This window comes from Colwellia chukchiensis (genome assembly GCF_002104455.1).
Classification (GTDB): Bacteria; Pseudomonadota; Gammaproteobacteria; order Enterobacterales; family Alteromonadaceae; genus Cognaticolwellia; species Cognaticolwellia chukchiensis.
Genome location: NZ_NBOC01000004.1, coordinates 173,015 through 230,685 on the forward strand (window position 1 = coordinate 173,015; position 57,671 = coordinate 230,685).

The 57,671-nt window shown below is 41.3% G+C and carries 53 protein-coding genes (2 of these 53 running past the window's edge); 29 read left to right on the top strand and 24 right to left on the bottom strand.

The annotated features are described in order from the left end of the window. The 3 genes in view from B6K83_RS07220 to rlmM are tightly spaced (at most 5 nt apart) and all read left to right on the top strand, a layout consistent with a single transcriptional unit that may run on beyond the window. Positions 1-204 carry the 3' portion of an alpha/beta family hydrolase gene (locus B6K83_RS07220; protein WP_085284242.1) on the top strand. It extends 462 nt beyond the left edge of the window, so 204 of the gene's 666 nt are visible here — the last part of the coding sequence; its start codon lies beyond the left edge, outside the window; it ends in the stop codon at positions 202-204. Then, positions 182-583 carry a DUF423 domain-containing protein gene (locus B6K83_RS07225; protein WP_085284243.1) on the top strand — a complete coding sequence of 134 codons (402 nt, stop codon included), beginning with the start codon at positions 182-184 and terminating at the stop codon, positions 581-583. Before B6K83_RS07220 ends, B6K83_RS07225 begins: the two co-directional genes overlap by 23 nt. 5 nt (positions 584-588) lie before the next feature. Beyond that, complete coding sequence (gene rlmM, locus B6K83_RS07230; RefSeq protein ID WP_085284244.1) at positions 589-1,689, top strand: 23S rRNA (cytidine(2498)-2'-O)-methyltransferase RlmM; 1,101 nt, start codon at positions 589-591, stop codon at positions 1,687-1,689. A gap of 95 nt (positions 1,690-1,784) precedes the next feature. On the opposite strand, the gene B6K83_RS07235 is transcribed toward rlmM, so the two are convergent. The 7 genes from B6K83_RS07235 to queF all read right to left on the bottom strand — a co-directional run bounded on the left by B6K83_RS07235 (position 1,785) and on the right by queF (position 9,583). Beyond that, positions 1,785-2,585, bottom strand: a complete 801-nt coding sequence (locus B6K83_RS07235) for a hypothetical protein (RefSeq protein ID WP_085284245.1) — start codon at positions 2,583-2,585, stop codon at positions 1,785-1,787. Between the two features lie 252 nt (positions 2,586-2,837). Then, on the bottom strand, positions 2,838-3,845 hold the full coding sequence (locus B6K83_RS07240; protein ID WP_085284246.1) for an isocitrate dehydrogenase: 1,008 nt from the start codon (positions 3,843-3,845) through the stop codon (positions 2,838-2,840). A 274-nt stretch (positions 3,846-4,119) separates the two neighbouring features. Next, positions 4,120-4,497 (bottom strand): DUF3192 domain-containing protein, encoded by a 378-nt coding sequence (locus B6K83_RS07245; RefSeq protein WP_085284247.1) that lies wholly within the window; start codon positions 4,495-4,497, stop codon positions 4,120-4,122. A gap of 214 nt (positions 4,498-4,711) precedes the next feature. Further along, on the bottom strand, positions 4,712-5,533 hold the full coding sequence (gene xni, locus B6K83_RS07250; protein WP_085284248.1) for a flap endonuclease Xni: 822 nt from the start codon (positions 5,531-5,533) through the stop codon (positions 4,712-4,714). A gap of 4 nt (positions 5,534-5,537) precedes the next feature. Beyond that, the gene (gene ppnN / locus B6K83_RS07255; RefSeq protein ID WP_085284249.1) at positions 5,538-6,884 is read right to left on the bottom strand and encodes a nucleotide 5'-monophosphate nucleosidase PpnN; all 1,347 of its coding nucleotides are present in this window, start codon (positions 6,882-6,884) and stop codon (positions 5,538-5,540) included. A gap of 24 nt (positions 6,885-6,908) precedes the next feature. Next, positions 6,909-8,543 (bottom strand): GGDEF domain-containing protein, encoded by a 1,635-nt coding sequence (locus B6K83_RS07260; RefSeq protein WP_085284250.1) that lies wholly within the window; start codon positions 8,541-8,543, stop codon positions 6,909-6,911. Positions 8,544-8,731: 188 nt separating this feature from the next. Further along, a complete protein-coding gene (queF, locus tag B6K83_RS07265) occupies positions 8,732-9,583 on the bottom strand; it encodes an NADPH-dependent 7-cyano-7-deazaguanine reductase QueF (protein ID WP_085284251.1) in 852 nt (283 codons plus the stop codon). Between the two features lie 74 nt (positions 9,584-9,657). Here queF and syd point away from each other — a divergent pair, with 74 nt between their 5' ends. Then, on the top strand, positions 9,658-10,227 hold the full coding sequence (gene syd, locus B6K83_RS07270; RefSeq protein WP_085284252.1) for a SecY-interacting protein: 570 nt from the start codon (positions 9,658-9,660) through the stop codon (positions 10,225-10,227). 11 nt (positions 10,228-10,238) lie between these two features. Here syd and B6K83_RS07275 read toward each other — a convergent pair whose 3' ends face one another. Then, positions 10,239-10,544 (bottom strand): hypothetical protein, encoded by a 306-nt coding sequence (locus B6K83_RS07275; protein WP_085284253.1) that lies wholly within the window; start codon positions 10,542-10,544, stop codon positions 10,239-10,241. Positions 10,545-10,724: 180 nt separating this feature from the next. Between B6K83_RS07275 and B6K83_RS07280 the strand changes: the two genes are divergently transcribed. After that, complete coding sequence (locus B6K83_RS07280) at positions 10,725-11,072, top strand: DUF3192 domain-containing protein (protein ID WP_085284254.1); 348 nt, start codon at positions 10,725-10,727, stop codon at positions 11,070-11,072. 372 nt (positions 11,073-11,444) lie between these two features. On the opposite strand, the gene B6K83_RS07285 is transcribed toward B6K83_RS07280, so the two are convergent. The 4 genes from B6K83_RS07285 to B6K83_RS07300 form a co-directional block, all read right to left on the bottom strand. Beyond that, entirely contained in the window at positions 11,445-12,878 is a 1,434-nt protein-coding gene (locus tag B6K83_RS07285) for a DUF3300 domain-containing protein (protein WP_158088327.1), read from the bottom strand. 140 nt (positions 12,879-13,018) lie between these two features. Beyond that, complete coding sequence (locus tag B6K83_RS07290) at positions 13,019-14,335, bottom strand: ATP-binding protein (protein ID WP_085284256.1); 1,317 nt, start codon at positions 14,333-14,335, stop codon at positions 13,019-13,021. 82 nt (positions 14,336-14,417) lie between these two features. Continuing rightward, a complete protein-coding gene (locus tag B6K83_RS07295) occupies positions 14,418-15,104 on the bottom strand; it encodes a response regulator transcription factor (protein ID WP_085284257.1) in 687 nt (228 codons plus the stop codon). 3 nt (positions 15,105-15,107) lie between these two features. Further along, positions 15,108-15,419 carry a PepSY domain-containing protein gene (locus tag B6K83_RS07300; protein WP_139175503.1) on the bottom strand — a complete coding sequence of 104 codons (312 nt, stop codon included), beginning with the start codon at positions 15,417-15,419 and terminating at the stop codon, positions 15,108-15,110. 385 nt (positions 15,420-15,804) lie between these two features. Here B6K83_RS07300 and B6K83_RS07305 point away from each other — a divergent pair, with 385 nt between their 5' ends. Both B6K83_RS07305 and B6K83_RS07310 read left to right on the top strand, forming a co-directional pair. Next, on the top strand, positions 15,805-16,620 hold the full coding sequence (locus tag B6K83_RS07305; protein ID WP_085284258.1) for a choice-of-anchor H family protein: 816 nt from the start codon (positions 15,805-15,807) through the stop codon (positions 16,618-16,620). A gap of 159 nt (positions 16,621-16,779) precedes the next feature. Next, positions 16,780-17,430, top strand: coding sequence for a GNAT family N-acetyltransferase (locus B6K83_RS07310; RefSeq protein WP_085284259.1), 651 nt, complete (start codon positions 16,780-16,782; stop codon positions 17,428-17,430). Between the two features lie 276 nt (positions 17,431-17,706). Here the strand turns inward: B6K83_RS07310 and B6K83_RS07315 are convergent, their stop codons facing one another. From B6K83_RS07315 to B6K83_RS07330, 4 genes are all read right to left on the bottom strand, one after another. Further along, the gene (locus B6K83_RS07315) at positions 17,707-19,017 is read right to left on the bottom strand and encodes a diguanylate cyclase domain-containing protein (RefSeq protein WP_085284260.1); all 1,311 of its coding nucleotides are present in this window, start codon (positions 19,015-19,017) and stop codon (positions 17,707-17,709) included. A gap of 995 nt (positions 19,018-20,012) precedes the next feature. Continuing rightward, positions 20,013-21,113: a hypothetical protein gene (locus tag B6K83_RS07320; protein ID WP_085284261.1), complete on the bottom strand. Its 1,101-nt coding sequence runs from the start codon at positions 21,111-21,113 to the stop codon at positions 20,013-20,015. 278 nt (positions 21,114-21,391) lie between these two features. Beyond that, positions 21,392-21,694: a DUF3301 domain-containing protein gene (locus B6K83_RS07325; RefSeq protein ID WP_085284262.1), complete on the bottom strand. Its 303-nt coding sequence runs from the start codon at positions 21,692-21,694 to the stop codon at positions 21,392-21,394. Positions 21,695-21,702: 8 nt separating this feature from the next. Then, complete coding sequence (locus B6K83_RS07330) at positions 21,703-22,746, bottom strand: DUF3549 family protein (protein WP_085284263.1); 1,044 nt, start codon at positions 22,744-22,746, stop codon at positions 21,703-21,705. Positions 22,747-22,945: 199 nt separating this feature from the next. On the opposite strand from B6K83_RS07330, the gene truC reads away from it, so the two are divergent. Continuing rightward, positions 22,946-23,722, top strand: a complete 777-nt coding sequence (truC, locus tag B6K83_RS07335) for a tRNA pseudouridine(65) synthase TruC (protein ID WP_233143844.1) — start codon at positions 22,946-22,948, stop codon at positions 23,720-23,722. A 38-nt stretch (positions 23,723-23,760) separates the two neighbouring features. Here the strand turns inward: truC and B6K83_RS07340 are convergent, their stop codons facing one another. The 5 genes from B6K83_RS07340 to B6K83_RS07360 all read right to left on the bottom strand — a co-directional run bounded on the left by B6K83_RS07340 (position 23,761) and on the right by B6K83_RS07360 (position 29,664). After that, positions 23,761-24,090: a hypothetical protein gene (locus B6K83_RS07340; RefSeq protein WP_139175502.1), complete on the bottom strand. Its 330-nt coding sequence runs from the start codon at positions 24,088-24,090 to the stop codon at positions 23,761-23,763. Between the two features lie 342 nt (positions 24,091-24,432). Continuing rightward, a complete protein-coding gene (dapD, locus tag B6K83_RS07345; protein ID WP_085284265.1) occupies positions 24,433-25,263 on the bottom strand; it encodes a 2,3,4,5-tetrahydropyridine-2,6-dicarboxylate N-succinyltransferase in 831 nt (276 codons plus the stop codon). A 29-nt stretch (positions 25,264-25,292) separates the two neighbouring features. Beyond that, entirely contained in the window at positions 25,293-27,917 is a 2,625-nt protein-coding gene (gene glnD, locus B6K83_RS07350) for a [protein-PII] uridylyltransferase (protein WP_233143845.1), read from the bottom strand. 61 nt (positions 27,918-27,978) lie between these two features. Then, on the bottom strand, positions 27,979-28,767 hold the full coding sequence (gene map, locus B6K83_RS07355) for a type I methionyl aminopeptidase (RefSeq protein WP_085284267.1): 789 nt from the start codon (positions 28,765-28,767) through the stop codon (positions 27,979-27,981). Positions 28,768-29,028: 261 nt separating this feature from the next. Further along, the gene (locus B6K83_RS07360) at positions 29,029-29,664 is read right to left on the bottom strand and encodes a hypothetical protein (protein ID WP_085284268.1); all 636 of its coding nucleotides are present in this window, start codon (positions 29,662-29,664) and stop codon (positions 29,029-29,031) included. Positions 29,665-30,020: 356 nt separating this feature from the next. On the opposite strand from B6K83_RS07360, the gene rpsB reads away from it, so the two are divergent. From rpsB to B6K83_RS07460, 20 genes are all read left to right on the top strand, one after another. Continuing rightward, complete coding sequence (rpsB, locus tag B6K83_RS07365; RefSeq protein WP_085284269.1) at positions 30,021-30,749, top strand: 30S ribosomal protein S2; 729 nt, start codon at positions 30,021-30,023, stop codon at positions 30,747-30,749. A gap of 90 nt (positions 30,750-30,839) precedes the next feature. Beyond that, entirely contained in the window at positions 30,840-31,688 is an 849-nt protein-coding gene (tsf, locus tag B6K83_RS07370) for a translation elongation factor Ts (RefSeq protein ID WP_085284270.1), read from the top strand. A gap of 301 nt (positions 31,689-31,989) precedes the next feature. After that, positions 31,990-32,730 (top strand): UMP kinase, encoded by a 741-nt coding sequence (gene pyrH, locus B6K83_RS07375; RefSeq protein ID WP_085284271.1) that lies wholly within the window; start codon positions 31,990-31,992, stop codon positions 32,728-32,730. Positions 32,731-32,749: 19 nt separating this feature from the next. Continuing rightward, positions 32,750-33,307 carry a ribosome recycling factor gene (gene frr, locus B6K83_RS07380; protein ID WP_085284272.1) on the top strand — a complete coding sequence of 186 codons (558 nt, stop codon included), beginning with the start codon at positions 32,750-32,752 and terminating at the stop codon, positions 33,305-33,307. A 107-nt stretch (positions 33,308-33,414) separates the two neighbouring features. Next, positions 33,415-34,182 carry an isoprenyl transferase gene (locus tag B6K83_RS07385; protein ID WP_269844008.1) on the top strand — a complete coding sequence of 256 codons (768 nt, stop codon included), beginning with the start codon at positions 33,415-33,417 and terminating at the stop codon, positions 34,180-34,182. 84 nt (positions 34,183-34,266) lie between these two features. Next, positions 34,267-35,133 (top strand): phosphatidate cytidylyltransferase, encoded by an 867-nt coding sequence (locus B6K83_RS07390; RefSeq protein ID WP_085284273.1) that lies wholly within the window; start codon positions 34,267-34,269, stop codon positions 35,131-35,133. Positions 35,134-35,138: 5 nt separating this feature from the next. Next, a complete protein-coding gene (gene ispC, locus B6K83_RS07395; protein WP_085284274.1) occupies positions 35,139-36,338 on the top strand; it encodes a 1-deoxy-D-xylulose-5-phosphate reductoisomerase in 1,200 nt (399 codons plus the stop codon). A gap of 20 nt (positions 36,339-36,358) precedes the next feature. Continuing rightward, positions 36,359-37,714, top strand: a complete 1,356-nt coding sequence (gene rseP, locus B6K83_RS07400; RefSeq protein WP_085284275.1) for a sigma E protease regulator RseP — start codon at positions 36,359-36,361, stop codon at positions 37,712-37,714. 29 nt (positions 37,715-37,743) lie between these two features. After that, positions 37,744-40,230: an outer membrane protein assembly factor BamA gene (gene bamA / locus B6K83_RS07405; protein ID WP_085284276.1), complete on the top strand. Its 2,487-nt coding sequence runs from the start codon at positions 37,744-37,746 to the stop codon at positions 40,228-40,230. Positions 40,231-40,365: 135 nt separating this feature from the next. Beyond that, positions 40,366-40,884 carry an OmpH family outer membrane protein gene (locus B6K83_RS07410; protein WP_085284277.1) on the top strand — a complete coding sequence of 173 codons (519 nt, stop codon included), beginning with the start codon at positions 40,366-40,368 and terminating at the stop codon, positions 40,882-40,884. A gap of 165 nt (positions 40,885-41,049) precedes the next feature. Further along, a complete protein-coding gene (gene lpxD, locus B6K83_RS07415; RefSeq protein ID WP_085284278.1) occupies positions 41,050-42,075 on the top strand; it encodes a UDP-3-O-(3-hydroxymyristoyl)glucosamine N-acyltransferase in 1,026 nt (341 codons plus the stop codon). Positions 42,076-42,113: 38 nt separating this feature from the next. Beyond that, positions 42,114-42,566: a 3-hydroxyacyl-ACP dehydratase FabZ gene (gene fabZ, locus B6K83_RS07420; protein ID WP_085284279.1), complete on the top strand. Its 453-nt coding sequence runs from the start codon at positions 42,114-42,116 to the stop codon at positions 42,564-42,566. Between the two features lies 1 nt (position 42,567). After that, positions 42,568-43,356 (top strand): acyl-ACP--UDP-N-acetylglucosamine O-acyltransferase, encoded by a 789-nt coding sequence (lpxA, locus tag B6K83_RS07425; protein ID WP_085284280.1) that lies wholly within the window; start codon positions 42,568-42,570, stop codon positions 43,354-43,356. Between the two features lie 71 nt (positions 43,357-43,427). Then, complete coding sequence (lpxB, locus tag B6K83_RS07430) at positions 43,428-44,576, top strand: lipid-A-disaccharide synthase (protein WP_085284281.1); 1,149 nt, start codon at positions 43,428-43,430, stop codon at positions 44,574-44,576. Positions 44,577-44,593: 17 nt separating this feature from the next. Next, entirely contained in the window at positions 44,594-45,244 is a 651-nt protein-coding gene (gene rnhB, locus B6K83_RS07435) for a ribonuclease HII (protein WP_085284282.1), read from the top strand. An 8-nt stretch (positions 45,245-45,252) separates the two neighbouring features. Then, on the top strand, positions 45,253-48,807 hold the full coding sequence (gene dnaE, locus B6K83_RS07440) for a DNA polymerase III subunit alpha (RefSeq protein WP_085284283.1): 3,555 nt from the start codon (positions 45,253-45,255) through the stop codon (positions 48,805-48,807). A 50-nt stretch (positions 48,808-48,857) separates the two neighbouring features. After that, positions 48,858-49,814, top strand: a complete 957-nt coding sequence (gene accA, locus B6K83_RS07445; RefSeq protein ID WP_085284284.1) for an acetyl-CoA carboxylase carboxyl transferase subunit alpha — start codon at positions 48,858-48,860, stop codon at positions 49,812-49,814. 78 nt (positions 49,815-49,892) lie between these two features. Then, the gene (gene tilS / locus B6K83_RS07450; protein ID WP_085284285.1) at positions 49,893-51,269 is read left to right on the top strand and encodes a tRNA lysidine(34) synthetase TilS; all 1,377 of its coding nucleotides are present in this window, start codon (positions 49,893-49,895) and stop codon (positions 51,267-51,269) included. 105 nt (positions 51,270-51,374) lie between these two features. Continuing rightward, entirely contained in the window at positions 51,375-52,616 is a 1,242-nt protein-coding gene (gene sstT, locus B6K83_RS07455; RefSeq protein WP_085284286.1) for a serine/threonine transporter SstT, read from the top strand. A 218-nt stretch (positions 52,617-52,834) separates the two neighbouring features. Next, on the top strand, positions 52,835-53,404 hold the full coding sequence (locus B6K83_RS07460; protein WP_085284287.1) for a PhnA domain-containing protein: 570 nt from the start codon (positions 52,835-52,837) through the stop codon (positions 53,402-53,404). A gap of 102 nt (positions 53,405-53,506) precedes the next feature. Here the strand turns inward: B6K83_RS07460 and B6K83_RS07465 are convergent, their stop codons facing one another. Further along, positions 53,507-53,959 (bottom strand): methyltransferase family protein, encoded by a 453-nt coding sequence (locus tag B6K83_RS07465; protein ID WP_085284288.1) that lies wholly within the window; start codon positions 53,957-53,959, stop codon positions 53,507-53,509. Positions 53,960-54,215: 256 nt separating this feature from the next. Further along, positions 54,216-56,072, bottom strand: a complete 1,857-nt coding sequence (locus B6K83_RS07470; RefSeq protein ID WP_085284289.1) for a DUF885 domain-containing protein — start codon at positions 56,070-56,072, stop codon at positions 54,216-54,218. Between the two features lie 198 nt (positions 56,073-56,270). On the opposite strand from B6K83_RS07470, the gene B6K83_RS07475 reads away from it, so the two are divergent. Continuing rightward, positions 56,271-56,747, top strand: coding sequence for a GNAT family N-acetyltransferase (locus B6K83_RS07475; protein ID WP_158088328.1), 477 nt, complete (start codon positions 56,271-56,273; stop codon positions 56,745-56,747). A 27-nt stretch (positions 56,748-56,774) separates the two neighbouring features. Here B6K83_RS07475 and B6K83_RS07480 read toward each other — a convergent pair whose 3' ends face one another. Beyond that, positions 56,775-57,671, bottom strand: the 3' portion of a protein-coding gene (locus B6K83_RS07480; protein WP_085284291.1) for a M20/M25/M40 family metallo-hydrolase. The gene runs 510 nt beyond the window's last position; only the last 897 of its 1,407 coding nucleotides appear in the window; its start codon lies off the right edge, out of view — the gene reads right to left on this strand; it ends in the stop codon at positions 56,775-56,777.

A 57,671-nucleotide genomic window follows, 5' to 3' on the forward strand; every position in this document is an offset into this window, starting at 1 on the left:
TTACAAGGACAACGCGACGCGTTAGGGTGTGAAAATGAAATTAGCCAATATCAATTAAACCAACTGTGTCGTTTGCATTATTTTGCCGATGGCGATCATGACTTAAAGCCAAGAGTTAAGTCTGGCTTTACCTTAGCACAGCATCAAGCGGCGGCTGTTGCGACAATGAGGAGCTTTATCGATGAAATCAATTTACCTTGCTAAATTACTGATGATATTTGTTGGTATCAGTGGCTGTTTTTCGGTATTATTCGGCGCTTGGTTAGCCCATGGTGGGCAATCACTACCTTTGGCGTCACAAGAACGTCTCATGAGCGCCTTAACGTATCAATTTTTTCATACCTTGGCTTTGTTACTATGCATTACATTATTTACGCTGCGCAAGCAGATGTTAATTATAGCGGCAGGTATGTTATTTGCGGTTGGCATTGTCGCTTTTAGTGGTAGCTTGTATATCAAAACATTATTTGATGTTTTGAGTGTTGGAAAGTTGGCGCCGTTTGGCGGCCTGTCATTTGCACTTGCATGGCTTTTGCTTGGATTTGCAGGTACTAAAATGTTTGATCATAAGTTAGGTAATTAATCAAAATGACTAGCATAGTATTATATTGTCGCCCCGGTTTTGAAAAAGAATGCGGTGCAGAAATTCAAGAAAAAGCTTCATGGAATGAAGTTTATGGCTATTTGCAATTAACAAAAAATCAAGGCGTGGTGTACTTTCATCTTAACAATGCCGAGGAAGGTGAAGTGCTAATGGAAAAAATTCCATTACGTCGGCTGATTTTCGCTCGTCAATGGTTTGTCACCGTCACCGAAAAAATTGACTTACCAGACTACAACCGTGTTGAAACTATTTGTCAGGCCTTAGGCAATGAGTGGCAGTATGCTGATTTGCGTATGGAAACGCCAGACACAAACGATGGCAAAGAGTTGTCTAAGTTTTGCCGTAAACTGGCCGTACCGCTGCGACAAGGGTTAAGAAAAGAGAAAATATTAACTGAAAAAGGTGATAAAGACGGCGCTGTTTTGCATGCACTGTTTTTATCTGGCAAGGAAGTGATTATGGGCTACTCACTTGCGCGTAACACCTCGCCACATGTCATGGGGATTCCCCGTTTAAAATTCCCAAGTGCAGCACCAAGTCGCTCTACTTTGAAACTTGATGAAGCTTTTTTACACTTTATTCCACGAAATGAATGGGAAACACGCTTAACCTCAGGCATGAATGCTGTTGATTTAGGTGCCGCACCTGGCGGCTGGACCTATCAGTTGGTGCGTCGTGGCATGATGGTTACTTCTGTTGATAATGGGCCTATGGCAGAGTCTTTAATGGCGACAGGGCAAGTAAAGCACCGTACTATGGATGGCTTTAAATATGTACCACAAAAGCAAAACGTATACTGGCTTGTTTGCGACATGATTGAAAAACCTCAGCGTGTCGCCAAACTTATGAGCGAGTGGCTGCTAAAAGGGCAATGCCAAGAAGCTATTTTTAACTTGAAATTACCGATGAAAGGGCGTTACCAGCAAGTTGTTGACGACTTACAAACCATCAAAGATGCCTTTTCAGCGCACAAAGTAAAATATGAGCTGTATGCTAAACATTTATATTATGATCGTGAAGAAGTGACGGTACATGCAAGGTTACTTTCGCCGCCACCTGTAACCCTTGACGAACGCAAATCATAAGCGCCTGATTAGTAGCAAAGAGTGCAGATTAGAAGCGTAATATCTGCACTCTTAATAACTAATAAATATTAGCTTAACTATATTCTCCACTGTGCCTATTTTAAGGCGATATTTTTTGAGCGCATGACACAGAGCCAAATCACGGCAAGTAGCAATAAAAAATAGGTTTTGGGCTCATTGACCGCAACGCTTTTAGCTTGACCTTGAATGGCGATTTTTTGAAAAGCAACAGCTTCACTGCCACCATTGCTGCTAGCAATTAACTCAAGCGTCATTTGATTGCCGGTCGCTAGAATGTCAGTACTGAATGTTTGAAATACATTATTAAGTGCTTTTGAGTTTACTGTCATAGGGTCATTTAGTATCTGCCAACTGTTATCCTCTAATTGGTATTGCGCCACACCATCTTCATCACTTTGCCCCTGAAATAAAACGGTATAGCCACCATTATCAATGCGATAGCGCCACAAAAAATAGTCACTGCTTTCAAAGTCGCCCATGGCGGCTATATCCATGACAAGGGCGAGTGAGGAAAGCGTCGAAATATCGAGCTGCCAGTATGCGTTAACAGCGCCGCTAGGGTTGTCTTGGTTAATGGTATCGACAATACCGAAGAAATCGTGATTATTGGTACTTTTGATCACGCCTAGGCGATCAGCGCTCTTAGTCATGGTGTCATCTATTAATGCTTGCGGAATTGTGCTTGTCCGTTGTCGTTGATATATTTGAAAGCCATCTTCAGCACTTGAAAAAGCCTGCTTAAAGGGATTGGTATAATTCACTTGAGTATAGTTGTCTGGCGTCAGTAATTGATAACTGATCAGTGCCGCTTGGCTACAGGTAGTAAAAATTGAGCATAGTAAAGCGCAAGCAAATTTGGGGTAGCTGCAGTTCATAATAAGTCCTTTTATTCATTATTTAATAAGTAGAGTCAGCTTAGTGTTACATCAGCATGACAACTACTTTCGTCCTTGAGGTAGTCGGCTGCTACTGCACTTTAGCACAATGAAAAGGTGTAAAGCTTAGCTAGCAAAAATCATTAATGAGTATAGCGTGGCTTTACAAAAAGGCGAATAGAGAAAAGTTGCTGCTAATAAACGACAACAACCAAGCCGAGTGACTTGGTTGTTGTGGACAGGCGGATATGGTTATAAGCGTTCTAACACCGCTTGAGTAAAGTCTGTGGTGCCATGGCTACCGCCGAGATCACGCGTGGTTCTATCGCCTGATTCAATCACTTCAGTAATAGCGCGACGAATGTTATCGGCTTTGTCAGCCATACCTAAATATTCAAGCATTTGAATTGCTGCTAAAATTACCGAAGTGGGGTTGGCCAAATTTTTACCAGCAATATCGGGAGCACTGCCATGAACGGCTTCAAAGATGGCACAATCTTTACCAATATTAGCGCCTGGTGCCATACCTAAACCGCCCACTAAACCGGCACATAGGTCAGATAATATATCACCAAATAAGTTGGTGGTGACTATGACGTCAAATTGCTCAGGGTTCATGACTAACTGCATACAACAGTTGTCGACTATCATCTCTGTTGATTCAATTTGAGGGTAACGCTTAGCTACTTCACGAGCGACATTTAAAAACAACCCTGAGGTTGATTTAAGAATGTTGGCTTTATGAACCGCGGTGACTTTTTTTCGACCTTCTTTAATGGCCGTTTCATACGCAAAAGTTACAATACGCTCAGCACCTTCTCGGGTAATTAAGCTCATCGCCTCAGCTTGTTGACCATCTTCTGAGACAACTTGTCCTAAGCCAGAGTACATGCCTTCAGTGTTTTCTCTGATGGTAATGATATCAATGTTGTCATAGCGCGCTTTAGTACCTTTAAAAGATAAAACAGGGCGCACATTAGCATAAAGCTGAAATTGTTTACGTAGCGTGACATTGATTGAGGTAAAGCCTTCACCGACTGGTGTGGTTAATGGTCCTTTAAGGGTGATTTTATTTTTCTTTATCAAGGCTAAAGTTGATTCAGGCACAAGATCGCCATGATTCTCTAACGCGGTTAGCCCCGCATCTGCATATTCATAGTCAAAATCACAACCGGCTTTGTCTAATACTTTAATGGTTGCGTCTATGATATCTGGGCCTATGCCGTCGCCTGGGATCACTGTGATTGTTTGTTTAGCCATTATTCTCTTACCTTTTCAGTATTACTTGTTTAAATAGCACAATGTGACATTGTTGCTGGACTATATATCAATCGCCCAACAATATGTTTGATCTGAGACTGCTATTTATCAATTGATTAATTTAATGTCGGCAATTATAGCAACTAATCGGAGCAGTTAGTATGAATTAGCGATAAACTTTAGTCGTAAAGTATCGATAAGTTAACAGCCCCTGAAATACATTGGCATTACTGAACAGCCGTATGTTGGTGTATGGTGCTAATTTATTGGTATTTTATAATGACAAGAACTGTTGATAAGCGGTATTACCTATCGCAGTTAACACGCCATTGGTAAATAACAAGGCAGTGCATTCATCTTGGGTGGTAATGCCATCAGATTTAACATGCTGGGTACGATAAAAGCTGACTTGGTATCGATTATCGTCAACGATTTTTGCTTCGGTAATATCGGGGCTGCCCAATTCTTTAATGGCAGTATCAAAATTAAATTTTTTTAATTCTAGCTTAGCAATAAACTGTCGGTTATAAGCTTCACGATCTTCCCAGCGCATTTTAGCCGGGCTATCGTCGTAAAAGTTAACGACTAAGGCGACGAAGATACCGTAAGCTGCTAACGCGAGTAATATTCTAGCAATAACTTTTTTATTCACTTTTAATCCTTGGCTCTTTCTTAATAAATCTCGGGTCACTGTTAGTGGTGGGTTGGTGTTACTAAGGTGATAGCACCTGTTATAGGTACGGGTGCAGTGAAATGCACGTTACAAACACTGTCACTGCCTTGCATAGGGAAGTTTTACCTTAGGTGTTTTGGTTTTTGCTCGGTCATATTCATGACTGACATAATGACTTGATGTTACCAGATTGTTAACTGCTGGCAAGCGCATTTTCACTAGGTAATCTGATGTCTTTTAAATTAAAACCTAATGGAATATCGTTCTTTAAGGTCAGTAACTTTCGACTTAAAGTAATTTGCTCGTCGTGATCTGCTAACTTGTCACGGACACTTTGTTTTAAGTCGCTAGCCGCCAAGATACTTTTAATCGAGCCATATTGGTTTAATAATTGTGCTGCGGTTACTTGACCAATGCCGGCAACGCCAGGAATTTTATTGGTGTTATCACCGGTTAATGTCCACAGTTCCAGTAACTTATCTGGTTTGACGTTAAACTTATTGATAACGTAATCTTGATCTAAAAAGCGCCGATTAAAATAGTCATAGACCTGAATATGCGGGTTTAGTAAAGATAAAAAGCATTTATCTGTCGACACTATAGTGACATTTTGGTTGCGCAAGGCTACTTTAACCGCCAAGGTGGCGATCAAGTCATCCGCTTCATCGGCTTCAGAAACTAAAGAGTCAACGTGATGTGCCATAAAGCGATCTTGAATATCAACCAGTTTGTCCGCCAAATGCTCAGGCATTTTTTTGCGGCCTTTTTTATAATCGGGATAAACCTCGTAACGCCAACATGGGGCTTGAGCGTCAAATACCGCCAAGGCATGACTAGGCTGCAATTTTGTTAAAATTTTTGTTAAGGCTTGCTCACAGGCGTTAGCGGTATTAAATAACACTTGTTGTTTGGTGTTTTCTGCCAAGCTGTTATTGCGTAAAAACGGTCGCTCTTGTACCGCATAAATTCTTCTGATCAAATTTAATGCGTCAATTAGAACCACGTGTAGTGTCATCGTATTAACCTTCTATTACACGATAGCAAGGCACATACTCGCTGCCAGGCAATTTCATGCGCTGTTGCTTGACAAACGATTCTAGTAGCGTATCCATTAATGCCATCATTTTACCATCACCACTAATGACGAACGGGCCGTGTTCGCGAATTGCCTTAATGCCGCTTGCTTTAACATTACCTGCAACTATACCTGAGAATGCACGTCGTAAGTTAGCCGCTAATGAGGCAATTGTTTGATTATAATGTAAATTTAATGATGCCATATTATGGTGATCAGGTTCAAATGGTTGCTGAAACTCAGGTTCAATAACCAATGACCAATTAAAGTGATAGGAGTCTCCGGTAAACTTACGATGTCTAACAACTTCTTCAGTGGAGGCTTTAATTGCTTTTGCTACTTGCTCGGCATCATCAATAATTATGGTATAAAGTTGCTGTGCTTCCTCGCCGAGTGTTGCGCCGATAAAGTTGTCAATTTGTTGAAAGTATTCGGCACTTTCTGTTGGTCCCGTTAAAAATATCGGTAGTTTTTGCGCTTGGTTTTTCGGATGTAGCATAATACCTAAAATATACAGCAGCTCTTCTGCAGTGCCAGCACCACCAGGAAAGATAATAATGCCGTGTGACATACGCACAAAAGCTTCTAGTCGCTTTTCTATATCTGGCATAATTACCAGCTCATTGACTATCGGGTTGGGCGGCTCAGAGGCGATAATACTAGGCTCAGTTAAGCCGATATAACGACCATTAGCAATACGTTGTTTGGCATGACCAAATGTTGCACCTTTCATAGGGCCTTTCATGGCTCCAGGGCCGCAGCCTGTACAAATGTTGAAGCCTCTTAACCCCAAATGATAACCCACTTCTTTGGTGTATTGATACTCAATAGAATTGATAGAGTGCCCACCCCAGCAGGTAATTAAATTTGGAGAACTGTCGGGGATAATGGCATTGGCATTGCGTAAAATATCAAAGGTAATATTTGTTGCACTGTCAGGCACTTTGTCATTCAGGTGATAACGATCAGCAATAAAGAGAATATCGCGTAAAACCGCGGAAAGGTGCTCTTGAATACCTTTAATGATGACACCATCGACAAAAGCGTGCTCAGGTGGGTTGTCTAAGGCAAGTTTGACTCCTCGCTCGCGACGTAATACTTGAATTTGAAATTGTTGAAATTGTTGGTAAATATCTTCGGCATTATCCGTGTGGCTACCAGCGTTTAATACCGCTAATGAGCAATTTCGATAAAGATTATAAAGCTCACTGGTTGCTGATTGTTGCAGATGGTCAACCTCTGCCTGTGACAGTAAATTCATTTTGCCTACAGGATTAATTTGGGTATGCATAGCTAATTTACCTCATTGTTATTTTTATCCGTAAATGACTCTATTTTTGCCATCGTGTTTTGCACGGTAAAGTGCAGCGTCTGCTCGTTCAAAAGCAGAATGAATATTGTCTCCTGCTTGCACAAAGGTGACACCTAAAGAAAGGCTAATGCTGACTCGGTTGCCTTTAAATGTAAAAGGAAGACTTGCTACTTTTTTACGCAAAATGTTGAGTTTATTAATGACGGTAACTTTATCAAAACCTTGAAATATCAAGACAAACTCTTCACCGCCATAACGACAAATAAAGGCATCTTCAGCAATAACATCCATCAGGGTTTTAGCAATCGCTTTTAATGTTTTATCACCGGCACTGTGACCGTAGGTGTCATTTATGCGCTTAAAGTCGTCTAAATCTATTACGGTTATGGCCAAATCAAAACTTTGGTGATGATAATGTACCATTTGCATGGCAAAAAACTCATCAAAAGCGGCACGATTTGCTAATTTAGTTAAGCCATCTTGCATGCTTTTAATTTGCTGCTCTTTAATACGTTTTTCAAAACTTTCACTTTCTGACTCTAACCGGCTTATTTGTGCCGACATTTTATTTAATTTGTCGTTTAAGGCGAGGCGCTGCTCGGCTTCTAGTTGATTCTTTTTTGCTAGCGTTTTAACAATACTTTGCAAATGGTTATTAACGCCGGTTTTCATATCAAGCAGTGAGTTGGTGCCATTAATGTCATCACTGATGGTTTTAATGTGTGTTTTTAACTCAAGATTTAGCGCGTCATGTTCGGTATTCGAGGCATTGATACTGGTGATGGTAGACGTTACCGAACTATTAACTGAGTGTAAGGCTTCGCTTAATGTTGATAAAAATGCTTTTGCGCTCGCTCGCTCTTGTTGTAATTCGTCAAGTACTAGGTCAAAAACGTGTAAACATTTAGTCAGCAATTTATGGGTGGGTAATTGCTCAGTTAATGATGATTTTACTTTGCTGATGTCGGCTTTATGTTTGCTGGTGTTAACTAAGGTATTGAGAATGCTGTTAAAGCGTTCCTGCGTTTCTTTGGTGATAACATCAAGGTTATTCCCTGAGGCTTTGCCTAAATTATCAGCTACGTCAGCATTATTATTTTCCGGTGTGACTTTATTGTCATTGTCACTAGACGCCGATGTTGATGCTGCTTGAAGTGACAAAAGTGCATTTTGAAAAAATAAAATAAACTCATTGATTAAAGGCAGGTATTGATTTAATGAGCTAGCGCCTCGCTTGGTTTTGTCGATGAGCTGTTTTAATTGTCGCTGACTGCCTGCATTTGTGGTTTGAGACTTTTGCACGCTAAGTGCTGACAACAGTAAGTTTTCTTGTAGGGCTTTTAAGTCGACCTCTTGTTGCGCTATATGTTGGTGTAACAATGGTGATATGCTTGCAATTTCGCGTTCGAGATCAGAAAAATTCGTAGATTTTTTTAATGTTGCTCGAAGCTTTGCTAATTTGTTATCTAATGATAGATCTTTGCCTCTGCAGGCGAGTGATAATTTTGTGATAAATCCGATTAACAGGGCTGATTGTGCGCTTAGCGCTTGCTCTAATTCGCCGCGAGCACTGACCGCACGGTCAAGGCGCGCTTTTAAACGACTAATGGCTTTATCCGAAACAGCTTTATCGGTCATTAAATATTGTTCCTAAATACATGCTAACAGTTATCAACGAATTGCGAGCAACAACAGAAATTTTTGATAGAAAATCAAAGGCAATACATTACTTTAACTATACGTTAATAATAACGAGGTGCCGGTAAAAAGCTAGCATAAGCGCTCATCAATCACTTATTCGCCTAGAAAGTGAGCAATAACTTGCGTTATTGCCTTAATGTGCGCTTGCTCGGTGCTTGTGCAGTCTCAGTGCTGCGAAACGGGTTGATATCTAAACCTCCTCGTCGTGTGTAACGCGCTAACACGCTGAGTTGTTCGATTTCGCAATAACGCAGTAGATCACAAAAAATGCGTTCTACACATTGTTCATGAAATTCATTGTGTTGGCGAAATGAGATCAGGTATTTTAATAACGCGTGATGACAAATTTTATTGCCACTATAGGTGATGTAAATGCTTGCCCAGTCTGGTTGATTGGTAATTAAACAGTTTGATTTTAACAGATGACAAACTAGGCTTTCTTGTACTTGTTTTATTGGTGTGTGGCTGGCGTTGGCCAAAAGCGCTGGATTGAGCTGATAACAATCAATTTCGATGTCTAACTCGTCAATACAGACTGCCTGATCGTCGCTAATCTCAAGTGCCGGACATTGGTTGACAGGAAACAAGCTAACGATTGCGGCAGCACCTGCTGTCGCTGATAAGTCAGTTGTTAAGGCCTCTTCAACCTGTTGCCACGAGGCAAATTGGGTTTGGTTAAAGCTATTTAAATATAGCTTAAATGATTTGGACTCAACGATATTTGGGCTAGTACAAGGGAAGCGAAACTCCGCTACTGCGACAACGGGTTTCCCCTTGCTATTAAGCCAAGATAATTCATAGCCATACCAAACATCTTCGCCAATAAAGGGCAAAGTATTTGCGCTTAGGCCTAAACTGTCTCTATTTAAACTTCTAGGTACCGCTTGCAGTAGTTCTGGGTTATATTGGCTGCAATAACTGGTGGCTTTGCCAAGCGTTAAGTTTGCTAACGCTTTTGCATTTAAATAACTGCTCATTGTTGAGTCGCTTCTTCTTTAGTTTTATCAATACTGTTTGGTGTTGGCGTTATTTTATAGGATTTTCAAGTGAGATGAAAATATCAAAAAATTTCCTGAGTGATCGGGTCTGGCATTTTGCACAAGATTACCTGCAAGCATATCAGCTAAGGTTTCAACATTTACCGATCACAGAAAAAATAGCCGACTGGCCTTCACCTTGTGAGCAGGGTATACATCAAGAAATTTATTCTTTATGGCAACCCATTAAAGTAACCGAGCCGTTAACTTTTACGAATGTAGAAACTGCACTGGAGTTGACACTTCATGATGATATTAAAACTTATTTCACCACGCTTTACTGCGATAGCTTAGATGCCAGCTGTGAGCACGGAGATTTATCGCTACTTTTTGCTTGGAATTCAAAAGACTTTGCCCGTTTACAAGAGAATATTATTGGTCATATTTTAATGAAAACCAAATTAAAGCAAAAGCTAACGGTTTTTTTTGCCACCACAGATGATGATGACCATATTCTTTCAATCGCCAACGATGATGGCGCGGTATGGGTTGAGAAAGTGGGTTGCGAGCCACATAAAAAATTGGCGCAGTCGTTAGCTGAATTTTTACAGCAGATAACGCCACGGATACCGCCAAAAGCGTAACGCTTTAAACGCTATTGCTTGCTTAATTGCTGTACTAATTTCTTTAACTCAGCGACTTCTTGTTGCAGTGGCGCAATGGCCTGTGCAATAAGTTGCTGTAGTTGGGCATTATCTTTGTGCTCTTCCTCAACGGCGCTTTTGATGGGGTGGTGCAGCTGGGTATGGGCTGCATCATGTTGCCAAGTTTTTAAAACAGCGATTATTGTTGGTAAAGGTACAGGTTTACTCAGTTGGCTTTTAATCAGTGCCACGCTGGGGGTTTTGCCTGTATTGGCGATTCGATTGGCAATGACGGTAATTTCAGCAGATATAGTCATAATGCATAACTCAAATGTAAAAGTTGCAATATTTTAGCTAAAAACACTAACTTTGTCTTGTGGATAATTGAATTTTTATTTTAATTTCTTTATTAATCAGTTGGTTATAAAATTGGTTTGGCTTTTGCTGTAAGCATGATGTTTAGCAAACTTACAACTTTTTAATTGAGAGATATAAAAATGAAAAAATCGATTTTAGCTTGTCTGGTCATCGCACCATTAGCATTTAGCTTAACAGGGTGTGTTATAGCGGTTGGTGATAAAGACGGGCGTTTAAGCTCTAGCCATTATGAAGATAGAGAATTTGAAAATAGAAAAAAGATCGCTCGCTTACAATTAAACTCTAGCTTTGCTGACGTTCGTGGTGAAATGGGAGTTGCTGATTTTAATGAATCCTATATGGAAGCGGGTAAGCAAGTTAATATAATTTATTATCGCACTCACCGCTTGCATAAAGATGGCATCACCACAAAAGATGAATGCACTAAGTTAGTTTTTGTCAATAACGCATTAACGGCGATAGAGTAGGTAGATTGACACTGGCTGTTATTGGTAGTGATTTATTAAAACGTAATTAAAGCAATGCTTTAGGTTAAGGATTGCTTATTCAATTGTCCAGTATCATAACGCTTGCAGCAAACCTTGCATTGTTAACCTGGGTCAACTGAGTATTAAATTGAGCTTAGCGTTGAAAAAGTTGAAAACATTAAAGCCTGACAGGTAGTGCTGTTGACAAAAAAAGCCTGTGTCGGCAAACTCGCAGACACAGGCTTTGTTAATTGCAGCCGATAAATGAATGATAATTAAAAGCCTGTAAAATCAAACCTGTAATAAGCTCGCGCTGAAACTAAGTTGAATAGTTGCAGGGGAGTATCACCATAAATTTTGCCACCCATAACCTTAGTTATGCTGTCTGACGCCATGTGCTTTTGATCTGGCGTGACTTGGCTTATGTCGCTGTGTATGCTTGACGCTAGCACTTTTATTATCCACTTTATTGCGGGTAATATACGGCGCTTTATGAGCTTTTTGTTGGCTCAGCTGTCTTGGTTTTGACATATTTTGCGTACCGTGAGCTTGCGGTGATTTGCGATAATGCGCTTGTGGTTTAGTACGATACTTTATCGCTTGTTGCTGAACAGTTGACTGCGTTTTGCTCGCTTGTACGTTAACCGGGCGATTGTTTTTAACATGTGCTGCTTGTTTATGTTTTTCAACAGCTACGCGATTTGAAATAGGGCGCTGCTTGTGCTGCTGATGTTTGCGCACCTGATGAGGTTTGGCTTTTAGCGCTTGGCTCGTTTTTAAGTGCGCTACGCTATGTTGCACTTTATCCGTCCTTACGTTTTGATGGTGCGTTAAGTGTGCTTTTTTAATGTGCTTTTGTTTTGCACGCAATGCACGGTGTTGTTGTACTTTAGCACCGTGAGCAGCATATTTTTTTTGTATATGCGCGTTTCTATAGGCTACGCCTTTTCTATGGCGTGGGTTATGTTGCCAGCGTTTAGCTTGATAGCTTGTCGCACGTTTTTTCTTGCTGTGATGCTTGTAGTAACGAGATTTATGATGGTAAACAACTACATGGCGGTTACTCCAATGCATAGCACCAAAAAATATCCCGACACTTAATTGTACTGGGTTGTGCCAATAGTAAGGACCATAATGGGTTCTGTAGTGTATCGGTTGTTGCCAATAAACCGGTGGATAGTGAGCCCAGCGCCAAGGCCCATAGACAAGTCGCGTATCATAGTAAGGCACATAAATAATATGGCTTTGTCTTGGCTCAATAATAATGGTTTGCGCCTCACGAACCACGTTAACATTGTCCATTTTATCTAAGTTGCCTGCCCGCGCTGCCTGTTGGCGTAAAATCTGTACATGGGCCAGCACTTGTGATTCATTTTGTAAAAATGCATCACCTAAATTTCGCATCCATGGTAGGTTGTTACTGAGCTTGTTAACAATGTCAGCAAACGGTAATAGTGCTTTAACACTAGGATCCCAATCTCTATCTTCTGCTGCAATTGCTAGCTGTTCACTATTTAAATGCTGTTGAGTGTCTAACCATCGCTGCGCTTCAATAATTTCAAGTGGATAGGTGGCGGCAATCAAAATATGACTTAATAACACATCGGGATACAAGGCAATGGGCGCTAACATCTGCTCAAGCTCTGCCGCGCTGTAAATACTGGCTTCGACCGGCTCAGCGGTCTGTGTTAATAAATTTACTTTCTGATTTGCGCTAGTGTCATTAGCAAGACTTGTTGACGCAACAAGCAAAAAACTTGATAACATCACATAGTTTAGTGACCTAATAGGTGTAACATTCAGCATCTTGTACTCCTTAAATCCAAGGTAATAAAAGGTCGCCATTTGACTTGCTGCTATAACTGGCCGCTAGGTGACTTTTTAAGTATGTTGCTCATATTAGAATAAGTAAACTGAATCTTAGCTGAACAAATGTTAAGAAATTTTTACTGTGGAAGTGTAATGGTAAATTGTGCGCCGTTAAGTTGTTTGGCGCTGGAGATTGCAATGCTGCCTTGGTAGCTTTCAACTAAATCTCTCACAATGGCTAAGCCAATGCCATGACCTTGTTGATAGGTATCTGCTCGCGTACCGCGTTGCATAATCGCTGCGCTTTTGGCTGGGTCAATACCAATACCATCGTCTTGTACAGTAATCAGCAGCTGTTTGTCTTGTTGATAAATATCTAATTGCAGCTGTTTTTTGGCAGCTTTGCAGGCGTTATCTAAAATATTGCCCAATATTTCTAAAAAGTCGGCCTCGTCACCTTTAAAGTTCAAATTTGCTGCTATGTTAACCTTAAAATTTAACGCTTTATCTTGATATATTTTTTCTAAGCTATTGAGGAGTTTACTGACAAGTGGAGCGATCGCCACGCCCAGATACCAAGACGATTGTCCGGCACTTTGTGCTTTACGCAATTGATGCTCAATGATGGCATTAATGGTGGAGAGTTGTTGCTGGGTTAAGGGCGATAAGTTAGCTTGAGTTTGTAATACGGCTAATGGTGTTTTTAAACTGTGGGCAAGATCAGATAAGGCATTACGATAACGTTGTCGTTGTTTTTGCTCAGCACTTAACAGAAGGTTAAGCTGCTCTGTCAGCTGGTTTAGTTCTAAGGGGTAGCTCTGTTTTAAACGGTCAGCCTTGCCTTGCTCCACGTTGCTAAGTTCGTCACCTAGCGTTTTTAAGGGTTTAAGTGTCCAGAGTGACCAAAGGTATTGGATAAACAATAATACCAGCATTAAGCTTGCTAAGCCGAGTATCAGCTGCTGATGAAAGGCGCGCATTACCTCGGTTAAATCATCTTGCTGCTTGATAATATGCAAGGTCATGGTAAAAGGTTGGCTTTCACTACCATAGCTGACGCTTAAGCTGTAAATGAAATGTAATTGAGCGTCTTGCTCTGCTTGATAAAATGCACTTCTTCCTAACTTAGGATATTGCAAAGCTTGCTCAGACCAGGGTGTTAATACCGATTGAGAGCGCCATAAGGTGTTAATGTTTTTTAAGCTATTATTCAAATTGGCTTGGCTGTTACTGTCATGATGGCTAGTTAGCAACGCATATAAACCAGATTGACTGACATTAAACTGGGTTTCTAATAATTGCTCAGGCATTATTAGCGAATCATCTTCAACTTCAATAATAGCTAAAATAGCGTACGAATAAGCCGATAACTCATTTTTAATACTTGCTATCATATGTTTTTCAAAGGCATTAGAAATAATAATCCCCACAATAGGTAGCAGAATAAAAATCATCAATAAAGCACTAAATAGGACTCTATTTTTTAATGAATTTAGCGAGTTTTTCAGCGAGTGGAGCAATGGTAATGACCTTGTGTTAGAGCTGTTGCTTGGTGAAGTCTTTTAACAAGTAGCCCTGACCGCGCAAAGTTTCGATAAATTGGTATTGGTTATCGGGATCGAGCTTTTTTCTTAAACGTCGAATGAATACTTCAATCACATTGGAGTCTAAATCAAAGTCTTGATCATAAATATGCTCGGTTAACTCTGACTTCGACTTTACTTTCCCCACATGGTGCATTAAGTACTCAAATAATTTGTATTCATAGCTACTTAAGGAAACAACTTGTTGTGCCACAGTAACCTGCATGCTCGCGGTATTGATGGCAAATGGGCCATTTTCTATTAGTGGGCTAGCTTGACCGACACTACGGCGAATTAGGGCATTAAGGCGCGCAATTAACTCTTCAATATGAAAAGGCTTAGTCAGGTAGTCATCGGCACCAGCATCGAGTCCAGACACCTTGTCTTGCCAACTTCCTCTAGCAGTAAGTATTAAAATAGGGTAGCTGAAACCTTGCTCTCTTAAGGTTTTTACCACCTGTACTCCATCGATTTTAGGCAGGCCTAAATCAATAATGGCGGCATCGTATGGAAATTCTTGTCCTTGAAATAAGCCCACTTCACCATCGCTTGCAACATCAACGCTGTAGTTTGCTGTCATTAAGTGTGCTTTTACTTGCTGTTGTAAGTTTTCATCATCTTCAATCAGTAATATGCGCATGGGTTAGTATCCTGATACGCGGCCAGACTTCGCGTCAACGATGACGGAAATAACATGACCATTTTTCTTCAGTAGTTTGACTCGATAACTTGGGTTTTGCTTACTGCCGCTGTGATTAACTTTTAAAATTTTACCGCCAAATTTACGCTTGACAAGGCGCGCGGCTTGTTGGGCATTTAATGTTTGGCTGTTACTTGCTTGGCGGTTGGCAACCTCGACAATTATTTGCTGATTAGGCGTAACCTTGAGTGCGGCAACCGCAGGAGTTGCTATTAATGTCACGAGCACGCTTAAAAAAAATAATTGTTTCTTCATATATGGCACCTAGTCAAACCAGCAATGGCAAACAGTGTAAAAGAATGGCGAATGTAAGCCAAGTAAGCTTTGTCTGCTATTAAGTTTAATTTTGATATTTTTATCAATGCTTTTGCAATTTAATAACCCGTAGTGCGTTAACCATGGCACTGATGTTGTTTTTAACGTTAATGAGCTCGTTAACAGCCATCACGGGTAATGCTTTATAGCTTACGCTGCCTAAACTGAATCTAATCTGAACAACGTGGTGCAAGGTTATTGGCGATGCTGCTATTGCTACTATCCTACCTTTATTCGGCAGAAAAAATTATCATTGCGATGTTCAGTTTCGGTTCAGTATCTCGATCGTTAAATAATAGCCATAGAGGATTACGAGGCTATTGATATGTTTAAATATAAAAAAATGAAAACGGTTATCGTTAATTTGAGCGCTGCATTTTGCTTATTGAGCTCGGCTAGTTATGCAAATGCGACAACACAACACAGCCGCTCAATTGCGATGATAAAAAGTCAATCACCGAAGCAAGGCGTCGAACAGCTGTTATTGCAGACGCCGTCATCGAAGACGCGTGCACTGGCTTTTAAGGGCATGAAACGCCAACAGGTTATTGATGCACGCCTATTGCAACCTGAACTTGTAACCAAGTCATCACAGCCTAGCGCCGCAAGCTTAAATTATTATTCTGACTTTGCAATCTACTCAGCCTTTAGTGAGTTGCTTTTTGATCAGGACGACGATGGTTTTTATCAACGTTTTAGTGTGACTTTTGATGCCGATATATTATCGGCCTACCCAAACCAACAAGCCTTGGTCTTTGCCGATTTATATTTAAGTCAAAATGGTGGCCCTTGGTTGTTGTATTTCACCACCGACAGCTTTGCTATCACAGGGCAAGACAGCACTGATGCATTTGAAGTGGTCACTCAGCTTGATACAGGCTATAACACCGACCATTATGACGTTTTAATCGACTTGTATCAGGTCGGTGTTAGTGAGCCAGTAGCAACTTACAGTGCAAATGATACTAATGCGCTTTACGCTTTGCCATTGGAAAGCCGAGATTATGATCCAGAGTATGTGGTTATTGAATATGTTGAGCATTATCAAACGCACAGCGGTGGTATTGGTTTGCTCATGCTGGCCGCCTTGGTACTACTAGCGTTGCGCCGCGCCATTGTGTCACTAACAGTAGTTAATTAATTTTTATTTATAATCAATGTTTTATGTTGTCGCTGGTGACAATGAGAAATAGCAGCAACGCTTGCAATAAATGAATAAAATTTGACCTGATTTCAAGTATCCTGATATGGTGAATGAATAAAAATAATAAAAAATTGATTTATTCATGAGGATTTCTAAATGTCACCAGCTGTCATTGACAAAACCAAAGCCGATATTAAAGCCGCCTACCTAACGGCGGAAGATCTAAAGTTAGCGGCCTCGTTATTATATCAAGCTTATCATGATGACCCCGTTTTCTTGGAGATATTCGCTGCTGAGAAAGTTGATTATGAACAACGCTTGCGCGCGTCAATACGTGAAGAGTTAAATGTATTTTGGCAGGCAAAACAACCCATGATAGGGCTCTACCTTGGCGAAACTATGGTTGGTGTTGCCTGTTTAAATAACCCTGAAGAGGGCGTTTCATCAGAGCGCTTTTGGCATTGGCGTTTAAAAATGTTATTGGGGGCAGGTTATTTTAGTACCAAGCAAATGATAGAAAAAGAAAAAGTGGTGCTAGGGGCTGTGCCGTTACAAAAATTCCACATGTTATCGTTTATTGCCATACATCCACTGCACCAACACCATGGCTTTGGGCATTATTTGATGGCTGCGGTTAATACAATATTAACCGAGCATAAGGATAGTGAAGGCGTGGCTGTTTACGCAACCAGCAAAAAGTATAAAGCGTTTTTTAAAGACGTAAACTACCAGTTCATTCGAGAGGTTGAAGTAGGCAATGTTTCTGGCTCGTTAATGGTTTATTACCGCGACTCACCAGTAAATTAAGTACTTACCGGTGGTTTTGTCATGGATTTCAAGCTTAAATACTTGAGTGACATTAAGGTACATTTTGGCAAGCAGCCCCAATATTGCGTTAACATGTTGATAAAGTTTTAGTTTTAAGAGGCTTAGTGATATTTTAAATGTTTTAAAAGCAATGACTTTTCAGTGTTTAAAATTTAACGTTAAATGTCAGTGAGACAAATTAATGTCTAGAGCAACAGCTAAATTGGAGCTTGATAACTGGCACAATGCAAGTAACCTAGGATTGGCATAATTCACTTATTTTCTATCGCTAGAACGTTTCGCCATAGTTTTATCAAAGAACTTAAAATAGGTGTCTTTATCTTTTTTAGCCGCATACATTGCAATGTCTGCAAATTTTATAATTTCATGACTACTTTCTGAGTCGTCAGGGGAAATAGCCACTCCTATGCTCAGGGCAATTTTTATTTCTTGTCCCTGGATCCTAACAGGTAGTTTTGTCATCTTTAATATATTGGCGACTATTTTTTCTACTTCTGCCACTGTTTTACTGTTTTTTATCAGCACAACAAATTCATCTCCTCCGACACGAAATATGCTATCATCGGAGCGTACAGCGCCTTTAAGACGAGTGGCCACTTCTCTTAATATTGTATCCACTACATCATGTCCTAAAGTGTCATTTAGAATTTTAAAGTCATTCAAGTCTATAAATAAAACAGCTAATTTATTATTAGTTACTAAGGAGTCTTGGATGGCAATTTCAATTTCATTACTCATTTTTGTTCGATTTTTCAAGCCAGTTAACTGGTCGTGATGGGCCTTAAAGTCTAATATTTGGGTTCTTTTATGTATTTGTTCACTCATGTTAAAAAATCTAGACATCAAATAGCCCATTTCATCATTTGCTATAAGGTCTGAAATATCTAAGCGTTCTCCGGCTTCAGTTTTGTGAGTGCTGTCTAACAGTAATTTTAATGGGGTAAACAAATTTTTACTTAAAAATAGGAAAGTTAAAATAGCCAAGAATGTAAACACAATCACCTGAACTATTATCAAAGTATCGATCTTTGCTCGACTCGCTTTGAAGTCTCCATTTCTTTTTTCTAACAAAAGCATTTCATGATTGTTGAACTTAGTCAGGAGGTTTCTAAGTTTGTCCATATACTGCTTACCTTTGTTTTCTTTTACGATAGCGATAGCAGCATTGTTGTCTCCTTTATATTGCAGCAGTTCAATTGTTTGGTTTAATTCAGCAAACTTTACGTCTATCATTTCACTGATTGACGTTAATCGTTTTTGCTGCTCCGGATTGTCTATGGTGAGCTGTTTTAACTTTTGAATATGCGTTTCAGTGTCAGTGAGCCCAGCATAGTAAGGTTGTAAATAAGAAGCATCACTGGTCAATAAAAAACCTCTCTGGCCTGTTTCTGTATCTTTGAGGCTATTTAATAAACGCTCGCTATGATAAATAACCTCATGAGTGTGACTAACCCAGTCCAGTTTGTTTTTTTCATAAACTTTCAACTGAAAAGTAAACAGTGAGTTGCCAATGGCAGTTATAAACAAAAAAGAAATCAACAATAATAGCTTTAAACGTATACCCATTTGAATATTTCCGTTGTAATGGTTGGTTTACTATTTTCAACAAAGTGCTGGTACAAACCCCACTCACTCACTTGGCATAGCGTTTATAATTACGCATTAAGCACAGTTAAATACTAAGTTTTACTTTATCAGCAGGTGACGTGTTTCTCAATATTTATCAGTATCTACACACAACCCATATTCCCAAGTGACCGAATAAGCCAAGTCACTGTAAGACATGTCTCACAGTGCTGTAAGATAAGAAGCAAGTGATTACTGAAGATAGCCAGTACTTAATGTTTAACTTGTTGATTTTTATTGGTAATTTTGTTTTTGGTAGGTTTAGTTCACTTTTGAGGAATAATAAAGTCTTTAGTCACTGCTTTGAAAATGTTCCTGTTGAGCTATGATTACAACTGTCAGGAAGACAAAGGGATTGCGAATAGGGATTATTCATTATAGCGGTAAGGAATTACCGGCAAGGATGCTAAAGGACGCTTAGTTTAGCAAAGAGATAGGATATCTTATAAGGATAGCAAGGAAGCATTGTCAAGGAACGCTAGTCAGGAAGATGAGGACAGACAATTGATGTAGCCGGCGTGGCTATTGTGAAGGATAACGAGGACAGCAAATGATTTGCTAGGAAAGGCTAAGGACAGCTCTTTATGGATGAAGCGGGATCATTATTTTGTTATGCAGGATGCATATAAGCTAGTTAGAGAAATGCGATTCAACTGAATCGCATTTTTTTTATCTCAATAAAGCAAAATGCTAATCGACTAGCTAGCCAAGCATACCATTGAAATACGCTGCGTTATAACTAGCGGCAACAGTCTACTTCACCTTAAATCAGTGTTACTCAAGCTAGGCAAATCCAAAACTTTTCAATCTCTTAGCAGCCGAACAAGCAAGCTTTGAAGGCAAATCGCTTAAGTCAGTGCCATTAAAGGTCAGCGTTTAACACAGAGTCGTCAAGCTCTGCTTAGCACAATTTTATTTGCTTTCATGGCTGTTTATTAATAGTCGATTAAGTTGGCATAAAAATTTGATTTGCCCAGCGTTGCTTGGCTGCCTTTTAATGAAAAGTCAAAGCCACATAATGAAAATTTATTTTTAAAGGCAATATTTTTAACTAATGCTTTAGTATCTAAGGGCGAAAAATAAGCGTAATAGCCGCTTTCTTTCACGGATACACGCATGCTTCTAATTTTCTTCGCATTATTAAAGGCGATGTGCTCACAACTTCTATCACCTTGAGCACTTGCCAGCGACCAGAGTTCTGGCTTATCAGTTACATTGGCTTGCCAGTGGATCACGAGTGCGTTATTGCCATCAAACATTAAAGTAAAGTTATCGGGCAATGTTAAACGATGTTGATACGGGGTAATGTCAGGTTGAGGCGCAATGTCTTCTGTTGCTAGCGCATTGGGTAGTTCATTGGCGTCAGTGGTGGGCTTAAAATATAAAGCCAGTGCTAGTATTGTGATAAATACTAGGCTAAAGCTGACTAGCAATATACGGAAATTCTTGGGGGTTAATAGCGTCAACCTTATGGTCTCTGCTATATCTTTTTGCCTTGCTTGATTGGCTTGGCGCTCAGGCTGAACTGTCGTTTGTGCTTGTTCCGTAATAACTTGCGCTGCTTGCTGCGAAGTTGCGCCATGTAACGTTGGCTCAATACGTTGGCGGCTTCGAACCTTGTCTTTTTTTGCTACTTGAAACTCGCTTAAATCAACGGGGCCGGCGTAACCAAGTATAAAGTGGCTTTTACTGCGACTTGGGTAAGTCATAAGTAGCATCACCATAAGCAATGGCAGAATGAACAAACCATAACTAATGGCATGTTTGAGAAAAATCGCTATTATTGCGACCAAAACAAAGCCAGCCGTTGGCACTAAGGTCCACTTTTTCTCAAGTTTGGCATCATTAAGCCGGCGTCGAGTCGATGCTAAGGTGATAACTGACAAGAACAACAGAAAAATAATGGCGCTGCTAGTAAAGCTTTTTAAGCTTTCATTAAAAATAATAAACGCTAAAAAACAGCTAAGGGTAATCAAGACAAATCGTCGGCGATTATCTAAACCTTGCCAACAAAAAAGTGACTTAATAAATTGCACAAAACCTCCTGGAAATAAGTTTTTCCGGTGTAAAAACAAACTCGAAATTTATGGGTAAATTTGCTTAGAGCGCGCAAAGAGTAACTAATTTCACCGCTAAAGTCAGTGAATAGCTGTAAATATTTTACCGGCACAGTGGGCAGGTAAATAGCCGGTAAAAATCGTCCTCAAAGATCGACACGCCCTAAGCAAAGTAACGGGGGGTATATCCCGATAGTGATGAAAGTTGCTATAAGTATGACGGCGTATTAGCCGGCTTTAAATAGACAAATAACACACTAACTTACTCGGTAAGGCGGCATTTCAATGTTATCGAGCTTATAGCCACGTAATGTCATGATGCCATGGTAGCTTGATTCACCGTCACCACTAAATTCAATATCAAATTGGCTCAACCAATGTGGACCAAAGCGCTTAGAAAAACGTAAGCGACTCGAGCGACGTGCTATTGCTAAAAACTGTAGATTTTCTTGCTGGCAGTATTTATCGGCGTGAGATCTTGCATATTCTGCCACCTTGCGCAGATAAACAAAATACCAAAACACTAAGCCAATAATGAGTAAATAATAGATGTTTTCCATGTCTTTGCCTATGGTTGAAACAGTGTGCCAATGGCCTGACTTAAGTCAGAGCTGCGTTTTGGAGAGCGAATTGCTTGTAAGAGTAAAGGGCGGATTGTAGGTATGGCGACCAAGTCTTTAAACACAGCAGGAAATAACGCTTTATCTGACGTCACGGCTAATAACTCTATATAGCGCAATAACCTTGGCGGGTTTGTTAATATGGGCCATAATCGCCCTGCAATAATGATCAGGATATCCGCAGATAGTGTGGTTTTGTCGAGTAAATCATCAAGTAAGGTTTGAGTGGTTGTAAGTTGCGTGCTTGATGCTAGTGCGCGTAATAGTGCGGTCGCTTTAACGCTTTGCTTAGCTTGATATGCGGTTGTAAAGCAAGTAGCCAATTGCTGAGCAAGCGCATCTGGCAATGCGATATTTTCTAACGCTGTGCACAAAGGCACCAAAACCTGCTCTGGTAGTGACTCTAGCGCCGAGACTAGTATGTCGCTCTGGTTATCGTCATTTAAACGATAGGCAAAATCGGTTAAACCTTGCACGCCAATATTTTGCCATGCATGCCAGCCATTGGCACCTGTTAGGTATTCTTTCACGGGTTGGTAATATTTACTTGCAGGGCGCGCTAAACTCTGGGCAACAGCGCTGTTGATGGCGGCGAGTTTGTATTGTGCGGGCGTAAAGTGATAAGGATTTTTTTTCAGCAGCGCATCTTGCTGTTCACTTGGGTCTACTGAAAGATCTTCACCAAGGGCTTCTATAATAATCGCAATAAAATGGTTTCTTGCTCCTTGGTTCAGTAAGCCTTGTTCATCGAGCGGTAGTTTTACAAACCATAAAAAAGGCGCAGCTACAACGTTTTGCCAAAACACCACCGCAAACATAGCATGCCCTTGAATCGGGTATGGGTAGGGGAGCTGAGCCGCTTCAATTTCGGCAAATTGTTCATTACTGATGTGATCGACTCGACGTCCAATATCGTAGATGCGATATTGTGAACCAGACAAATTAAGTAATGCTGAAATTGAATCAATGGTGTTTGTAGGCGCTGTGCTCATATAATAATTCTACCGCTAATACTCAGTTGTTGTGATAAGTGCATATGGCGCGTTATTATAGGGTCAATGACGGGTGAACTCCATTCTTTATCGCATTAAGTAGCCAGTACACAGTGCCCGCTGTAAGTTTGTTTTTATTTAGCTATGGTTTTCTGCTTAATCGAGGCAATTGTTAACACACTAAGACGTAATCACAGATATGACCATGAATAATGCCGGTGCGGTAATTACCGACAAGCCATATTTAAATATTTTATACCAAGATGAGTACCTTGTAGCCGTTGATAAGCCGGCAGGGCTCTTTGTGCATCGTAGCTTTATGGATAAAGACGAGATTTATTTTGCCCTGCAATTGGTGCGTGATCAAATAGGGCAATATGTTTACCCTTTACACCGTTTAGACAGACCAACTTCTGGCGTTTTACTGTTTGCCTTAACGCAAGAGTGCGCGCGTTTAATGGGGCAAAAATTTACTGAACAAGAGATTGTTAAAACCTACTATGCGTTAACTCGTGGCCATTTGCTCACTGACGGCATTATTGACCACCCGCTAAAAGAAAAGCTTGATGAGTTAGGGGATAAAAATGTTAACCCTGATAAAGCACCGCAAAGTGCGCAAACTGTATATCACTCAATGGCAAGTGCCACTATACCTCAGCCTTTAGGTAGATATCCTAGCGTGCGCTACTCGTTAATTAAGTGTCAGCCTAAAACTGGGCGTAGACACCAAATTCGCCGCCATTTAGCGCATTTACGTCACCCAATCATCGGAGATATTAACTATGGTGACAATAAACAAAACCCATTTTTTGCCCAACACTTTGCTTTTAAACGTTTAATGTTAATGGCAAAGCAAGTTGACTTTATTCATCCTATCACCAAAAAAGCGGTCACTATTCACGCTGACTTTGATCAGCAATGGCAACAAGTGTTTACTGAATTTTCTTGGTCGAACGATGTGTTTAGCTCGCCATAGCCTTTGGCAAAACGGTTGAGCTTTTATTTTTACTGTGGTTATTTAGGGCCGCTGATTTGTACGGAGTTGAAGTCTTGTGCAATTAACGCGCTGTAATGGTGCGCTACAGACTTAGTTGCGGTTGCTTGCTGTTTCGGGCCCTTGATACTGATCGCATGCACAAAATAAGGTGATTGCAACTGCGCGCGCTGGCGTGCAAATGCCAGCATCATTTGTTGGTCTTGGCTAATGGGGCGGTTTAATAAACTTAACATTAAATGATGATCAGAAATTAGTGCTTTCTTTTTCACCATACCCTGTGGGCTTGTGCTACAGGCGCAGAGTACAGTCATTAAAATAAGAGTAAGCAAAAGAGGTAAAGTTTTCATAATACGGCTAACAATTAACGAGTCTTGTTACTTCTATCGCAAAGGCTATGCCAAGTATTATTTTGGCTAAGTTAACTGAGTGGTATTTGAGCTAAATTATCACGCTAAGCGTCTGATTTTAAAATGATATAAAGAATGATTTCGGACCTTGTAAGCCTTAAGAAAAGAACGTTAAACCGTGATTAAATGGTTGAAAGCAAAGGGGAGAGTTCTCTATCGTGCTAAGTGTCAAAAAACTAACACTACGTTAAGGTGCTTGATATTAGCGCAGAAAAAGCATCGCCTAATATCAGCGGACATAAGGCGATAGCGGCTATAGCTTTATCAGGTTAATGATTAATACTATTCTTCAGATACAGAACGCAACAGGGCATTAATGCCAACTTTAGCGCGAGTTTTAGCATCGACCTTTTTAACAATTATCGCGGCATATAGGCTGTAGGTGCCACACTTTGATGGTAAGTTACCCGGCACAACCACTGAGCCTGCTGGTACTCTGCCATAATGTGTTTCGCCAGTTTCACGGTCAAATATGCGGGTACTTTGACCGATATAAACGCCCATTGAAATGACAGCGCCTTCTTCAACAATAACCCCTTCGACGATCTCAGAGCGGGCACCGATAAAACAATTATCTTCAATAATGGTTGGGTTCGCTTGTAATGGCTCTAACACACCACCAATACCGACACCGCCTGATAAATGTACATTTTTGCCGATTTGCGCACAAGAGCCCACTGTCGCCCAACCATCAACCATACAACCTTGGTCAACATAAGCGCCAATATTGACAAAGCTAGGCATAACCACCACGTCTTTACCAATAAAGCTGCCTGTGCGCACTGATGCACCTGGTACCACTCTAACGCCATCGGCAATGAAATCTGCTTGGCTATAATTGCTATATTTCATCGGCACTTTGTCGAAAAACTTGCTTTCAGCACCATCAATAACCTCGTTGTCCCAGATGCGAAATGATAATAAAACGGCCTTTTTTAGCCATTGATGCACCACCCATTCACCGGCAACTTTTTCTGCAACCCGCGCAGTGCCGTTATTAAGTGCTGCTAGCGCGTCTAACACCGCTTGCTTGACTTCAGTAGACACGCTGGCTGGGCTAATGTTCATTCGATCTTCGAATGCTTGTTCAATAATACGTTGTAAATCTGACATCGGGAGCTTCCTAAAATTAAGGCTAATATTTATCTGTGACTGTCAGCGCATAGCATAGCAGCTAGTGCCTGCTCTTGCTCTTTTGTTAGCGCTTGGTTGTCACTGTTTGAAATGGTAAATACATCTTCTGCTTTTTCGCCAAAGGTGGTGATTTTAGCTGAGTGTATTTGAATTTTACATTTTTGAAATATGGCAGCAATATTGGCTAAAAGGCCAGGATGATCTAAAGCGACAATCTCTAACATAGTACTGTTCTTTGTAGTGCTTTCGATAAAGCTGACGTGAGTTGGTACTTTAAATTGGCGAAAACGTTTAGCAATAGGCTTTGCTTTAATACGAATTTGTTTAGCGGCAAGCCGGCTTGCTAAAGAGCGAGCAATACTTAATGCTCTGGCACTGTCGTTAATGGCTTTATTGCGATTGTCGAGCACAACAAAGGTATTGGCAGTATAACCTGATTTGTTGGTGGTTATTTTCGCGTCATGTATTGACAGTTTTTTTGCCCCCAACAAAGAAACAATATTGAAAAAAATGTTAGGTTTATCTTTGGTATAAACAAACACTTCGGTACCGCCACGATATGGCTTAGGGCTAATAATCACCAAAGGTTTTGTTTTATCATGCGCTAATATATGTCGAAAGTGCCAGGCAATTTGCTCAGGCGCATAACGTAAAAAATAATCGGCTTTAAACTCTTTCCATAACTGCGTTAAATGCGCTTGATCAACATGCTCTTGTTGGAGAATTTCACGCGCTTGTTGTTGGTTTTCTCTAATTTTTGCTCTTAAATCTACGGGCTTTTCTAAACCGCGCCTAAATGCTCGTTTAGTGCTGTAGTATAAGTCTTCTAATAAATTGGCTTTCCAACTGTTCCATAAGCTTTCATTGGTTGCGCGCATATCGGCAACAGTGAGACAATATAAATAATCAAGGTGAGCTTCGTCACGAACAACCTCTGCGAACGCTTTAATCACTTCTGGATCTGAGATATCGCGTCGCTGTGCCGTCACCGACATTAATAAATGTTTTTTTACTAACCAAGCAATCATGCGACCATCATGATCGCTTAGTTTATGTACCTTGGCAAAGTCTAAAGCATCGATGGCACCAAGCTTGGCATGATCGCCGCCACGGCCTTTGGCGATATCGTGAAAAATACCCGCAAAATATAATAACTCAGGTTTGCGAATTCGCTGGACAATCTTGCTACACAAAGGGTATTCATGATTGTAACGTGGCTGACTAAAGCGATATAAATTTTTCAATAGTCGGTAGCTGTGCTCATCAACAGAGTAAGCGTGAAATAAGTCAAATTGCATTTGTCCGACAATATTGCGCCAAAGGGGTAAGTATGCGCCAATAATGGAGTGGCGATGCATTAAGGTAAATGGCAGGCCTAAGCCTCGTGGGTGCTTAATTAAAGCAATAAATATTTCACGGCAGCGCTCATAGTCGACCATACCTGATACTAAGCGGCGGCGAGCGTTACGCATTAAGCGCAAGGTTTCAGGGTGTAAGTCGGTAATTTCTTTGTGCTGGGCGATCAGTAAAAACATTTCCATGATCATGGTCGAGCGCGTGAAGACACGCTTATTACAAACCTTTATTTGGCCATCAATAATGACAAAGTCGTCATTGAGCACAATTTCTTTACTGTGCTTCTTTTCATTTAAGATGGCATATTCAAAGTGCTGTAATAGCATACGATTAAGCTCTGAAACGCGGGAAATAATCCGGAAAAAACGCTTCATCATGCGTTCAATCGCTAGCTTGCCACCGTCACCAAAGCCCATGATTTCAGCAACATCGGCTTGATAGTCGAACAATAGGCGGTTTTCATTTCGCCCGGCAATAAAGTGCAAAGCACAGCGCATACGCCAGAGATAATCTTGACACTCTAGCAGCTCAAAAAACTCATTACTGGTTAAGTAGTGATGGTCAATAAGTTGCTCTAGGGTATCCGCCATGAAGTGACGTTTGGCGACCCAGGCAATGGTTTGGATATCACGCAGCCCGCCTGGATTGGATTTAAGGTTTGGCTCTAGCGTATAAGACGCACCATGATATTGCTGGTGTCGTTGATATTGTTCATCGCGCTTGGCGATAAAAAATTTCTCAGAGGTCCAAAAAATATCTTCAATTAACAGTGGCTGCAATTGCGCTACTAAGGCTTGATTTCCACAAATTTGCCGCATTTCTAGTAAGTTAGTGGCGATGGTGACATCGTCAATGGCTTGATTCAGACACTCTTTGATACTGCGCACGCTGTGGCCTATATCAAGCTTGACATCCCAGAGCTGGGTAATAAAGGCGGATATTTTTTCTGCTAATTCGTCGGCAATTTCATCTTGGGTGAGTAATAAAATATCAACATCAGAGTAGGGATGTAACTCACGTCGGCCATAGCCACCAACCGCCACTAAGCTAATTTGATATTCATCTAAGTGATGTTGACACCAAAGTTTTGTTAATGTCAGGTCGACATAATGAGCCCTTGCTGCGACCAGCGAAGTCACTTCACTGACCGGGAACTGCGCTTGTTGCCATTGTAAAAACTCTTGATTAAGGACGCATATTTGCGCACTGCTTAATGGCGGCGCACTAACAGCGAGAGCGTCGCTGTACCGCTGTGGAATTAACGATAATATATTCAACGATTGGCTCTCATTTGTGGCTATTTCACTCTTATTGACATCAACAATAATCTAGTTATATTTAGTTATGAAGCATGCGTGGGATAGTATCATCTTTTCGTAATGTTAATACTTCACAACCGGTTTTTGTGACCACCACAGTGTGTTCCCATTGCGCTGACTTTTTACCATCTATAGTATAAACCGTCCAATTATCTTCTTTATCAAGTACAGTATTGGCTCGACCTAAGTTAATCATAGGTTCAACAGTAAAACACATTCCTTCGAGCATCTTTTCTTTGTCATTATTTTTATAATGAACAATTTGCGGCTCTTCATGGAATTCTTTACCTATGCCATGACCACAGTATTCTTTGACAATAGAGTAACGACCTGATTTTTTAATAAACTTTTGAATTGCCGTGCCTATTTCTCCAAAGCTATTACCCGGTTTTACCTTTTTCAAACCGACATAAAGCGCCTCTTGGGTAATCCGGCATAAGCGATTATCTTCGGGTGACGTTTCACCAATTAAAAACATTTTACTGGTATCGCCATGAAAACCATCTTTGATCACGGTAATGTCAATATTGATGATATCGCCGTCAACTAATGGTTCATCGTTAGGAATTCCGTGACAAACAACATGGTTGACTGAGGTACAAATAGACTTTGGAAATCCGTGGTAATTTAATGGTGCCGAGATCGCCTCTTGTACTTGCTCTGTGTACTTAGCGCAAATATCATTAAGCTCATTTGTTGTCACACCTGCTTTGACATAAGGTGCTATCATTTCCAATACCTCGGCAGCAAGTTTACCTGCCACTCGCATTTTTTCTATTTCTTGCTGATTTTTAATCGTAATTGTCATAAAACCTCAAATGTAGCTGTGACTATTTTTTCAAAAGCAAAGCTTTGTCAGCACTTGATACCTGTCATGATAACGTCATCACAGTGTTAACTGACATAACTCTTTATTGCCGCTGATTTTACCTGCTTTTCAAGCTGTTGCCTAATGCTAAAAATCAACAGGTTTTATTGCAGTGTCGCTGATATTAACCAAAGAACAACATAGACCATGTTAATCTGGCTTATCTAGCATGCTTAACCATGTGATAGCGCCAATGGGTGCTCAAGATGTTGCACTGAGCTTTTCTAACTCTAACTTGACGGCATCGACGATGGCGTTAGGGTTACTAATATACAGGTTATGATTTAATAACACTAAATTGTCGTTATAAGCCAAAAGTAATGCGGGAATCGCTTGTGTACCGATTAACTCTTGCAGTGCATAGGTATCATGAATGGCAAACTCAGCGTCTTTGGTGAGTTTTTCTGCGCGCAGGCATTTTGCTGGCGGTGACAGCTTTAACTCGTTAATAATATTGTCGATATCTTCTTTGCTCGTCAGTGGGTTGCCTGATACGAAATGTGCATGTTGTAGTTTTTGCAATAACGACAGGCTCGACTTGGCCGACTTATTTTGAACCCAAGACATCAAATTAGCGACTAAAGTAGAGTCTTTATTCTCGTTTAGCGTTGCCATATAGTTAGCACCAAACGGCACTTGGCTTAACTCTTTGACCGCGGTAATCGTGGTGGGTGATACATTATTATCACCGTCATAATAAGCTAGGTGCATGCCTCTGAATGTTATTGAAGGAAAAGCAGTTAATACTTTTTCAACTAATGTTGTAGCAGCATAGCTCCAAGGGCAATGACTGTCATAAATATAAAAGAGTTCTGCATTGGCTGTATTAAAGGACATGATATTTCTAACATAATGAAAAAAGTGTGCGGCAATTTTAACGCGCTGAAAATAAACTTCCTAGCCTTAAACAAAATAAATTATTATTACTTGGCTCCTGGTGCAAAAAACTAGCTAATTACCGCTAATTGTGGTATAAAGTGCGCCGTTAAATTGTTCGCTCAAATCATTTGTGTGATTTTTCGGGTTTATTTAACACCCAGGGTATTGAAATAATTCAATACATTCAAACTAAACTCACATACATCTAACAAAGATATACCGGGGTGCTCAGCGATTTTAGCACAACTTAAGTCGCAATAAGGGTCGTGTATATTGGGTGTATGAACGCTTAACCCCATAATAAAGGAAAAAACATGCCAAACGTTTCTATGCGCGATATGCTTAAAGCCGGTGTTCACTTCGGTCACAAAACCCGTTACTGGAACCCAAAAATGAAATCATACATTTTTGGTGCTCGTGACAAAGTGCATATCATTAACCTTGAACAAACTGTTCCTATGTTTAACGAAGCACTTGCAGTATTAAGCAATGTATCTTCGAAAAAAGGTAAGGTTTTATTTGTTGGTACTAAACGCGCCGCAAGCGATGCTGTTAAAGAAGCAGCAATAAAATGTGATCAATTCTACGTTAACCACCGTTGGTTAGGTGGTATGTTGACAAACTGGAAAACCGTTCGTCAATCAATCAAACGTTTAAAAGATCTTGAAGTACAAAGCTCAGACGGTACGTTTGAAGCGCTTACTAAAAAAGAAGCGTTAATGCGTACTCGCGAAATGGAAAAGCTTGAAAAAAGCCTTGGTGGTATTAAAAACATGGGTGGTTTACCTGACGTTTTATTTATCATTGATGCTGATCACGAGCACATCTCTATTAAAGAAGCTAACAACTTAGGCATTCCAGTAATTTCTGTTGTTGATACTAACTCAAATCCAGATGGCGTTGACTACATCGTTCCAGGTAACGATGATGCGATTCGTGCTGTGACTTTATACTTAGATTCAGCGGCTAATGCTGTTATTTCAGGCCGTGAGCAAAACATTGCTGTACAAGCTGAAAAAGACGGTTTTGTTGAAACTGAATAATTCAGTTTAACGAACGTTTTATGTTGCAATTACCACAATGTTAAGGCGTTGTGGTAATTACTGAACCCTATTTATATCGAGGAAAAATTCATGGCAATTACTGCTGCACAAGTTAAAGAATTACGTGAACGCACAGCTGCGGGCATGATGGATTGTAAAAAAGCTTTACAAGAAGCCAATGGCGATATGGAACTTGCGATTGAAAATATGCGTAAGTCTGGCCAAGCAAAAGCTGCTAAAAAAGCGGGTAATATTGCGGCTGAAGGTACTATTTTAATTAAAACAGGCGCAGGTGTTGCTGCTTTAGTTGAAGTTAACTGTCAAACAGATTTCGTTGCTAAAGACGACAACTTCTTAGCATTTGCTAATGAAGTAGCCGATGCTGCTTTAGCGTCTAAAGTAATTATCGAAGAGTTACAAGCTCAATTCGAAGAAAAGCGTATTGCGTTAGTAACCAAAATCGGTGAAAACATTAATGTACGTCGTGTTGAATACATTGAAGGCGCAGCATTAGCTTCATACCGCCACGGCGCTACCATTGGTGTTGTAGTTGCTGGTGAAGGTGACGCTGAAGCACTTAAGCATATTGCAATGCACGTTGCTGCAAGTAAGCCAGAGTACATCAACCCTGAAGATGTACCTGCTGACGTTGTTGAAAAAGAGAAAGCGATTCAAATCGATATCGCCATGAATGAAGGCAAGCCACAAGAAATCGCAGAAAAAATGGTTTCGGGTCGTATGAAGAAATTTACCGGTGAAGTTTCTTTAACAGGTCAAGCATTCATTATGGAACCTAAGAAAACCGTTGGTGTTATCTTAAAAGAGAAAGGCATTTCAGTGTCTAACTTTATTCGTCTTGAAGTAGGCGAAGGTATCGAGAAGAAAGAAGAAGATTTTGCTGCTGAAGTTGAAGCACAAATTGCGGCTGCTAAATCTTAATTTATTGCTGAATTGATAAAGCACTAGCAAACATAATTAAAAAAGCGCTTAACGGCGCTTTTTTATTGTCAAATATTTACGCCGCAACTGTCTACACAAGCTTTGCTTAGTGGCCAAGCACTAGAATAATAATGTGCTAACATGGCTAGAAACACTTAAGAAAAAGCGCAAAGTAGCGACAACAGCAGACTTTTTTCATATTAGGCTTTCGAACCTTTGTTAAACGTATTAAAATAACCAAGGTCATTCAGACCTAGGTGATTTTATTTAAATTTAAAAATTCTTAAGGAATGTTTATTACATGAGCATCAACCCCAAACCAAGGTATCGTCGAATCCTTTTAAAACTTAGTGGTGAAGCCCTTATGGGTGAAGAAGGTTTTGGCATAGATCCAAAAGTATTGGATCGAATGGCACAAGAAATTAAAGAATTAATCGAAATGGGCATTCAAGTCGGCTTGGTTATTGGCGGGGGGAATCTGTTTCGTGGTAAAGGTTTAGCAGAAGCGGGCATGAATCGGGTTGTTGGTGACCAAATGGGGATGTTAGCTACGGTCATGAATGGCTTAGCGATGCGCGATGCCTTACACCGTGCATTTGTGAATACGCGCTTAATGTCTGCGATAGACTTAGCAGGTGTCTGCGATCGATACAACTGGGCAGAAGCCATTAGCTTACTGAAATCAGGTCGCGTGGTAATCTTTAGTGCCGGCACAGGTAATCCGTTTTTTACCACAGACTCAGCAGCCTGTTTGCGTGGCATCGAAATTGAAGCCGATGTGGTATTAAAAGCGACAAAAGTTGATGGCATCTATTCAGAAGATCCGGTTGCCAATCCTGATGCAACTCTTTATAACCATTTGAGTTATCAAGAAGTTTTAGAAAAAGAATTGAAAGTGATGGATTTAGCAGCCTTTACATTGGCACGCGATCATAGCATGACGTTAAAGGTATTTAACATGAATAAGCCTGGTGCGTTAAAGTCGGTTGTGATGGGCGGCGAAGAAGGTACTACAATCGATCATGCAGAAAATTTAACTTAATAAGTGCAGGAATAACATAGTGATAAATGAAATAAAACAAGATGCGCAAGAGCGTATGGCGAAAAGTATTGAGTCATTAAAAATTAGCTTAAATAAAATTCGCACGGGTCGAGCGCACCGCTCATTATTAGACAATATCGTCGTCGAATATTACGGTATGGACACCCCGCTGAATCAAGTAGGTAACATTACCGTACCCGATGCGCGAACGCTAGCGATCACCGTATTTGACAAAGGCATGATAGGCGCGGTTGAGAAAGCCATTTTAAAATCAGATTTGGGCTTAAACCCTTCTTCGCAAGGTACCTTGATCCGAATCCCTCTGCCAGCGTTAACGGAAGAGCGTCGTAAAGAATTAGTAAAAGTTGTTCGCGGTGAAGCGGAAGTTTCTAAAGTGGCAATTCGTAATATTCGTCGTGATGCTAACTCGGATGTGAAAGCGTTAAACAAAGAAAAAGAAATAAGTGATGATGAAATGCACCGCGCAGAAGACGAAGTGCAAAAGATCACTGATATATTTATTAAGCAAGTTGACGAAACTTTAGCCGTTAAAGAAAAGGAATTGATGGAAATATAAAGTTTTCATTGCTTAATCCATGACGCCGTAGATAATGACTACGGCGTTTTTGCATATGCCAATAAAAAAATAACAATACTCAGCGTTAAACTTGCAATGGAGAATGAGTGAGTAGATTAGAACAACAAACCAATCCTTTATTACCAGAGTCAGCAACTGTGCCTCAGCACATTGCTATAATCATGGATGGTAATGGCCGTTGGGCAAAGCAACGTGGGAAAAAACGTGTTGTTGGACACAAGTCTGGTGTTGAGTCGGTCAGAGCAACCGTAACAACAGCGGCAAAGTGTGGTGTTAAAGCCTTAACTTTATTTGCCTTTAGTAGTGAAAATTGGCAGAGGCCGGCAAGCGAAGTCAGTGTCTTGATGGATCTTTTTATGTATGTCTTAACCCGCGAAGTTAAACGCTTACATAAAAATGGTATTAAATTTAAGGTCATAGGTGACGTTAGTAAGTTTTCCAATAAATTACAAAAGATGATCCAAGAATCAGAAGCGTTAACCGCGGAAAATTCTGGAATGGTGTTATCTATTGCTGCCAACTATGGTGGTCGTTGGGATATTACGCAAGCAGCTAAACAATTAGCCAGCAAGGTTGAGACGCAAGCCATTAGCGCTGATGAAATAACTGAAACTATGTTTCATGAGCAAACAAGTTTAGCAAGTTTACCCGAACTCGATTTATTAATTAGAACCGGCGGTGATTACCGCATAAGTAACTTTTTACTTTGGCAAGCAGCGTATGCCGAGTTATATTTTACCGAGGTGTTATGGCCAGACTTTAATGAAACTGAATTTACCAAAGCAATCACGCAATTTAAGCAACGTGAGCGCCGTTTTGGTAAAACCAGTGAACAAGTGACCGATAAAAACTAAAAAAAACTTAAGGGTTGTTTTTCAATTAAAACAAAAAATAAAAGCAATGATCTACCAACCCGCGCACAAATTAAGGAACATCGTTTGTTAAAACAACGCATTATCACGGCATTAATACTTGCACCCGCTACAATTTTGGCGATTTTTTACTTATCACTTTCGAGCTTTGCTGCCATTATGCTTGCCGTTATGGCGATTGGCGCTTGGGAGTGGGGACCCCTAATGGGTTGTGCGAGTAAGCGCTATCGTGTCGCTTTTGTCAGCGGAACATTGATTTTAATAATGGCGCTTTGGCATTTACTCACCATAGATCAACTGTGGCTTGCCCCGAAAGTTTTATTGACGCAAGTAAACGTTTTACTTTGGCTAGCTGTGGTTTGGTGGCTATTGTCAGCAGGGTTGACACTGTTATACCCCAGATTTAGTGCTTTTTGGTCCCGCCATCGCTCAGTGCGTGGCGTGTTTGGTTGGTTGACTTTAGTTCCGACTTGGCTCGCGTTTATGGTGTTAAGAAGTAGCGAATATGGAACCGATACCTACCATGGCGCGCAATTATTGATGTTTTTGTTTTTAATGGTTTGGAGCGCCGATGTAGGTGCATATTTTGTTGGAAAATCAATTGGTAAACATAAGTTGCTGCCTAATGTTAGCCCAGGAAAAACCTTAGAGGGCTTTATCGGTGGTGTATTATGCGCCTGTATAACTGTTTTGATTGCAGGTTATTTTATCGATTGGACTTTTGAGCAATATAAAATTGTCATTCCAGTGACCATTTTAATCACCACCATCTCAGTATTAGGCGATTTAAATGAAAGTATGTTTAAACGCCAAGCAGGAGTTAAAGATAGTGGTTCTATTTTACCGGGTCATGGCGGTGTGCTTGATCGCATTGATAGTTTAACCGCAACTGCACCAATTTATGCCTTATGTTATTCATACTTAGGTTGGTAAATTAGATGCAAAAATTATGTATTCTGGGCTCTACTGGTTCGATAGGTAAAAGCACATTAGATGTTGTACGTCTGCATCCTGAAAAATTTAATGTGGTGAGCTTAGCTGCGCACTCTAGCGTTGAGCTTATGCTTGAGCAATGTCTTGAATTTCATCCCAACACCGTTGTTATGGTATCTACCGCTCATGCTGAGGCACTGAAAAAGCAACTGCGGGAGAAAAACCTCGTTAATATTCAAGTGTTGGCAGGGGCAAAAGCACTAGAAACCCTTGCTGAGCAAGACACCACAGATACGGTTATGGCCGCCATCGTTGGCGCGTCGGGCTTGCTTGCAACATTAGCTGCGGTGAAAGCAGGAAAAAAAGTATTACTTGCAAATAAAGAGGCATTAGTAACCTCAGGGGCAATTTTTATAGATGCGGTTAAGGCGTCGGGTGCACAATTATTGCCAATTGACAGTGAGCATAATGCTATATTTCAATGTTTACCTTTAGGTGAGCAGCAGCAACCGGGTACTTGCGACTTAGCTGCTGCTGGCGTGAGTAAAATACTATTGACGGGCTCAGGCGGGCCTTTTAGAACATGGCCGATAGCAAGCCTTAACCAAGTGACTCCAGCGCAAGCTTGCGCGCATCCTAATTGGGATATGGGCCGCAAAATATCGGTAGACTCTGCCACCATGATGAATAAAGGTTTAGAGTTCATTGAGGCAAAGTGGTTATTTAACCTTGAACCTGACGACATTCAAGTTGTCTTACATCCGCAAAGTACCATTCATTCTATGGTGCAGTATAAGGATGGCTCTGTGCTTGCGCAAATGGGCAACCCAGATATGCGCACGCCAATAGCTCATGCGCTGAGCTTTCCACAACGGATAGACTCAGGCGTTGCACCACTGGACTTTTTTACCGCTAAAGCCTTTGAATTTGAAGCGGTTGATTTTGTTAAATACCCTAACTTAAAGTTGGCCATTGATGCCTGTAAAAGTGGTCAAGGCGCATGTACAGCACTAAATGCCGCGAATGAAATTGCCGTTGATGCTTTTTTAAGCGAAACGATAAAGTTTACCGATATTGCAAAAATAAATGAAACTTCTGTCAATAAATTTGTCTCAGAAAAGGTTAGCTCAATAGAAGACGTAATTGCGCTAGATAGGCGTGTAAGAGTATTTGCACAATCCTTAATTTTGAACGCCAAGCACTAGCGCACTGAAAGAGTAGTAAAATGATAGAGTTTATTTGGAATCTTGGGTCTTTTGTTGTGGCATTAGGCATATTGATTACCGTTCATGAATATGGCCATTTTTGGGTCGCACGAAAAAATGGTGTACAAGTACAGCGCTTCTCGATTGGGTTTGGTAAAGCGATTTGGCGTAAGTATGATCAATACGGTACTGAGTTTGTCATCGCCATGATCCCGCTTGGCGGTTATGTGAAAATGCTCGACAGCCGAGTTGATGAGGTCGATGAAGCGACTAAGCATCGCACATTTGACGGCAAATCAGTCTATCAACGTATTGCCATTATTGCTGCTGGCCCGTTAGCGAACTTTATTTTTGCTCTATTTGCCTTTTATGTCATGTTTTTAATTGGCGTACCGAGTGTTAAGCCCATTATTGGTGAGATCACGCCAGAGTCCATTGCAGCGCAAGCTAACTTACCCCGAAATGGTGAAATTATTGCTATTTCTGGGCAAAGAACACAAGACTGGCAGGATGTTAATCTCGCACTTATCAGTGCCATAGGTGAAAGTGAACTAACACTGACGGTCAAAACGCCAGATCGCATCGGCAATAAAAGCTATCAATTAAATACCCAAAATTGGCAGTTTTCACCGGAAAATGAATCATCGATTGCTAGCCTAGGAATACAACCGTTTCGCGCTAAAGTTCACACTGAATTGGCTGTCGTCGCGGCAGGTAGTCCAGCAGCAAAGGCAGGATTACAAGTGGGCGATAAACTGATCAGTATTGCCGGTCAACGTGTTGATAACCAATGGCAAGTTTTTGCAGATAACATTAAAACGTATCCTGAACAAAATGTTGCTATTGAGATCTTACGCGAAGGCAAAATTTTGCAATTAGAGGTTAGGCCAGAGTCAAGAACTTGGCAAAACAAAGTAATTGGTTATTTGGGGGTTCAGCCGGTATCTGATCCTTACCCCAGTGAATATCAATTTGAACAAGCCTATGGCCCTATTGCTGCGTTAACGCAAAGTGCTAAAAAAACCTGGCAATTAATTGAGCTGAGTTTTCAGATGATCGCCAAACTTATTACCGGCGATGTATCGGTGAAAAACTTAAGTGGACCAATATCGATAGCCCAAGGTGCAGGCAGTAGTGCTGACTATGGTTTAGTATACTTTTTAGGCTTTTTAGCCCTGATTAGTATAAACCTTGGCATAATAAACCTTTTACCTTTACCCGTACTCGATGGTGGTCACTTGTTTTACTATTTCATCGAGCTAATCACAGGCAAGCCTGTGCCAGAAAAAATACAAGAAATAGGTTTTAAATTTGGTACTATAGCGCTATTAAGCTTAATGACTATCGCCATATTTAACGACTTGTCGCGATTATAACTAGAAGAAGTATATAAAGTTAATATTTTATGATTATTAAAAAACTTGCCCTGGCGGTATTATTAGGTAGTTTGGGAACAGCAGTGCAAGCCGCTGATAATTTTCAAGTAGAAGATATCCAAGTTAAAGGATTGCAGCGTGTAGCACTAGGCGCTGCACTAACGCATATACCATTTAATGTCGGTGATAATTTAAATGAATTTCGGGTTTCGCAATCGATCAAAGCCTTGTATAAATCCGGCCATTTTAGCGACATTGTGGTATCAAGAGATGAAAACACTATTATTTATCGGGTGCGCGAACGAGCCACCATTAGTGCCATTACCTTTGAAGGCAATAAAGACCTTAAAGATGAACAATTAACCGAAAGCCTCGACGGTAGTAACATTCGGGTTGGTGAAACACTTGATATGACGGTTATTTCCGGCATAGAAACCGGCTTAGAAGATTTCTATCATAGTGTGGGTAAGTATAATGCCAATGTAAAAGCAAAAGTGACACATTTACCTCGTAATCGCGTCAATATTGATTTTGTTTTTAACGAAGGCGATGCCGCAGCCATTAAGCAAATTAATGTCGTCGGGAATGAAAAGTTTTCAGATGCAGAGTTACTAAAGCGTATTGAATTGACCTATGACTCACCATGGTGGGATTTTATGGCGCAAGATCGTTACCAAAAGCAGACCCTACAAGGGGACATGGAAACGATTAAAAGTTACTACTTAGATCGCGGTTATTTGCAATACAAAGTTGACTCAACGCAGGTGTCAATGACGCCAGATAAAGAGAGCGTATATATTACCCTCAATGTCACTGAAGGTGAGCAATACACAGTGAATGAGGTTGACTTTATTGGTGATATGGCCGGCTTTAATAAAACTATTCGAGCAATAACGCCGATAAAAACTGATGAGTTATATAATGGTGCTTTAGTCACATATACAGAAGAGATGATCAGCAAGTTTTTGGGGCGCTATGGTTATGCATACCCGAAAGTGGTTACTATTCCAGAGATTGATGAAGAATCAAAAACGGTAAAGCTTGTGCTATCGGTCGACCCAGGCAAACGAATTTACGTCAATCGCATCAACTTTAAAGGTAATCATGTTACCGCAGAGCATGTCTTGCGCAGAGAAATGCGTCAAATGGAAGGTGCTTGGTTATCCAATAACTTAGTTGAAGGCTCAAAAGCTTGGCTACAACGCTTACCTTATATGGAAACGGTTGAGTTTGAAACCAACCAACTGCCAGGTGAAGATGATTTAGTGGATATTGACTTCACGGTAAAAGAACAACCTTCAGGCTCTTTTACTGCTGGTATTGGTTATGGCTCACAAACGCGCTTAAGTTTGAACGCGGGTATTCAACAAAATAACTTTTTAGGTACAGGTAATCGCTTAGGCTTTAGCATTAACACCTCATATTACTCAAAAAGTGCTAACGTTTCTTATACAGACCCATACTTTACGGTTGATGGCGTATCACTGGGTGGTAATGTTTTTTATCAAGAGTTTAACGCAGGTAATGCCAACCTAGTTGAATATAATAATAAAACTTACGGTCTAGGTATGACGTTAGGTTTTCCTATTAATGAGTATGTGCGTTTAAGTTTTGGCGTAGGGTATAAAAATAACGGTATTACGCGTCTTGAAACTTATGAGCAAATTCAAAAGTTTTATGAGCTTTACTCTGAACCAAACGACCCAGATGGCGGTTTGAGCTTTGAGAGCTTTGACCTTAATGCCGCTATTTCACGTTCAACCCTCAACCGCGGTACGTTCCCAACGGATGGTTCACAGCAAAGTTTATCTTATAAAATGACGACGCCGAACTCAGACGTTAATTACTTTAAAGTAAACCTAGACACTAAATGGTATTTCCCTTTGACGCGCGATCAACGATGGACAGTGTTGGCTAAATTTCAGCTAGGTTATGGTAATGGCTATGGCACGGTTGAAGGTAATGATCAGGTATTACCGTTTTGGGAAAACTTTAGAGCCGGTGGTTCAGGTACCTTGCGCGGTTTTGAGTCAAATATCGTCGGGCCACGAGCCATTTATCGTCGACCAACGGCTATTCCTGGCACGCCAGACTCAGTGGGCTTAGATCTTGTTTCTTCAGGCGGCTGTTGTTTAGGGCCAGATCATGACTTTATTCAGACCTCTCGGCGCTCTGTAGGTGGTAATGCCATCGCTATTGCAGGTCTTGAGTTGATTGTACCGACACCGTTTTTAGACGAAGGTTTTAGCAACAGTGTGCGTAGCAGCTTTTTTATCGATGCGGGTAATGTTTGGGATACTGAATTTAATATCGACGACTTTAAAGATTTGGCGGAGGTAGAGTCAGCGAAGATCGCTGATTATTCTGACCCAGGGCGTTACCGTGCCTCGGCAGGTATTTCCGTGCAGTGGTTATCACCTATGGGGCCAATGATCTTTAGTTTTGCCAGAACAATAAAAGAAGAAGAGGGTGATGATACCGAATTCTTTAGCTTTAATATTGGTCAAACATTTTAATTTAGCTGAATTTAGCTTTGACGCAATTTGTTAGTCGATTAAATAAATAGGCTTGAACCAAATTACTTGAGGCGGTATAACTACCGCATAACCAAAAAAGATAAAAAATATTAGAAAATATTTTAGGAGTAAAAATTGAATAAACTGATGAAATCAATGTTAGCTGTTAGCACAGCATCGAGCTTATTGTTAGCAAGTTCTGTTATGGCCGCTGAGCAAAAAATTGCCGTGATAAATTTCCAAGAAGTGATGGGTAAAATTCCTCAAACTGCTGCGGTAATGAAAAGCCTTGAAGAAGAATTTAAAGACGAAAAAGCTGTCTTGGCACAACTTGAACAAGATATTAAGTACCATCAAGAAAAGAAAAAACGCGATGGCTCATTAATGAGTGCGAAAGAAATTGAAGAACTTGACGGTAAAATTGCCTCGCTTTTCCAAGAGTATCAAACTAAAGGTAAAGCGTTCCAACAAGAAACTGGCATGCGCAAAAACGAAGAAACCAATAAGATTGTCGCTTTGGTTAGACAAGCTATTGATAACATTGCCGCCAAAGGTAAGTATGACCTAGTGCTAGAGCAAAGCGCAGTCGTATATTCAAAACCTGATAGCAGCATTACCTCAGAAGTTGTTGCACAAGTAAGTAAATTAAAATAACCACCACTAGTGGTGTTAGGCAAGAGTGCTTAAACAGCAGTGCTTGCTTATAGCGTTATGGTAATATTCCGAATCCAATTGATTCGGAATATTGCGTTTAGCCCACGGGTTATTGCTTTCCATTCAATCTATACTGTAGATTCTAGCTAACAAGAAGTTAAATATATGAGTTACACGCTTGCCGATATTGCAAAAAAGATAGGTGCCCAGGTGCAAGGTGATGCCAATTGTGAAATAACAGCAATTGCTACCTTAACTGACGCCAAAAATGGTGATATTGCATTTCTAGCCAATAGTAAATATAGCGCCCAATTAGCAACCACCAAGGCCAGCGCGGTAATTGTTAGCGCGACAGACGCAGCAAAATGTCACACCAATGCCTTAGTCATGGGTAATCCCTATCTGGGCTATGCTTTAGTGGCACAATTATTAGATACCACACCTAAGCCTGCCATAAATATTCATCCAAGTGCTATTATTGATGATAGTGTTACGATTGGTGACAAGGTCAGTGTCGGTGCCAATACCGTTATTGAAGCAGGGGTTAGCTTGGCAGATGGTGTGACTATTGGCGCAGGGTGCTTTGTTGGTATTGGCGCCCAACTTGGTGCAAATAGCACCCTTTGGTCGAATGTTAGTATTTATCACGGCGTTGAAATAGGTGAAAACTGTTTGGTACAAGCAAATACTGTCATTGGTGCTGACGGTTTTGGTTATGCAAATGATAAAGGTAAGTGGATTAAAATACCGCAATTAGGCACAGTTATCATTGGTGATAACGTAGAGATAGGTGCCAGTACTACGATAGATCGTGGTGCGTTAGGCAATACCGAAATTCATAACGGCGTGATTTTAGATAATCAAATTCAGATTGCTCATAATGTCGTTATCGGTGAGAATACAGCGATTGCAGGCTGCACCGTCATTGCTGGTAGTACGGAAATCGGTAAAAACTGTGTTATAGCCGGTCTTGTTGGTATAAATGGTCACATTAATATTGCGGATGGTAGTGTGTTTACCGGCATGAGTATGGTAACCAAAGCCATTACTGAGCCTGGGGTCTATTCTTCAGGCATGCCTTGTTTACCGAATAAAGAATGGCATAAAACTAATGCGAGAATACGAAAACTTGATTCGATAACGAAACGGTTAAAAGCCGTTGAGCAAGACTTAAGCGCCTTAAAGCGCTAAGACAAAGATCGCCAAGCTAAGTAAAAGAGGACTTAAATTTGCAAACGCAAAATAATATCATTGATGTTGAAGAGATAAAAACGCTTATTCCACACCGCTACCCATTTTTGTTGGTTGACCGTGTGCTTGACTATACGCCTGGTAAATCAATTCATGCCATTAAAAATGTTACTGTCAATGAACCGGCATTCATGGGGCACTTTCCCAGCTACTCTATTTTTCCTGGGGTACTTATATTAGAAGCTTTGGCACAAGCCAGTGGTATTCTTGGCTTTAAGTCTGTTGCTGATAAAAGCGACGGAGAATTGTTTTTATTTGCTTCTATAGATAACGCTAAATTCAAAAAGCCGGTGCATCCAGGCGATACTATGCATTTGCATTTGGAGTTTGTTAAAGAACGCCGCGGCATGTGGAAGTTTTATGGTGAAGCGAAAGTAGGCGGTAAAGTGGTTTGCTCTGCTGATTTAATGTGCGCAAGAAGGGCACTTTAATATGGTAAGTTCAACGTCATTAATTCACCCGCAAGCTATTGTTGAAGAGGGCGCGGTTATTGGCAACAATGTCAAAATAGGCCCATGGAGCTATATCGCCGCTAATGTTGTTATTGGTGACGATTGCGAAATAAGTGCTCATGTCGTTATTAATGGACCAACCACTATTGGTAAAGGCAACCGTATTTTTCAATTTGCTTCAATCGGTGAAGATTGCCAAGACTTAAAATATAACGGTGAGTTAACAGAATTGGTGATCGGTGATAATAATACCTTTCGTGAAAACTGCACGGTTCACCGCGGTACGATTCAAGATAATAGCCTCACTAAAATTGGCAGTAATAACTTGTTTATGGCTTATACCCACGTTGCCCATGATTGCATGGTCGGTAGTCATTGTATCTTAGCAAATGGTGCCTCTATTGCCGGTCATGTGCATGTAGGTGACTATGCCATCATAGGTGGTATGTCTGGCGTGCACCAATTTTGTCATATCGGCGCTCATAGCTTTATTGGCGCTAGCTCTTTGATCGTTAAAGATATACCGCCTTATGTTATGGTGTCTGGGCAACCAGCAAAACCCTTTGGTTTGAATAGCGAAGGTTTAAAACGTCGCGGTTTTGATAAAGAGCTGATTGTTAAAATCAAGCGCGCGTATAAAGCCGTTTATCGTCAAGGCTTAACCATAGAGCAAGCGATAGCGGAAATTAACCAGGGTGACGAGTCTTTAGCAGAGTTAACTTTATTTACTGACTTCATCAAGCACTCTAGCCGTGGCATTATTCGCTAATTCAGCGGTTACACTGGCAAATTAAATGAAACCCATATAGTCCAATAACATTACTGACGACACATCATTCTATGAGCAACGCTGAACTTACATTTGCCATTGTTGTTGGCGAGCATTCAGGCGACACCTTAGGTGCTGGCTTAATGCAAGAACTAAAAAGCAAATACCCAAGCGCCAAGTTTATCGGCATTGGCGGTCCGAAAATGCAAGCCCTTGGTTTTGAAAGCCTTTACGACATGGAAGAGTTGTCAGTAATGGGCGTGTTTGAAGTACTTGGGCGCTTACGACGCTTACTTTTTATTCGCAAGTCGTTAACTGAGTACTTTACCACCCATAAACCGGATGTTTTTATTGGTATCGACGCGCCTGACTTTACCATTACCTTGGAAGAAAAATTAAAAATACAAGGGATAAAAACCGTGCACTATGTCAGCCCATCGGTGTGGGCATGGCGAGAAAATCGTGTATTTAAAATAGCAAAAGCAACGCATATGGTGTTGTCGTTATTACCGTTTGAAAAATCTTTTTACGATAAACATCAAATTCCCTGTACCTTTGTTGGTCATCCGTTGGCTGACGATATTCCGCTAGTGTCAGATAAAACGAGCGCCCGTCAAGCTTTAGCCTTGCCAGCAACCGCTAAAATACTGGCACTGATGCCGGGCAGTCGCAGTGGTGAACTGTCACGCTTAGTAGCGCCATTTTTACAAAGTGCACAGCAGCTATTAGCCAGCGCACAAGGTCAAGCCGCTAACATGCATTTTGTTGCGCCGATGATCAGTGAAAAAAGAGCTGAACAATTTCGACAATTGCACAATAAAATGGCCCCGCAATTGCCGGTTACTATTATTGTCGGTAAAACTCAGCAAGTCATGGCGGCCAGTGATTGTTTATTAACGGCATCGGGCACAGTGACCCTAGAAGCAGCTTTGGTTAAGCGACCTATGGTGATTTGTTATAAGTTTAATCCCATGACTTATCACATGTTCAAAGGCTTTGTCAAACTTAAGTGGTTTTCGTTGCCGAATTTGCTGGCAAATAAAAGCTTAGTACCTGAGCTTTTACAAAGTGCTGTCACGGTGGAAAATATTTTGCCGTTACTCAAAGAACGCTTATTTGAAGATCAGACTGCGTTAGATCAAGCCTTTACCGATATTCACTTGGCACTGAAGAAAAATGCAAGCCGTCAAGCGGCTAAAGCGGTTAGTGATTTATTATAGGAATAAACAGCGCACTTATGTCGTCAGTAAAAGCTAATATAGAGCCATTTGAATATCCTATTGCCTACTGTATCGCAGGAGTTGATGAAGTCGGGCGTGGTCCTTTAGTTGGCGATGTAGTTACCGCCGCGGTTATTTTAGATCCAGAACAGCCGATTGACGGGCTAATGGACTCTAAAAAGTTATCTGAGAAAAAGCGCCAACAATTATCCGATACCATTAAACAGCAAGCCATCGCTTGGTCCATTGGGCGCGCCTCGCCGGAAGAAATTGACACATTAAATATTCTGCATGCCACTATGTTAGCCATGCAAAGGGCGGTACAGGGCTTAACAGTATCGCCTGATTACGTTTTAGTTGATGGTAATCGTTGTCCGAAATTTTTTAGCCATGATGGTGAGATCAGCAGTCAAAGCGTGGTGAAAGGTGACGCTAGGGTAGCAGAAATCAGCGCAGCTTCAATTTTGGCGAAAGTTTGTCGTGATGATGAAATGATTGCGCTAGACAAACGCTACCCGTATTATGGTTTTGCGCAACATAAAGGTTATCCAACGGCTGCACACTTAGCGAAAATTGTCGAATATGGGGTGCTAGATTGTTATCGTAAAAGCTTCAAGCCAGTGGCGAAAGTGTTAGCTAATGCCACAAGCCAACCACAAACCAAATAGAGCAAGCGATGTCTGAATCTGAGTTCCCTGTTCCCGTAAACGACGCTGCACCAACAACAACGTCATCCACGCCTAAGTTTGTTCACCTGCGCATACACAGCGACTTTTCAATGTGTGACGGTTTAAAAAAGGTTAAACCTATAGTGGCGCGCGCGGCTGAACTGCAGATGCCCGCCATTGCCTTAACCGATCAAACTAACCTATGCGGTTTAGTAAAGTTTTACCATGCCACGCATGGTGCAGGCATAAAGCCGATAATCGGCTGTGATTTTTGGGTGAAAAGTGACGCCTTAGCTGATGAGTTATCACGCTTGGTGATATTAGCCAGCAATAATATTGGCTATAAAAACCTAACCGAGTTAATTTCTAAAGCGTATTTACGCGGCCATATTCAGGGGCGAGCGGTACTCGATCGTGATTGGTTGATAGAGCATGCTCAAGGCCTGATTTTAATATCTGGTGCACGCGAAGGCGATATAGGTAAGGCATTATTAAAAGGTAACACACGCTTAGCTGAAGATATGCTGAGCTTTTATCAAACGCATTTTCCTGATTGCTATTATCTTGAGCTAATACGCACCGGTCGGGACGATGAAGAAACCTATTTGCACTTAGCAGTCGCGTTTGCGACGCACCATGACCTACCGGTTGTTGCCACCAATGAGGTGATGTTTTTAAGTCCTGATGACTTCGACGCTCATGAAATTCGTGTTGCCATCCATGATGGCTATACCTTAGACGACAAACGTCGGCCGAAAAGATACGCCAAAGAGCAATATCTGCGCAGTGAAGAAGAAATGCTAGCGCTGTTTGCTGATATCCCCGAAGCTTTAGCAAACTCAGTAGAAATTGCCAAGCGTTGTAATGTTACCGTGCGGTTAGGCGAATATGTACTGCCTGACTTTCCAACCGAAGGTTTATCGATTGAAGACTATTTAGTGAAAGTCTCCAAAGAAGGCTTGGAGGAAAGACTTGAATTTTTGTTTGATAAAGACGCCCCCGATTTTGCGGAAAAACGTAAGCCCTATGATGAGCGTTTAGCGGTTGAATTAGACGTTGTTAATAAAATGGGCTTTCCCGGTTACTTCCTGATCGTAATGGAGTTTATACAGTGGAGTAAAGATAACAATATTCCTGTAGGGCCGGGTCGTGGTTCAGGAGCAGGGTCTTTAGTGGCTTATGCGCAAAAAATTACGGATTTAGATCCACTAGAATATGACCTACTATTCGAGCGCTTTTTAAACCCTGAACGTGTTTCCATGCCGGATTTTGATATCGACTTTTGTATGGACCGTCGTGATGAAGTCATTGATCATGTCGCCGAGTTGTATGGCCGAGACGCCGTATCGCAAATTATTACCTTTGGTACCATGGCGGCAAAAGCTGTGGTGCGCGATGTTGGTCGTGTGCTTGGGCACCCATACGGGTTTGTTGATCGTATTTCCAAGTTGATCCCACCAACGCCCGGCATGACTTTAGCAAAAGCTTTTGAAGAAGAGCCAAAACTTCCTGAACTTTACGCTCAAGACAGTGATGTCAAAGATCTAATTGATATGTGCCGCATCTTAGAGGGCACAACGCGCAACGCTGGTAAGCATGCCGGCGGCGTGGTGATATCGCCAACGACCATTACAGATTTTGCACCACTTTATTGTGATGAAGAAGGCAAAAACCCGGTAACCCAATTTGATAAAAATGACGTTGAAGATGCTGGCTTAGTCAAGTTTGACTTTTTAGGTTTGCGTACCTTAACCATTTTGCAATGGGCCATAGAGATGGCGGATGCAAAACTGCTTAAAGAAGGCAAAGAGCCAATCAACATCGCCGCAATCGATCTTGAAGATAAAGCTAGCTATAAAGTGTTGTTAAAAGCCGAAACCACGGCGGTTTTTCAACTAGAATCAAGCGGCATGAAGTCATTGATAGCTAAGTTAAAGCCAGACTGCTTTGAAGATATTATTGCCTTGGTGGCCTTGTTTAGACCAGGGCCATTACAATCAGGCATGGTGGATAACTTTATCGAGCGTAAGCATGGTCGAGAAGCCATTAGTTATCCCGATGCCACTTGGCAGCATATAGATTTAAAGCCAATTCTAGAGCCTACTTACGGTATTATCTTGTATCAAGAGCAAGTGATGCAAATTGCACAAGTGCTTGCGGGTTATTCGCTCGGTGGTGCGGATATGTTGCGCCGCGCCATGGGTAAGAAAAAGCCTGAAGAAATGGCCAAACAACGAGCTGGATTTGAAGCTGGCGCTGTGGCGCGTGGTGTTGATGGTGAGTTGGCCATCAAAATATTTGATTTAGTTGAAAAGTTTGCCGGCTATGGCTTTAACAAGTCGCATTCAGCTGCTTATGCCTTAGTGTCTTATCAAACTTTGTGGATGAAGACGCATTTTCCTGCGCCCTTTATGGCGGCAGTAATGTCGGCGGATATGGACAACACAGATAAAATCGTCACCTTAGTGGATGAGTGTGAAAATATGGGGCTAGATTTATTGCCCCCCGATGTAAATAGTGGTTTATATAAGTTTACCGTCAACGACCAAGATCAAATCATTTATGGCATTGGTGCAGTAAAAGGTGTTGGTGAAGGCCCGATAGCAGCAATTATTGCCGCGCGTGAGCAAGGTGGGCCATTTATTGATTTATTTGACTTTTGTGCCCGTGTTGATTTAAAAAAAATCAATAAGCGGGTTTTAGAAAAGTTAATTAAAGCCGGCGCCATGGACGCACTTGGCCCTAAAGATCAAGATGGGCCTCATCGTGCAGCGCTATTTGAGTCGCTACCCGAAGCCATAAAGGCGGCAGAACAACACGCTAAAGCACAAGCGATTGGTCAAAATGATTTGTTTGGTTTAATTAACGAAGAACCAGAAGATAACCGCCAAGCCTATAAAGATGTGGCAAAGTGGCCAGAGCAACAGTGGTTAGATGGCGAAAAAGAGACATTAGGCTTATATTTAACTGGCCACCCCATTAATCGCTATTTAAAAGAAATAAAACGTTACGCGACAGGGCGTTTAGTTAGCTTACAGCCGACTAACAAAGATAAAACCAGTGTCGCAGTCGGTTTAGTTTTATCGGTGCGGGTATTGGTTAATAAGCGTGGTCGTCGTTGGGCATTAGTGACCCTTGATGATAAAAGCGCTAGAATGGATATCCGCTTATTTCCAGATGACTATGATAAGTATGCAGATTTGCTGGTTGCCGATGCTATTTTAGTGTGTCGCGGACAGGTCAGCTTTGATGATTACTCCGGTGGTATTACAATGACCGCGCGAGATATTATGACCATAGCTGAAGCGCGTGAAAATTATGTCGCATCGTTAGATATCCATATAGATAAAAATCATCTGGCACAAGATTTTATTGCACAATTTACCCAGGTGCTAACACCTTTTAAGGAAGGTATTTGCCCTATTCGCGTTTTTTATCAACGAGATGAAGCGCAAGGTATGTTAGAGTTAGGGGTACAGTGGCGCGTATCGCCAAGCGACATGCTATTACACAACTTGCAAAACTTGTTAGGTGAAAAGCAAGTTGAATTAAAATTTAAATAGGTAACGTTTTTATAACGGTGCTGATAGACAACATAGATAAGAGTAATCATATGTCATTAAATTTTTTAGATTTTGAGCTACCCATTGCGGAACTCGAAGCGAAAATTGAAGAACTACAATCCGTTAACAGTGGCCAAGAATTAGATCTGGACTTAGAAGATCAAATTTCTCAGTTACGAGAGAAAAACAATGAATTAACTAAAAAGATTTTCTCAGACTTAGATCCTTGGCAAACGGCGCGCGTGGCACGTCATCCGCAACGTCCATACACCTTAGATTATTTACCTCGTATATTTACCGAGTTTGATGAGTTAGCCGGTGATAGAGCGTATGCCGATGATAAAGCCATTGTCGGTGGTACTGCACGTTTAGATGGTCGGCCGGTAATGGTTATTGGTCACCAAAAAGGTCGCTCGACCAGTGAAAAAGTCAAACGTAACTTTGGTATGCCGCGCCCAGAAGGTTATCGTAAAGCGTTGCGTTTAATGAAAATGGCAGAGCGCTTTAACATGCCAATTATCACCTTTATTGACACACCCGGTGCCTACCCAGGTATAGGCGCAGAAGAGCGTGGTCAAAGTGAAGCCATTGCCACTAACTTAAAAGTGATGTCGCGCTTAAAGGTGCCAATTATTTGTACCGTTATCGGTGAGGGCGGCTCAGGTGGCGCGTTAGCTATTGGTGTTGGTGATAAAGTGAATATGCTTGAGTATTCAACCTACTCAGTGATTTCGCCAGAAGGCTGTGCGTCTATTTTGTGGAAAACGGCCGAGAAAGCCTCGACAGCAGCAGAAGCCATGGGCATAACTGCCAAGCGTATTAAAGAGTTAGAACTCATTGATAATGTCGTGGAAGAGCCTTTAGGTGGAGCCCATCGCGATATGGACCAAATGTCTGCTTTACTTAAGCAAGCATTAAAAACTGACCTAGCGGAGCTTGATAAGCTATCGCACGATGAATTAATTGATGGACGATACGATAAGCTAATGTCGTTTGGTTATTGTTAAGTGATAAAAGCGACCTAGCAAGGTCGCTTTTTTGCTATCTGGTGTTAAATATAACCTATCAAAGCGTGTATTAACTTTGTGAATATCATTGAATCGGCGCTATTACAGCGCTTTAAAACTTGTCCCGATCAGAGATTAATTATTGCCTATAGCGGTGGTGTTGACTCACAGGTATTGCTAGCCGCACTGGCCAAGCTTAAGGCTCAGGGCCACCTAACCAATGCCTTACTTGTTTATCATGTTCACCATGGTTTAAGCCCGCATGCGGATGCTTGGCAGCGTTTTGCCAAACAACAGAGCCAGCACTATGGTATTCCCTTTGCTACGGCTAATTTAAGCTTACACAAACAACCGCAACAAAGTTTAGAAGCTATAGCACGCGATGGCCGCTACCAATTGTTGATACAAGCCAGTGCTGAGCCGGCAATTATAGTGACGGGGCACCATTTAAATGATCAAGCGGAAACTTTTTTATTGTCATTAAAACGCGGTGCTGGCTTAAAAGGTTTGTCGGCGATGCCAGCGGATTTACCGTTGGCGCAACATGTGTTGGCACGGCCACTGTTAACCATTTCGCGGGCAGAAATAGTCGCTTATGCTCAGCAACATCAGCTTGACTGGGTTGAAGATGAATCGAACACTGATGAGCACTATGATCGTAATTTTCTACGACAGCAAGTTTTACCTATATTAGCGCAACGATGGCCTAGCATTAATAAAACTATGGCCCGCAGTGCTCAGCATTGTTATGAAGCACAGCAATTGCTTGATGAGTTGGCAGAGCAAGACTTGCAGCTATGCCAACGCTCTCATGAGCAATTATCAATCGAGAAATTAGTGCAGCTTAGTGAGCGACGATTAAAAAACCTGATACGCTATTTTTTAGCTCAGCATAAACACCTGATGCCATCAGAGCAGCAATTAGCCCAAATTTGTCTGCAGTTGCATGCCGCACCGGATAAGTCACCTGTGGTGCAACTGGCGAACGCCTGTATTCGGCGCTTTAAGCAAACATTATATTTAACCGATATCTATCATGATGTTGCCCGTTGGCAACAAAATATCAATTTGCAGCGCCTCAGTGCTAAAGCTGTAGTAGAAGTGTTGCTGCCCGATCAACTAGGCGAGTTATATTTTACCTCAACGGCGATGAAAACTCAGACAAGTCACAGTTGGCAAGAGCAGGTAAAAGCGCCCAAGGTTGAGCAAACGGTAAAAATTTGCTTTGCTCATGACAATCCTACATGCTTACCAGCCTATCGGCAGCATTCTCGCTCGTTAAAAAAAGTGTTGCAAGAGCTTGCTATACCACCATGGCAACGAAAACGTTTGCCTTTGTTGTTTTATGATAATCAACTGGTAGCGGTTATTGGTCACTTTGTCTGCAAAGGTTATGTACCAACAGAGGCGACTAATAGCTACTTTATTCACTGGCAAAGTAAACCATCGGTTTAAAGTAACAGGGTAACGATTAAATTAGACAGTGCTGGTAAATAAGTGGTAAATAATTACCCTGAAATTTTATTATCAGCATAAAAATTAACTGACATAAGAAAAACTATGAATACAGAACCGACTTCTTTAGCGAACAATGTAATTTTTAACAAACTGGCATCGATAAATATTGTCAACCAAATCATTATCGCGATTGTCATTGGCATTGTGATTGCCACTATTGCGCCAACTGCTGCTCAGTCCATAGCGATTTTAGGCAGTTTATTCGTCAATGCCTTAAAAGCTGTTGCACCGATTTTAGTGCTGGTATTGGTGGCTTCAGCTATTGCTAATCAAAAAGCGAATAGTGATGCCAAGTTAAAGCCGATTATTGGCCTTTATTTACTGGGTACTATCAGCGCTGCGCTGGTTGCGGTTGGCTTAAGTTTCGCATTTCCTGTGCAATTAACCTTAGACATTGCCAGCGCCAGTGCCAATCCGCCACAAGGCTTAAAAGAAGTACTAACCACTTTAGCGTTTAAAATTGTTGATAACCCCTTTAATGCTGTGGTTACCGGCAACTTTATTGGTATTTTAGCCTGGGGGTTAGGCTTAGGTTTTGCGCTGAAAAAAGCCAGCGACTCAACTAAAGTGATGGTGCATGATGTTGCCGAAGCCATTTCCAGTATTGTCAAGTTGGTTATTCGCTTTGCACCATTAGGTATTATGGGCTTAGTGGCTAATACTGTGGCAACAACCGGTTTTGATACTTTAGGCGAGTTTAGCCACTTAGTCTTACTGTTATTGGGGGCTATGTTGGTGATTGCCTTGATAGTCAATCCGCTAATTGTTTATTTTGTTACTCGAAAAAATCCATACCCTTTAGTACTAACCTGTATTAAAGACTCGGGAATTACCGCTTTTTTTACGCGTAGCTCTGCGGCCAATATACCCGTTAACATGACGCTATGTGAAAAGCTTAAGTTGCATGAAGATACTTATTCAGTTTCTATTCCCTTAGGTGCCACCATTAATATGGCAGGCGCAGCCATCACCATTACCGTGCTTACGCTTGCGGCCGCGCATACGCTAAATATTCAGGTAGATTTTGCCACGGCAATACTGCTTAGTATCATTGCGGCAGTCTCTGCTTGTGGAGCTTCTGGCGTTGCAGGGGGCTCCTTGTTGCTTATTCCATTGGCTTGCGGTTTATTTGGTATCAATACTGACATTGCCATGCAAGTTGTGGCGATTGGCTTTATTATTGGTGTGATTCAAGACTCCGCAGAAACCGCATTAAATAGCTCTACCGATGTGGTTTTTACCGCCGCTGCTTCGCATCATGCGACAAAAAACATCAACCCATAACACTTACAGCTGTTATTAAGCTGTCAATGTCCGCAAGCATAGTAATGACTTGCGGACTTACATAGTTAGCCATTACTAATAAGCTTTTGCTTTAACTTTGCATGCTTCAATGCGGTATTGCCGCGGATGTGACTATTTGTTACTGAGTGGCAATCTGCGCTTTTTAAATCGGTAAATTAAGCGCATAATAGCGGCAAAATTTTTGCGGAGTTAGTATTATGGCAACAGAGCAAGCTTTAAAGCAGCGCAGTAATTCAAGTTGTGAATTTTGTACCTCAACTGAAAATTTAACCGTACACCCAGTCCCCCCCAATAGTGACTTAAGTGCCCAACAAAGCATTTACTTATGTGGCCAGTGTTTAGCGCAAGTGAATGGCGAACAAGCGCTTGATATAAACCACTTACGTTGTTTAACCGATGCTATGTGGAATCAAGAGCCGGCTGTGCAAGTGATGGCGTATCGTATGTTGCATCAGCTATCGACAGAAAGCTGGGCACAAGATGCGCTTGATATGCTCTACCTTGAAGATGAGGTGAAAACCTGGGCCGAGCAAGGTATAGCGGCAGCAGAGCGCGCAGGGCCAACCCGTGATAGTAATGGTGCTGAGCTACAAGATGGTGATAACGTAACCTTAATAAAAGATTTGAAAGTTAAAGGCGCAAACTTTACCGCCAAGCAAGGCACTATGGTGCGCGGCATTAGCTTAACTGATAACCCAGAGCATATTGAAGGTAAGGTTAATGGTACGCGTATTGTACTTGTGGCGGCGTATTTAAAGAAAGCTTAATCGACTATTTGTTGAACTACAGGCGGAATTTCAAGTACTACGTTGACGAAAAAGTTGACGAAAAAAAGCACTTTTAGCAATAAGCTTTAAGTGCTTTTTTGTTTATAACCAACGACGAACTCGCGCTTGATAGTCGCGGTACGCTGAGCCAAACAGCTGAGTTAATATTCGCTCTTCTGGCTGAATTTGATAGCTTGAAATGTAGCGGACAAATAACCAACAAACGAACAGAGTGAGTGGATTCTCAAGATAAATAGCATAGGCCACTAAGGCGATACACATAGCTAAATACATAGGGTTGCGCGAATACTGATAAATACCGCTATCAACCACCTGTGACGACAACTCAGGTTTTATCGGGTTGACTGTAGTGTTATGTTGTCGAAAGTTATAAATAGCTAGCACGCCAATACTTACGGCAATAACGAGTAGTAAACTGGCTAAATACGCACTCAAGGCAAAGCTTAAGGTAAAGGTTGGTACTAAGTGATGTACTAAGGTCATTAATAGCAGAGCAATGAGTACTTGCAACAGCGGCGGAATTTTAAGCGCCATGTCAACGCCATCTCCTTGATGAGTTATCGTTAAATAAGTTGTTTGCTTAGTTTGTGTGCTTTAATGCGGTTTAGCAAGTGTTGTTTTAGTGCGGTTTTATATTACTGGTGATAAAGGCATTATCTTGCCGAGATGGTGAGTTTTAAATAGCGCTAAGCGCTAGCGGTTAACAACGTGATATTAAAAACCCAAAAAAGCCAACGGTATAAACCGTTGGCTATCATGTTGTGCCTTTATTTAGCGCTGTGCTAATGCATTAGCGATTTTTGCTAATATAGTCGTTAACCATAGCTTCAAGTACATTTAAGGGGACTGCGCCATTGGTTAAGACCACATCATGGAATTGGCGAATATCAAACTTATCCCCCAACTGGGCTTTAGCATGCTCACGCAATTGCACGATTTTTAACATACCAATTTTGTAGGCAGTGGCTTGTGACGGCATAACGACATGGCGTTCAACCATTTTTATCGCATCAGACTCAGCATTCGGGGTGTTTTGCATGTAATAAGCAATACCTTGTGCTCGGGTCCACTTTTTATCGTGAATACCTGTATCAACCACTAAGCGACAAGCACGCCATAGCTCCATTGCTAAGCGACCAAAATCAGAATATGGGTCTTTATAAAAGCCAATTTCTTTTGGGATCAATTCTGAGTATAAACCCCAGCCTTCACTATAGGCGGTATAGCGACCAAATTTACGAAACTTTGGAATGCCTTCTAGCTCTTGTTTTAAGGCGATTTGCATGTGATGCCCCGGAATACCTTCATGGTAGGCTAAGGCTTCCATTTGATAGCTTGGCATTGCCGCCATGTCGTAAAGGTTGGCATAGTAAATACCCGGGCGAGAGCCATCAGGTGCCGGTTGTTGATAAAAGGCTTTGCCAGCAGATTTTTCTCTAAATGCTTCGACGGCTTTAACGTTTAGATCAGCCTTAGGTTTGGTGATAAACAGTTTATCTAGCTCACCCTTCATGGTGTCGATATAAGCAATCGCTTCAGTTAGGTAACGCTGACGGCCAGCTTCATCACCAGCATAGTAAAACTGTTTATCATGGCGCATAAACTCAAAGAACTCTTGTAACGAGCCGTCAAAATTAACTTTTGCCATGATCGCGCGCATTTCTTGGTGAATGCGGGCCACTTCATCTAAACCAATTTGATGAATCTCATCTGCGGTGAGGTCTGTGGTTGTGGTGCGCTTTAATGCGTTATTATAAAATGCTTCTCCTTGTGGAAACTTCCATGCACCATCGCGGTTGTCAGCTTTTTGTTCAAGCTCAGTTAAGTAGTTGAACAGGTGCTGGTAGCCGGCTTTAAACTCTGTGGTTAATGCCGCGGATAACTCTGCTGTTAATGCCTGTTGCTCTGCTGTTGTTAGCGCAAGTTTGGCAATTTTTTTGTTAAAGTCCGCGTATAAGGTACTATCGCCTTGGCTATCAAACGGCGCGCCAACCAATAAGTTTTTTGAGTCGCGAATAACATGCTCAAAGACATATTTTGGGGCAATAATGCCTTTGTCGGCACGAATGCGCAGTTGTTCAACTAATTGTGTTAACAGCAATTTAGCATTTTTGACCCGAGCAATATAGTCGCGGGCTTCTTTACTGTTGCTGATGCTATGTTGGTTGATCAACAAAGCAGGTACTTGTGAGTGTACACCAAACATTTGATTAACAGGGTAGTTATGATGGCGCCACTGATAATCGTCGATTTGCTGCTCTAGCTTTTGCTCCAGTAATTGGTAGCTTAAACGCGTTTGTTTATCTAAGCTATTAACATCAATCACTTGGATACGCTTTAATGCCGCTTTGGCAAAAGCTAGCTCTTTGGCGCTATGCTGTTCGGATAAATCTTGCCACTTATCATAATCGGTTTTAATACCAAGGTAGGTTTGCCTAACGGGGTTACGATTAACCGCTTCCATAAAAATAGCATCAAAAAGCGCATTAGCAGCTTGTGAGGCGCTAAGCTCGCTTTGCGCTGATGTTGTTGTTTGTTGTGTGGTTACTGCGCTGTTTTGCTGAGCGACTGAGCCTGTTTCATTACTACAAGCAATTGAAAGTGCTGCGGTAATAGATAAAACAAGCAAGGTTTTATTGAACGTCATAAGGGGGTCCTATTCATGTTAGGCGACTAGTGTGCCGCGTTCGAATGTTGCTAAGCAAGTTATGCGCGCTCAGTGGTACAATTTATGCGATGACTATCAAACACCCAAACGCCGCAAAGCATAATTGCGCTAGCCTATGGTCTTTGCCTTTGCCAACTTGCTATAGTAACCACAAGCTAGCGCGAAATGGTTTCGTTAATGTCAGGTAAATACCCTAAAACAACGCCAAGGGATAACTCAGCGGCAATGATCGCCTTTAGACGGGCAACCCCGCAGGATAAGTCTTTTTTATTAATGCTAAGAAAAGCGTCCATGGCTAAGCATTTAAAAAATGCCGGCCTTGAGTATGATGATGCGGCGCACCTGCAACGTGTTGAAACATATTTTACTGACGCATTTATCATAAGCTATCAGCAGCGTACGATAGGGCTAATAAAGCTCGGGCAGTTTGCGGAAAGCTTTCATATTCGACAGTTACAGATTTTGCCGCGTTTTCAGGGGCTAGGTATTGGTAGTCAGGTGCTAACATTACTTAAGCGCAAAGCACAGACCAAACGAATCGCCATTACTTTAAATGTGTTGTTAAATAACCCTGCTAAACACTTATATTTACGTCATGGTTTTGTCATTATCAGCAGTAACGCCTTAGAGCATCAAATGCGCTGGCAAGGCTAACATCTGCTTGGCCTTGCCACTGTGCTATTAATAAATTTTTCCCTGCAAGCGCACTTTTGACTTGTCAATACGACTCGGTGTTAGGCTACCATCAACCAGTGGCTGTGTGGCAATCGCCAGTAATTCAATAACCTGATGCATAGAGCTCATATTAATACTGCTTAAGTCATCGCTTACTTGATGGTAGTGTGGGTCCTTATCGAGCTGAGTACTACTAAAACTGTGTGCTGGTACACCAAGTCGCGCTAAGGTTGCGTTATCTGAGCGATAAAATAGCTTTTGCTCTGGGTAGGGATCGGCTTGTATTGCTAGCCCGTTATTGGCCAGATTTTCTGGCAGCGCATCGTTCAATAACTGTGCTAAGTTAGAGCGTTCAATCCCTGTCATCCAAACCGTACCTGGGCCAAATTTAGACACTTTACCTATCATTTCAATATTGATCATGGCAACGACGTTATCGGGGTTAAGTTGTTGTGAAAAGTAACGAGAGCCAAAGCCGCCAATTTCTTCTGCGCTAAAGGCACTAAACATTAAAGTGCGTTGGTTATTACCTTGTTGAGCAAAGTATTGCGCTAAATTTAATATCGCCGTAGTGCCTGAGGCATTATCGTCAGCGCCGTTATAAATTTTTCTACCATCTGCTGTGGTGCCTAAATGATCATAATGTGCACTATATAAAACCACCTCATTGGCAAGCTGTGCATCATGTCCTGGCAATATACCAACAACATTACTTAAGCTTTGCTGACTAATTTTTGCCTGTGCCTTGACCTGATAATGCGAGAGTTGGCTTTCATCACTTAACACCAGAACTATGGCGCCAGGCTGTGTTATAGCCAGCTTGGTTAAACCGGCGTCAAAATAGTTTTTATATAGCTGAAAGGTTTTGCGATGAGCAGAATTAACAAGCACTACATGTTGACC

What these genes read in the sequence shown, in the direction of transcription:
- B6K83_RS07225 (WP_085284243.1), top strand. Translation starts at nt 182, where the DNA reads ATGAAATCAATTTACCTTGCTAAATTACTGATGATATTTGTTGGTATC.
- rlmM (WP_085284244.1), top strand. Translation starts at nt 589, where the DNA reads ATGACTAGCATAGTATTATATTGTCGCCCCGGTTTTGAAAAAGAATGC.
- B6K83_RS07235 (WP_085284245.1), bottom strand. Translation starts at nt 2,585, where the DNA reads ATGAACTGCAGCTACCCCAAATTTGCTTGCGCTTTACTATGCTCAATT.
- B6K83_RS07240 (WP_085284246.1), bottom strand. Translation starts at nt 3,845, where the DNA reads ATGGCTAAACAAACAATCACAGTGATCCCAGGCGACGGCATAGGCCCA.
- xni (WP_085284248.1), bottom strand. Translation starts at nt 5,533, where the DNA reads ATGACACTACACGTGGTTCTAATTGACGCATTAAATTTGATCAGAAGA.
- ppnN (WP_085284249.1), bottom strand. Translation starts at nt 6,884, where the DNA reads ATGCATACCCAAATTAATCCTGTAGGCAAAATGAATTTACTGTCACAG.
- B6K83_RS07260 (WP_085284250.1), bottom strand. Translation starts at nt 8,543, where the DNA reads ATGACCGATAAAGCTGTTTCGGATAAAGCCATTAGTCGTTTAAAAGCG.
- queF (WP_085284251.1), bottom strand. Translation starts at nt 9,583, where the DNA reads ATGAGCAGTTATTTAAATGCAAAAGCGTTAGCAAACTTAACGCTTGGC.
- syd (WP_085284252.1), top strand. Translation starts at nt 9,658, where the DNA reads ATGAAAATATCAAAAAATTTCCTGAGTGATCGGGTCTGGCATTTTGCA.
- B6K83_RS07275 (WP_085284253.1), bottom strand. Translation starts at nt 10,544, where the DNA reads ATGACTATATCTGCTGAAATTACCGTCATTGCCAATCGAATCGCCAAT.
- B6K83_RS07280 (WP_085284254.1), top strand. Translation starts at nt 10,725, where the DNA reads ATGAAAAAATCGATTTTAGCTTGTCTGGTCATCGCACCATTAGCATTT.
- B6K83_RS07285 (WP_158088327.1), bottom strand. Translation starts at nt 12,878, where the DNA reads ATGCTGAATGTTACACCTATTAGGTCACTAAACTATGTGATGTTATCA.
- B6K83_RS07290 (WP_085284256.1), bottom strand. Translation starts at nt 14,335, where the DNA reads ATGATTTTTATTCTGCTACCTATTGTGGGGATTATTATTTCTAATGCC.
- B6K83_RS07295 (WP_085284257.1), bottom strand. Translation starts at nt 15,104, where the DNA reads ATGCGCATATTACTGATTGAAGATGATGAAAACTTACAACAGCAAGTA.
- B6K83_RS07300 (WP_139175503.1), bottom strand. Translation starts at nt 15,419, where the DNA reads ATGAAGAAACAATTATTTTTTTTAAGCGTGCTCGTGACATTAATAGCA.
- B6K83_RS07305 (WP_085284258.1), top strand. Translation starts at nt 15,805, where the DNA reads ATGTTTAAATATAAAAAAATGAAAACGGTTATCGTTAATTTGAGCGCT.
- B6K83_RS07310 (WP_085284259.1), top strand. Translation starts at nt 16,780, where the DNA reads ATGTCACCAGCTGTCATTGACAAAACCAAAGCCGATATTAAAGCCGCC.
- B6K83_RS07315 (WP_085284260.1), bottom strand. Translation starts at nt 19,017, where the DNA reads ATGGGTATACGTTTAAAGCTATTATTGTTGATTTCTTTTTTGTTTATA.
- B6K83_RS07325 (WP_085284262.1), bottom strand. Translation starts at nt 21,694, where the DNA reads ATGGAAAACATCTATTATTTACTCATTATTGGCTTAGTGTTTTGGTAT.
- B6K83_RS07330 (WP_085284263.1), bottom strand. Translation starts at nt 22,746, where the DNA reads ATGAGCACAGCGCCTACAAACACCATTGATTCAATTTCAGCATTACTT.
- truC (WP_233143844.1), top strand. Translation starts at nt 22,946, where the DNA reads ATGACCATGAATAATGCCGGTGCGGTAATTACCGACAAGCCATATTTA.
- B6K83_RS07340 (WP_139175502.1), bottom strand. Translation starts at nt 24,090, where the DNA reads ATGAAAACTTTACCTCTTTTGCTTACTCTTATTTTAATGACTGTACTC.
- dapD (WP_085284265.1), bottom strand. Translation starts at nt 25,263, where the DNA reads ATGTCAGATTTACAACGTATTATTGAACAAGCATTCGAAGATCGAATG.
- map (WP_085284267.1), bottom strand. Translation starts at nt 28,767, where the DNA reads ATGACAATTACGATTAAAAATCAGCAAGAAATAGAAAAAATGCGAGTG.
- B6K83_RS07360 (WP_085284268.1), bottom strand. Translation starts at nt 29,664, where the DNA reads ATGTCCTTTAATACAGCCAATGCAGAACTCTTTTATATTTATGACAGT.
- rpsB (WP_085284269.1), top strand. Translation starts at nt 30,021, where the DNA reads ATGCCAAACGTTTCTATGCGCGATATGCTTAAAGCCGGTGTTCACTTC.
- tsf (WP_085284270.1), top strand. Translation starts at nt 30,840, where the DNA reads ATGGCAATTACTGCTGCACAAGTTAAAGAATTACGTGAACGCACAGCT.
- pyrH (WP_085284271.1), top strand. Translation starts at nt 31,990, where the DNA reads ATGAGCATCAACCCCAAACCAAGGTATCGTCGAATCCTTTTAAAACTT.
- ispC (WP_085284274.1), top strand. Translation starts at nt 35,139, where the DNA reads ATGCAAAAATTATGTATTCTGGGCTCTACTGGTTCGATAGGTAAAAGC.
- rseP (WP_085284275.1), top strand. Translation starts at nt 36,359, where the DNA reads ATGATAGAGTTTATTTGGAATCTTGGGTCTTTTGTTGTGGCATTAGGC.
- bamA (WP_085284276.1), top strand. Translation starts at nt 37,744, where the DNA reads ATGATTATTAAAAAACTTGCCCTGGCGGTATTATTAGGTAGTTTGGGA.
- lpxD (WP_085284278.1), top strand. Translation starts at nt 41,050, where the DNA reads ATGAGTTACACGCTTGCCGATATTGCAAAAAAGATAGGTGCCCAGGTG.
- lpxA (WP_085284280.1), top strand. Translation starts at nt 42,568, where the DNA reads ATGGTAAGTTCAACGTCATTAATTCACCCGCAAGCTATTGTTGAAGAG.
- lpxB (WP_085284281.1), top strand. Translation starts at nt 43,428, where the DNA reads ATGAGCAACGCTGAACTTACATTTGCCATTGTTGTTGGCGAGCATTCA.
- rnhB (WP_085284282.1), top strand. Translation starts at nt 44,594, where the DNA reads ATGTCGTCAGTAAAAGCTAATATAGAGCCATTTGAATATCCTATTGCC.
- dnaE (WP_085284283.1), top strand. Translation starts at nt 45,253, where the DNA reads ATGTCTGAATCTGAGTTCCCTGTTCCCGTAAACGACGCTGCACCAACA.
- accA (WP_085284284.1), top strand. Translation starts at nt 48,858, where the DNA reads ATGTCATTAAATTTTTTAGATTTTGAGCTACCCATTGCGGAACTCGAA.
- sstT (WP_085284286.1), top strand. Translation starts at nt 51,375, where the DNA reads ATGAATACAGAACCGACTTCTTTAGCGAACAATGTAATTTTTAACAAA.
- B6K83_RS07460 (WP_085284287.1), top strand. Translation starts at nt 52,835, where the DNA reads ATGGCAACAGAGCAAGCTTTAAAGCAGCGCAGTAATTCAAGTTGTGAA.
- B6K83_RS07465 (WP_085284288.1), bottom strand. Translation starts at nt 53,959, where the DNA reads ATGGCGCTTAAAATTCCGCCGCTGTTGCAAGTACTCATTGCTCTGCTA.
- B6K83_RS07470 (WP_085284289.1), bottom strand. Translation starts at nt 56,072, where the DNA reads ATGACGTTCAATAAAACCTTGCTTGTTTTATCTATTACCGCAGCACTT.
- B6K83_RS07475 (WP_158088328.1), top strand. Translation starts at nt 56,271, where the DNA reads ATGTCAGGTAAATACCCTAAAACAACGCCAAGGGATAACTCAGCGGCA.